This is a genomic window from Achromobacter sp. NPDC058515 (genome assembly GCF_042721735.1).
In the GTDB taxonomy this organism is placed as follows: Bacteria; Pseudomonadota; Gammaproteobacteria; order Burkholderiales; family Burkholderiaceae_B; genus Achromobacter.
The window spans coordinates 1-57,671 of the sequence record NZ_JBHXNI010000013.1 but is presented as its reverse complement, the minus strand read 5'-3'; the positions used below and the strand labels follow the sequence as shown (position 1 = coordinate 57,671).

Annotated in this window: 40 protein-coding genes (1 of these 40 running past the window's edge); 16 read left to right on the top strand and 24 right to left on the bottom strand. The window is 66.3% G+C overall.

The genetic code is table 11. From position 1 onward, the window contains the following. From ACFWP0_RS21085 to ACFWP0_RS21070, 4 genes are all read left to right on the top strand, one after another. A protein-coding gene (locus ACFWP0_RS21085) for an SDR family NAD(P)-dependent oxidoreductase (RefSeq protein ID WP_377845296.1) crosses the window boundary here: on the top strand, positions 1-3,487 show its 3' portion. 4,118 nt of this gene lie to the left of the window's left edge; 3,487 of the gene's 7,605 nt are visible here — the last part of the coding sequence; its start codon lies beyond the left edge, outside the window; the stop codon is at positions 3,485-3,487. A 19-nt stretch (positions 3,488-3,506) separates the two neighbouring features. Further along, positions 3,507-4,844, top strand: a complete 1,338-nt coding sequence (locus ACFWP0_RS21080) for an aminotransferase class I/II-fold pyridoxal phosphate-dependent enzyme (protein ID WP_377845294.1) — start codon at positions 3,507-3,509, stop codon at positions 4,842-4,844. Positions 4,845-4,848: 4 nt separating this feature from the next. After that, entirely contained in the window at positions 4,849-6,915 is a 2,067-nt protein-coding gene (locus ACFWP0_RS21075; protein WP_377845292.1) for a capsular polysaccharide biosynthesis protein, read from the top strand. Positions 6,916-7,025: 110 nt separating this feature from the next. Then, positions 7,026-8,150, top strand: a complete 1,125-nt coding sequence (locus tag ACFWP0_RS21070; protein ID WP_377845290.1) for a capsule biosynthesis protein — start codon at positions 7,026-7,028, stop codon at positions 8,148-8,150. Positions 8,151-8,163: 13 nt separating this feature from the next. On the opposite strand, the gene ACFWP0_RS21065 is transcribed toward ACFWP0_RS21070, so the two are convergent. From ACFWP0_RS21065 to ACFWP0_RS20965, 21 genes are all read right to left on the bottom strand, one after another. Beyond that, complete coding sequence (locus ACFWP0_RS21065; RefSeq protein ID WP_377845288.1) at positions 8,164-9,153, bottom strand: hypothetical protein; 990 nt, start codon at positions 9,151-9,153, stop codon at positions 8,164-8,166. A 23-nt stretch (positions 9,154-9,176) separates the two neighbouring features. After that, positions 9,177-10,553, bottom strand: a complete 1,377-nt coding sequence (locus ACFWP0_RS21060) for a glycosyltransferase family 2 protein (RefSeq protein WP_377845287.1) — start codon at positions 10,551-10,553, stop codon at positions 9,177-9,179. 62 nt (positions 10,554-10,615) lie between these two features. Then, the gene (locus tag ACFWP0_RS21055; protein ID WP_377845285.1) at positions 10,616-13,915 is read right to left on the bottom strand and encodes a glycosyltransferase; all 3,300 of its coding nucleotides are present in this window, start codon (positions 13,913-13,915) and stop codon (positions 10,616-10,618) included. Between the two features lie 18 nt (positions 13,916-13,933). Further along, positions 13,934-14,596 (bottom strand): ABC transporter ATP-binding protein, encoded by a 663-nt coding sequence (locus ACFWP0_RS21050; protein ID WP_377845283.1) that lies wholly within the window; start codon positions 14,594-14,596, stop codon positions 13,934-13,936. After that, positions 14,593-15,378, bottom strand: a complete 786-nt coding sequence (locus tag ACFWP0_RS21045) for an ABC transporter permease (RefSeq protein ID WP_377845281.1) — start codon at positions 15,376-15,378, stop codon at positions 14,593-14,595. The genes ACFWP0_RS21050 and ACFWP0_RS21045 overlap by 4 nt, the downstream gene beginning before the upstream one ends. An 18-nt stretch (positions 15,379-15,396) precedes the next feature. Further along, positions 15,397-16,389 carry a polysaccharide biosynthesis/export family protein gene (locus tag ACFWP0_RS21040; protein WP_377845280.1) on the bottom strand — a complete coding sequence of 331 codons (993 nt, stop codon included), beginning with the start codon at positions 16,387-16,389 and terminating at the stop codon, positions 15,397-15,399. Positions 16,390-16,519: 130 nt separating this feature from the next. Further along, positions 16,520-17,626 (bottom strand): ABC transporter permease, encoded by a 1,107-nt coding sequence (locus tag ACFWP0_RS21035; RefSeq protein WP_377845278.1) that lies wholly within the window; start codon positions 17,624-17,626, stop codon positions 16,520-16,522. Between the two features lie 300 nt (positions 17,627-17,926). Further along, complete coding sequence (locus tag ACFWP0_RS21030) at positions 17,927-19,450, bottom strand: LTA synthase family protein (RefSeq protein ID WP_377845276.1); 1,524 nt, start codon at positions 19,448-19,450, stop codon at positions 17,927-17,929. Then, the gene (locus tag ACFWP0_RS21025) at positions 19,443-20,237 is read right to left on the bottom strand and encodes an SDR family NAD(P)-dependent oxidoreductase (RefSeq protein ID WP_377845274.1); all 795 of its coding nucleotides are present in this window, start codon (positions 20,235-20,237) and stop codon (positions 19,443-19,445) included. Before ACFWP0_RS21025 ends, ACFWP0_RS21030 begins: the two co-directional genes overlap by 8 nt. Positions 20,238-20,250: 13 nt before the next feature. Beyond that, positions 20,251-20,913, bottom strand: a complete 663-nt coding sequence (locus ACFWP0_RS21020) for a response regulator (protein WP_377845272.1) — start codon at positions 20,911-20,913, stop codon at positions 20,251-20,253. Between the two features lie 14 nt (positions 20,914-20,927). Beyond that, positions 20,928-22,865: a type IV pili methyl-accepting chemotaxis transducer N-terminal domain-containing protein gene (locus tag ACFWP0_RS21015; protein WP_377845270.1), complete on the bottom strand. Its 1,938-nt coding sequence runs from the start codon at positions 22,863-22,865 to the stop codon at positions 20,928-20,930. A 94-nt stretch (positions 22,866-22,959) separates the two neighbouring features. Then, positions 22,960-23,457: a molybdopterin-guanine dinucleotide biosynthesis protein B gene (mobB, locus tag ACFWP0_RS21010; RefSeq protein ID WP_377845269.1), complete on the bottom strand. Its 498-nt coding sequence runs from the start codon at positions 23,455-23,457 to the stop codon at positions 22,960-22,962. Continuing rightward, positions 23,454-24,119, bottom strand: a complete 666-nt coding sequence (locus tag ACFWP0_RS21005; RefSeq protein ID WP_377845267.1) for a carbonic anhydrase — start codon at positions 24,117-24,119, stop codon at positions 23,454-23,456. The genes mobB and ACFWP0_RS21005 overlap by 4 nt, the downstream gene beginning before the upstream one ends. A 1-nt stretch (position 24,120) precedes the next feature. Beyond that, entirely contained in the window at positions 24,121-25,119 is a 999-nt protein-coding gene (gene moaA / locus ACFWP0_RS21000; protein WP_377845265.1) for a GTP 3',8-cyclase MoaA, read from the bottom strand. Then, complete coding sequence (locus tag ACFWP0_RS20995; protein ID WP_377845263.1) at positions 25,116-25,874, bottom strand: peptidylprolyl isomerase; 759 nt, start codon at positions 25,872-25,874, stop codon at positions 25,116-25,118. Before ACFWP0_RS20995 ends, moaA begins: the two co-directional genes overlap by 4 nt. A gap of 24 nt (positions 25,875-25,898) precedes the next feature. Next, on the bottom strand, positions 25,899-26,582 hold the full coding sequence (narI, locus tag ACFWP0_RS20990) for a respiratory nitrate reductase subunit gamma (protein ID WP_377845262.1): 684 nt from the start codon (positions 26,580-26,582) through the stop codon (positions 25,899-25,901). 18 nt (positions 26,583-26,600) lie between these two features. Further along, a complete protein-coding gene (gene narJ / locus ACFWP0_RS20985; protein ID WP_377845260.1) occupies positions 26,601-27,248 on the bottom strand; it encodes a nitrate reductase molybdenum cofactor assembly chaperone in 648 nt (215 codons plus the stop codon). Positions 27,249-27,263: 15 nt separating this feature from the next. Then, positions 27,264-28,829: a nitrate reductase subunit beta gene (gene narH / locus ACFWP0_RS20980; protein ID WP_377845259.1), complete on the bottom strand. Its 1,566-nt coding sequence runs from the start codon at positions 28,827-28,829 to the stop codon at positions 27,264-27,266. Then, positions 28,826-32,569, bottom strand: a complete 3,744-nt coding sequence (locus tag ACFWP0_RS20975) for a nitrate reductase subunit alpha (protein WP_377845257.1) — start codon at positions 32,567-32,569, stop codon at positions 28,826-28,828. The genes narH and ACFWP0_RS20975 overlap by 4 nt, the downstream gene beginning before the upstream one ends. 140 nt (positions 32,570-32,709) lie before the next feature. Beyond that, positions 32,710-34,095: a NarK family nitrate/nitrite MFS transporter gene (locus tag ACFWP0_RS20970; RefSeq protein ID WP_377845255.1), complete on the bottom strand. Its 1,386-nt coding sequence runs from the start codon at positions 34,093-34,095 to the stop codon at positions 32,710-32,712. A gap of 27 nt (positions 34,096-34,122) precedes the next feature. Then, positions 34,123-35,382 (bottom strand): nitrate/nitrite transporter, encoded by a 1,260-nt coding sequence (locus ACFWP0_RS20965; RefSeq protein ID WP_377845253.1) that lies wholly within the window; start codon positions 35,380-35,382, stop codon positions 34,123-34,125. Between the two features lie 245 nt (positions 35,383-35,627). Between ACFWP0_RS20965 and ACFWP0_RS20960 the strand changes: the two genes are divergently transcribed. Beyond that, positions 35,628-36,875 (top strand): NnrS family protein, encoded by a 1,248-nt coding sequence (locus ACFWP0_RS20960; RefSeq protein ID WP_377845251.1) that lies wholly within the window; start codon positions 35,628-35,630, stop codon positions 36,873-36,875. 13 nt (positions 36,876-36,888) lie between these two features. On the opposite strand, the gene ACFWP0_RS20955 is transcribed toward ACFWP0_RS20960, so the two are convergent. Further along, positions 36,889-37,836 carry a molecular chaperone DnaJ gene (locus tag ACFWP0_RS20955; protein WP_377845249.1) on the bottom strand — a complete coding sequence of 316 codons (948 nt, stop codon included), beginning with the start codon at positions 37,834-37,836 and terminating at the stop codon, positions 36,889-36,891. Between the two features lie 150 nt (positions 37,837-37,986). Between ACFWP0_RS20955 and ACFWP0_RS20950 the strand changes: the two genes are divergently transcribed. The 7 genes from ACFWP0_RS20950 to ACFWP0_RS20920 all read left to right on the top strand — a co-directional run bounded on the left by ACFWP0_RS20950 (position 37,987) and on the right by ACFWP0_RS20920 (position 49,848). Further along, entirely contained in the window at positions 37,987-39,156 is a 1,170-nt protein-coding gene (locus ACFWP0_RS20950; protein WP_377845248.1) for an efflux RND transporter periplasmic adaptor subunit, read from the top strand. A gap of 7 nt (positions 39,157-39,163) precedes the next feature. Next, on the top strand, positions 39,164-42,244 hold the full coding sequence (locus tag ACFWP0_RS20945) for a multidrug efflux RND transporter permease subunit (RefSeq protein ID WP_377845246.1): 3,081 nt from the start codon (positions 39,164-39,166) through the stop codon (positions 42,242-42,244). Next, positions 42,241-45,318, top strand: coding sequence for an efflux RND transporter permease subunit (locus ACFWP0_RS20940; protein WP_377845245.1), 3,078 nt, complete (start codon positions 42,241-42,243; stop codon positions 45,316-45,318). The genes ACFWP0_RS20945 and ACFWP0_RS20940 overlap by 4 nt, the downstream gene beginning before the upstream one ends. 280 nt (positions 45,319-45,598) lie before the next feature. Next, complete coding sequence (locus tag ACFWP0_RS20935) at positions 45,599-47,152, top strand: efflux transporter outer membrane subunit (RefSeq protein WP_377845243.1); 1,554 nt, start codon at positions 45,599-45,601, stop codon at positions 47,150-47,152. Next, positions 47,145-48,272, top strand: coding sequence for an HlyD family secretion protein (locus ACFWP0_RS20930; protein WP_377845241.1), 1,128 nt, complete (start codon positions 47,145-47,147; stop codon positions 48,270-48,272). The genes ACFWP0_RS20935 and ACFWP0_RS20930 overlap by 8 nt, the downstream gene beginning before the upstream one ends. A gap of 11 nt (positions 48,273-48,283) precedes the next feature. Continuing rightward, the gene (locus ACFWP0_RS20925; RefSeq protein ID WP_377845239.1) at positions 48,284-49,354 is read left to right on the top strand and encodes a DUF2955 domain-containing protein; all 1,071 of its coding nucleotides are present in this window, start codon (positions 48,284-48,286) and stop codon (positions 49,352-49,354) included. Continuing rightward, positions 49,351-49,848: a transporter suffix domain-containing protein gene (locus tag ACFWP0_RS20920; RefSeq protein WP_377845237.1), complete on the top strand. Its 498-nt coding sequence runs from the start codon at positions 49,351-49,353 to the stop codon at positions 49,846-49,848. Before ACFWP0_RS20925 ends, ACFWP0_RS20920 begins: the two co-directional genes overlap by 4 nt. A gap of 56 nt (positions 49,849-49,904) precedes the next feature. Here ACFWP0_RS20920 and ACFWP0_RS20915 read toward each other — a convergent pair whose 3' ends face one another. Then, on the bottom strand, positions 49,905-52,292 hold the full coding sequence (locus tag ACFWP0_RS20915) for a catalase (RefSeq protein WP_377845235.1): 2,388 nt from the start codon (positions 52,290-52,292) through the stop codon (positions 49,905-49,907). Between the two features lie 10 nt (positions 52,293-52,302). Beyond that, the gene (locus ACFWP0_RS20910; protein ID WP_377845234.1) at positions 52,303-52,917 is read right to left on the bottom strand and encodes a hypothetical protein; all 615 of its coding nucleotides are present in this window, start codon (positions 52,915-52,917) and stop codon (positions 52,303-52,305) included. 271 nt (positions 52,918-53,188) lie between these two features. Between ACFWP0_RS20910 and ACFWP0_RS20905 the strand changes: the two genes are divergently transcribed. The 4 genes from ACFWP0_RS20905 (at position 53,189) to nrdD (ending at position 57,539) form a co-directional block, all read left to right on the top strand. Next, on the top strand, positions 53,189-54,799 hold the full coding sequence (locus ACFWP0_RS20905) for a PepSY-associated TM helix domain-containing protein (protein ID WP_377845232.1): 1,611 nt from the start codon (positions 53,189-53,191) through the stop codon (positions 54,797-54,799). Further along, positions 54,796-55,146 (top strand): DUF3325 domain-containing protein, encoded by a 351-nt coding sequence (locus tag ACFWP0_RS20900; protein ID WP_377845230.1) that lies wholly within the window; start codon positions 54,796-54,798, stop codon positions 55,144-55,146. The genes ACFWP0_RS20905 and ACFWP0_RS20900 overlap by 4 nt, the downstream gene beginning before the upstream one ends. Before the next feature lie 158 nt (positions 55,147-55,304). Beyond that, positions 55,305-57,299, top strand: a complete 1,995-nt coding sequence (locus tag ACFWP0_RS20895; protein ID WP_377845228.1) for a ribonucleoside triphosphate reductase — start codon at positions 55,305-55,307, stop codon at positions 57,297-57,299. 57 nt (positions 57,300-57,356) lie between these two features. After that, the gene (gene nrdD / locus ACFWP0_RS20890) at positions 57,357-57,539 is read left to right on the top strand and encodes an anaerobic ribonucleoside-triphosphate reductase (protein ID WP_377845226.1); all 183 of its coding nucleotides are present in this window, start codon (positions 57,357-57,359) and stop codon (positions 57,537-57,539) included. Positions 57,540-57,671: the final 132 nt, after the last annotated feature.

Below are 57,671 nucleotides of genomic sequence, written 5' to 3'. Positions count from 1 at the left end.
CGTCCTGCAGGCCGCCCAGGCCAGGCGCCTGCCCGGCCAGCGCCTGGCCATCACGGAAATCGGCCAGGCCACGCCGCTCTTCGGCTTCAGCTGCTGCGACGGCCTGGACTTCAACGTCGCCGACTATTGCTACGCAACCGACCGCCCTGATGTGCTGGAACACGCAGGCCAGCAACTGGCGGAACGTTTTCCCCACGCTTGCACCGAACTGATCGCCGAAGGCGGCGCCGCCCCGCGATCCGACCTGGCGCTCTTCCATTGCGAGTTCGACACGCTGGAAGCCGCCCGCGCCGCGCTGCGCCACGCCCGCGCCAGCCTGCGCCCCGGGGGCCTGCTGCTGCTGAGCGGCACGCACCCCGCGGCCTGGGCTGACTTGGTTTTCGGCGGCAGGAAAAGCTGGTGGCAAACCGGAGAAAACGGAGAACAGCTGTCGACCCAACAGCCCGTCGACTTCTGGCGGGATGAACTGCAGGCGCTGGGCCTGCAATGTGATGCCACGCTGGAATTCCCGGGGTCGCCAGCCACGGGCGCGTACCTGTTGACGGCCCGCCTGGACGACACGCAGGCGGCGCCCGCAATTCCCGCCGGCTGCGTACCCGCCCACTGGCTGATCCTGGCCGACAGGAACCCCGAGGACGGCGCCGGCCTGGCTCCGTCGCTCGCCGCCAGGCTGACGGCCGCCGGCCATCGCGTCCGGGTGGCTAGCGGCGTCGCGCCCGATGCGCTGGACGACCTGCTGCGCGATGGCGCCGCGGGCCCGGTGCAGCATGTCGTGCACCTGGACGGACTGGCGTGGGCCGATGCCCGCGTCACGCCTGACGATCTGCTGGCCAGGCAGACCCGGCGCTGCGCGCTGGCGGCTGCGGTTGTCCAGGCATGCGAGCGCGCGCGGACGCCCGCCACCGTCTGGCTGATCACCGCCGACGCCGTGCAGTATCTGCGCAACCTGCCCATCGAACCGGCCGGCATGCACGCCCTGAACGATGCCGCGCTTTGGGGCTACGGGCGCACGCTGGCCAATGAGGCGTCCGGCTTGCGCATCCGCATGCTCGACCTGTCCTTGTCCCGCGCCGGCCGGCTGGCCGATGCGCTCGCGCGCGAACTGTCCCAGGCCGACGAAGAAGATGAAATCGTCCTCACGGAATCCGGCGAACGCTACGCGCTGCGCCTGCGCCTGGCGCCGCCTCCGTTCCAGGGTAGCGATGCGCCCGCCTCCCGCGCCGTGAGGCTGGGCTTTGAGTTCCCGGGCCAATTGCGCAACCTGCGCTGGGAAGCCTGTGCCGCGCCCGCGCCGGGCGACGATGAACTGGAAGTGAAGATCGAGGCCACCGGCCTGAACTTCCGCGATGTCATGTACGCCCTGGGCCTGTTGTCCGACGAAGCCATCGAGAACGGCTTCGCGGGCCCCACCCTCGGCCTGGAGTTCGCGGGGACGGTGACCCGCGCCGGCTCCCGCGTGGAGGGCTACGCCGCGGGCGACGCCGTCGTCGGCTTTGGCCCGGCCAGCTTCGGCAATCTCGTTCTGACCAGGCCCGGCGCCATCTCGCGCATCCCGAACGGCTTTTCATTCGAAGCCGCCGCCACCCTCCCCAGCGCCTTCTTCACCGTCTACTACGCGCTGCATCACCTGGCGCGCCTGGAAGCCGGCGAGAGCATCCTGATCCACGGCGCCGCCGGCGGCGTCGGCATCGCCGCCATCCAGTTGGCGCAATGGCTGGGCGCAGACATCCACGCCACCGCCGGTTCCGACGAAAAGCGCGACTTGCTGCGCCTGATGGGGGTGCGCCATATCCATGATTCGCGGTCCTTGTCCTATGCCGACGAGATCCTGGCGGACACCCGGGGCCGCGGCGTCGACGTGGTCCTGAACTCCCTTGCCGGCGAAGCGATCAACCGCAACCTGCGCGTGCTCAAGCCGTTTGGCCGCTACCTGGAACTGGGCAAGCGCGACTTCTACGAGAACACCCGCATCGGCCTGCGCCCGTTCCGCAACAACATCAGCTACTTCGGCATCGATGCCGACCAGCTGATGAACGAACGCCCTGAGCTGACGCAGCGGCTATTTGCGCAGATGATGGACCTGTTCCGCCAGGGCGCGCTGCATCCGCTGCCCTATTGCGCATTCGACGCGAACGACATCGTCGACGCCTTCCGCTATATGCAGCAGGCCCGGCAGATCGGCAAGATCGTCGTCACCTATCGCAACGGCATCGGCGGCGTCCACGCCCCCGCGCGGCAAGCGGCGCCCGGCCTGGCCCTGCCCGCGCAAGCCAGCTACCTGGTCACCGGCGGGCTGGGCGGGTTTGGCCTGCGCACCGCGCAATGGCTGGCCGACAAGGGCGCGCGCAACCTGATCCTGATCAGCCGCGGCGGCCCCGCCAGCGCCGCCGCGCAAGCCGCCGTCGCCGCCTTCGAGGCCCAGGGCGTCCGCGTCCTGGCGGCGGCCTGCGACGTCGCCGACCGGGATGCCCTGGCGCGGCTGCTGGACCACGCCGCGGCCACGATGCCCCCTCTCAAGGGCGTGGTGCACGCCGCGGCCGTCATCGACGACGGCCTGGCGCGCAACGCCACCGCCGCGCAGATCGAACGCGTCCTGGCCCCCAAGGTCCTGGGCGCCCGCCATCTGCATGAACTGACCCGGCGCCTGCCGCTGGACCTTTTCATCTGCTATTCGTCCGCCACCACGCTGTTCGGCAACCCCGGCCAGAGCAGCTATGTGGCCGCCAACAGCTGGCTGGAGCGCCTGGCCGCCCAACGCCGCGCGGAAGGCCTGCCCGCCACCTGCGTGCGCTGGGGCGCCATCGACGACGTCGGCTTCCTGGCCCGCAATGCAAAGATCAAGGAGGCCCTGCAAAGCCGGATGGGCGGCGGCGCCCTGGCATCCGAAACGGCGCTGGATGCGCTGGAACGCATGCTGGCCGCCGACGTATCCGGCCTGGGCGTGCTGGAACTGGATTGGCTTGCGCTCAGCCGCCACCTGCCTACCGCTGGCCTGCCGAAGTTCTCGGACATCGCGCGGCAGGCGGGAGACAGCGGCGAGCACGACAGCGGCGCCGACGACGTCGCGCACCTGGTCGCCACCCTGGACGACACCGCCCTGCGCGAACGATTCACCGAAATGCTGAAGGCCGAGATCGGTGAAATCCTGCGCGTCTCGCCCGACAAGATCGAGGCCGCCCAGTCCGTCTACGACCTGGGCCTGGACTCGCTGATGGGCGTGGAGCTGGTCGTGGCGCTGGAGAACCGCTTTGGCATCCGTCTGCCTGTCATGGCGCTCAGCGAAAGCCCCACCCCGGCCAAATTGGCCGAAAGGCTGGTGCTGCTGCTGCGCGACGGACACGGCGACGCGCCGGGCGACGCCGTGTCCGACAGCGTGCAGCAGGCTATTGCGCATCACGCGGCCGACGTCGACGCGGGCGCGGTATCGACGTTTGTCGACGAGCTCAAGACGAACGGCTGCCTTCCCAAGCAGCGCATGATCCAGTAGGCCTGACCCATTGAACACCGTGAACAGGCTGCCTGGCCTTGCCGCCGGCATCAAGGACAAGCTGATCCAGCAGGCGCTGGAGCGCAAGCTGCGCCAGGCTTGCGCGCCAGGAGCGCAGGCGCCGGCCCGCCCCGCGGAAAAGAAAGCGGAAGTTCCCGAAGAGCACTACCGCTTTCACCTGCACCCCGGCTATCAGCAACTGCGCATCATCAACGACGGCGCGAAACGGCTGGGCGTGAAGAATCCCTTCTTCACACTGCATGATGGCGCCGCCGGTTCCGGCACGACCATCGGCGGCCGCGCGTTCATCAACTACGCCAGCTACAACTACCTGGACATGTCGGGCGACCCGGTGGTGGCCGAAGCGGCCAAGGCCGCCATCGACCGCTATGGCACCTCGGTGTCCGCCAGCCGCCTGGTCTCGGGCGAACGCCCGGTGCACCGCGAACTGGAAATGGAAATCGCCTCGCTGTACGGCGCGGACGACGCCATCACGTTCGTCAGCGGCCATGCCACGAACGTGTCCACCATCGGCTATCTGTTCGGCCCGCGCGACCTGGTGCTGCACGACGAACTGATCCACAACAGCGTGCTGCAGGGCATCCAGCTGTCCGGCGCCAGCCGCCTGCCCTTCCCCCACAACGACTGGGAAGCGCTGCACGCCATCCTGAACGAACAGCGCCACAAATTCGAACGCGTGCTCATCGTGCTGGAAGGCATCTACAGCATGGACGGCGACTATCCCGACCTGCCCCGCTTTGTCGACATCAAGCAGCGGCACCGCGCCTTCCTGATGGTGGACGAGGCCCATTCGCTCGGCGTCATGGGTGCGCGCGGCTACGGCATACGCGAGCATTTCGGCCTGGATGGGAAGGACGTGGATATCTGGATGGGTACGCTGAGCAAGACGCTGGCGGGCTGCGGCGGGTATATCGCCGGCGAAACCGCGCTGGTGGAGCACCTGAAGTTCCTGGCGCCGGGCTTTCTGTACAGCGTGGGGATGCCGCCCAGCGTCGCTGCCGCGTCCCTGGCCGCGCTGCTGCGCATGAAGCAACTGCCGGATCGCGTGGCGACCCTGCAGGCGCGGGGCAAGTATTTCCTGGAACAGGCAAGGGCCGCGGGCATCGACACTGGAACGAGCACCGGCCTGGCCGTGGTGCCGGCGATTACGGGAAGCTCATTGAAAGCGACGCGGATGTCCGCGGCCTTGTTCCAGCAGGGAATCAACGTCCAGCCGATTCTTTATCCGGCGGTGCCGGAGAAATCGGCCAGGTTGAGATTCTTCATTTCCTGTACGCATACGGAAGAACAGATCCGGACGACGATCCAGAGCCTGTCGTCCGTCAAGCAGGCGTGACACCGTGCGGACAGGAACCTACTCGCGCCAGCTAGCGCGCCTGCCGGGGCTGCAGGCCCTGCTTGGACAGCCGGTCGTCCATCTGGGCGCCGGCCGGTCTCCCCGCAATGCCGGTGTCACGTCGCTGGCGGGCTGGGGTCTTCAACCCACAACCGCCATGCCCCGCAAGATCGCGCAGCGCGAGAACCTCCCGTTCATCTCACTGGAGGACGGCTTTCTGCGCTCGTTCGGCACGGGTCCCGCCTACCCCTCGCTCTCCCTCGTTGTAGACGATCGGGGAATCTACTACGCCGCAGACCGGGAATCCGCCCTGGAGAACCTGCTGGAGCACGGCGGCGACCTGCTGTCCGGGCCCGGCGCGGACTACTTCCAGGCGCGTCAGCAGATTCTCATGTTCGGGCTCGGCAAGTACAACCTCGCGCCGGACCTGGCCTCCCTGCCCAATGTCAACAACGGCCCGCGCGTCCTCGTCGTCGACCAGACCGTGGGCGATTCCAGCGTCCGGTATGGCCTGGCCAGCGCGGAAACCTTCCTGCACATGCTGGAGGCCGCCAGAGCGGAAAACCCGGGCGCGACGATCTACGTCAAGACCCATCCCGAGGTTGCGGGCGGGGCCAAGAAAGGATACTTGTCCGGGATTTGCGGCGATGCCCGGACCGTTCTGCTGCGCGAGCCCATGGCGCCCTCCAGCCTGTTCAAGTGGATGGACCGCGTCTATGTCGTCACGTCGCACATGGGATTTGAAGCGCTGCTGCATGGGCGCCGCGTCACCTGCTTCGGCATGCCCTGGTATGCCGGCTGGGGCGCGACCGACGACCGCGTCCATTGCAGGCGGCGCACGCGCGGCCGCAGCGTCGACGAACTCTTTTCCGCCGCCTACCTGCACTACACGCGATACCTGAACCCCGAGACCCTGGAGCGGGGCACGATCTTTGACGTCATCGGCTGGCTCACCCTGCAGCGCCGCATGCGGCAGGCGATGGACGGCCGGATGATCGCGATAGGCTATCGGCGCTGGAAGGCGGAGAACGTACGGCCGTTCCTGGGCCTGGACCGTCGCCGCGTGCATTTCGTCCCGACGGCGACAGCCGCCGCCTCGCTGCGTCCGGGGCCCAAAGACCGCCTCGTTGTCTGGGGCTCCTCGCCGACGCTGGAGGTCATCGCCTTGGCCGAAAGTTCCGGCGCCCCGCTCCTGCGCATGGAAGACGGGTTCGTGCGCTCCGTGGGGCTGGGGTCCGACTTCGTCGCTCCGCACGCCCTGGTCATGGACAGCCGCGGACTGTATTTCGACGCCCGGCAGCCGCATGATCTCGAAGTCCTGCTCAACACCCGCGCATTCACGGCCAGGGACACCGAAAGAGCGCGCGCGGTGCGCCAGCTGATGGTTGAAAATGCGCTGACCAAATACAACGTCGAACCGACACGCGCGCCGTCCTGGCGCCATGCCGGCCGCTACGTCATCCTGGTTCCCGGCCAGGTTGAAGACGACGCGTCGATCCGGCATGGCTGCGGCGCCGTTCGCGACAACCTCGCATTGCTGCGCGCCGCCCGCGAGGCGCATCCCGAAGCCTTCCTGGTCTACAAGCCTCATCCCGACGTAGGCGCGCGCAATCGAAAGGGCAAGGTGCACCGCCGGGACGCCCTGCGCTATGCCGATCATGTCGAGACCGAGGTATCGATCATCAACTGCATCGATGCCGCCGACGAAGTGCACACGATGACCTCGTTAAGCGGGTTCGACGCGCTCTTGCGGGGCAAATCCGTCGTGACCTACGGCATGCCCTTTTACGCAGGCTGGGGCCTGACCACCGACCACATGCCGCCCCGGCGGCGCGAGCGCCAACTTGATCTCGACCAGCTTGTCGCCGGGGCCATGCTGCACTATCCGACCTATTGGGACTGGACGCTCAACGGCTACGCCACCTGCGAAGCCGCATTGCGCAGGATCATCTCGCGGCGCGCGGAACTGCTCCGCGGCGAGCATCCCGAGCCGTTGAGAAAGACGTTTCTACAACGCCAGTTCCACAAGATCAAACTCGGCGCAAAGGCAAAATTCCTGGCGGCCCGATGACAGGCAGGCAACGCTTTCTTTTCCTGCAAGGCGTCTGCTCGCCATTTTTTCCTGAGCTTGCGAAAGCGCTGCGGCAACTCGGCCATTGCGTGCGCAAGGTCAACTTCAGCGTGGGCGACAGCATCTATTGGCGCCAGGGCGAGACCGTTCCGTTCAGAGGCCCGATGGACAGGCTGGGCGACTTCTACCGCAGCCTGTACGCGACCCGCGGGATTTCGGATGTCGTGCTGTTTGGCGATTGCCGGCCGGTTCACCGCCCGGCCGTCAGCATCGCCAAGGAGGCAGGCATACGCGTCCACGTTTTCGAAGAAGGGTACTTCCGCCCTCATTGGGTCACTTTGGAACGCGACGGCGTCAATGGCCATTCCGGCATGCCGCGGGATCCGGATTGGTATCGCGAGCAGGCCAAGCGCCTTCCGCACTTTGACAACGGGACCCCGTTCGCCTCGCCGTTCTGGCAGCGGGCCGCCTACGACGTCGGCTACAACTTCTGGGCCGGCGCCAATCCGATACTGCATCGCGGCGTCCGCAGCCATGTGCCCTACTCGCCGCTTACCGAGTACCTCGGCTATGTGAAGCGGGGAATCCGCCTGAAACGCCATGCCGCGCTCTCCAGACGCCTGGAGGCAACACTGATCGCGCAAGCGTACCGCGCGCCCTTCTTCCTGATGCCTCTGCAATTGTCGACGGATGCGCAAATCGTGCACCACTCCCCCTTTCCGAGCATGGAGGATGCCCTGCACCAGGCCTTGGCCTCTTTCGCCAGGCATGCTCCCTTGCACACGCGCTTTGCGGCAAAGATCCACCCGCTGGATCCCGGCCTGGTCGACTACCGGCGAAACCTGTTCCGGCTGGCGCATGAGCTGGGCGTCGCCGACCGCGTCTTCTATCTGGAAAGCGGCAATCTGCCTGCGCTGCTTACACATGCGGCCGGCGTGGTGACAGTCAACAGCACGGTGGGCGCATCTGCCCTGATCCACGCCCGGCCGACGATTGCGCTGGGCAGCGCGCTGTACGGCCTCCCGGGATTGACGTTCCAGCACGGACTGGACAGCTTCTGGGAACAAGGGCAAAAGCCCGACGCAGCCCTGTTCAGGAATTTCAGGGATGTGGTCATTGCCAAGACCCAGGTAAACGGCGGGTTCTATACCGGGGAAGGCATACGCCTTGCTGTGCGGAATTCGCTTCCCCGGTTGGCGCCCCGGGAGTTGGAGCAGGCGTCGCCTGACGCGTGAAGCGGCGGTGAAATCAGACCGCCGCGCCCTCCCTGGCGTTCCTTACCTGCGCCAGGGTTGTGGCGATCAGATCGCCCATGGAATGGCTTTCAAACAGGTCGCTCCACGGAACGCGCGCGTTCAGGAGATTGGTCAGCAAGGCGTTCCAGTAGTCCGGTTTTGGCCCGATATGCCCGGGCCCCCAGTTCTCAAACTGCAGGAGAAAATTGCTATTCAATTGGGCGGCAAGAATTTCCTCGGGCGCGTTCAAGCCAAGCGCCTCCAGGAATGGGTGGCAGTGCCTCTGGAGATGGAATGCATCATTGATGTTCTGCAGGTAAACAATGTAATTATTCGGCCTGCGCTTGTAGACATCAATCAAATTGCTGAAGAGATGGTTGGGCAAGCTCTCCATCGCCGCTTCGATGCTTGGTATTCCAAAAGCACTGCTGGCGTAGCGCAGCACATGTCCTTTGTAATAATTCACTAAACTCGTCTGCGGATTCGCAGCAATGGCAAGCGATCCGGGGAACAGACTTGAGTAATACAGGCTGGCGAACCCGCCGCCCGAGCTGCCGCCAAATACCAACTGGGGAGATTCTGCATAATCCGCGACCTTCCCGATGATCTTTGGCAAGATGGCTTGAAGCGGCAAGTCCGCCGACCCGCCATACCAGCCAAGGGTCAGGTCCTTGGCCAGGTAAAGCGTGGGGTCACTGACAAAAATACGGCTCATCCTAGCAGCTGGCACAGCACCCATTCCTGCAAATGCGGGCAGCGTAAGAACCTTTGAGCGGTCCTGGGCGCCGGTGAACATCACGGCAAGGGGAAGCCCAGGTTTCAGATCAAGGTAAAGATCTATCGGCTGCCCGCCTTCAATAATCGTATGCACGCCATTAAACAAGCCGTGCACGCGCTCAAAACTTTCCAGACCGGCATGCATGAAAGAGTCGGTCTTCCACCGATCCAGGGACCGCACCTCGGCGTATCTCGCCAACACGGCGTCAGCTGCTGCCGCGCTCACGATTCTCTTCCCGTTCATCTGATCTACCTCCCAAGTTCCACGTCTCGCAAAGCAGCGCTCAGGAGCCTTTCGGACCATTCTTCCTGATACGCTACCCGCGACATCGACATACCCTGAGCGTTCAATCCGGTCAGCCGCGAAGTCATCAATGACTCCTCGCGGTGCGACGCCAACAGCAAAGGCTTCTTGATTTTTCGGTGCGCAATCGATCCGAACATGTATTTCATGCGAGCGGCGTATTCGCTGTCGCCGCCGAATCGCGTATCGTCCATGAGCAGGCCATACCTGCTGACGCAGCGCCGGTCGAAAAATAGCGTATTTGGGGACCACTGCGTCAGCGGCCACACCTTGGGCGAATGGAACACCCCTTCCCGGTCCACCCTGAGATAATTGCAGCTCACCGCCACAAGCCGAATATCGGACTGCAGTTCTTGCGCGCATGTTTCCAGTCTGTTCGGATGAGAAAGATCGTCCGCGTCTTGAAAGGTCACGTAATCTCCGCCGGCGCGCAACAGGCCAACATTTTTGGCCTTATAGGTTCCGACATTCGCTGGCAGCGTTATCAGCGATATGCACCTGTTCGAGGAAGACAAAGCTCGGACTTTCTCTGCCGTCCTGTCGGTGCTTGCATCGTCGACCACGATGATCTCGCTGGGCGGCAGCGACTGGTTCAATAGCGAAAGCAGCGAAGCCTGTATGAGCGCTTCGCAATTGTAGGCAGTGACAATGACGGACACCGGCTTTGGCTTGATATCGGATTCAACCGGAGCAGCTCGCGCGTCGATCTCGCCCCACGAAAACAGGCTGCCTGCCGAAAGAGCCGGCGGCAGACCGTGAAAGCTGAAGTAATCTTGCAAGCAGCGGAGTTTCTCCGTCTGATCCGAAGAGAGATTTGCGGCAAGCAGCCTCCCATCGCCGCCCAGGCTCAGCAATTCATGCTTCCCGAACAAGCGCCGGGCCGCGTCCGGGTCAATCATCGAGACCACGGCCGCATAACTTGGGACTTGGTCCATCCCAAGCTCCTCCCCGATTTCGCGCACTACGCCGGGCAGTATTGGCGCCAGTCGCTGCGTTAAGGGAGCAACGAACTTGGAATTCCCACGCGACTTGATGCATCCCTCGTAAATACGCACGGCGACGGCCTGGATTTGCTCCATGTCGCCGAAAAGCGCCGCCAGTTCAAGACGCTGAAGAAGCGATAGCTCACCCCCCAATGCCGAACTTAATTCCAGGGCCCGGGAACGCAGGCCCAGCCCGAGGCAGCCGTCAAAAATCCTTGCCCTGTTCACATAGGAGTTCTGGTACAGCGCCGCAAGTTCGTGATATGGCGATTTCTCGCTTTTCTTTGGCCATTTGTGGCGCGCAAGCCGCTTTATATAAGGACTTAGAGAATTCCGCATGGATGCCGCCAGTCGCGTTCAATGGAAAACACGCCCCGGGCGCCAGGCCTGGGGCTGTGCCTTTACCGATAGGCCAGACTGTTCTGGATCGATTTCATATTTTCCAGGATGTCCGCCGTCAGCACCGCCGCAGCCTCCGGTACCGCAAATCTGCGATTCGCGACATAGGGAAAGGGAATAATCGCATCGGCGGGCGCCATCTGCGCGTGCCAATTGGCCCATTGGTCGCGATAGAACCTGCGCGTGGGAGAGATGCCGGTGGTCTTCGAGATGCCCAGGATGGGATCGTTCGTCAGGCTTCCTTCATTATCCAGGCAAATCATCGACATATGCCTGACCTTGACAAAGCGGTCCTGCATCACTTTTTCCGCCCGCGATATCAATTCGCTGTCGGCGCCAAATCTCACGCAATCCCAGTGGCCCAGATGCTTCTTGAAAAAATCCCGCTCGAACATGCAAGAAATCGCGGCATCGCGCAGGACGCCATCGTCGGATATCTTGCCCTCCTTCACGATGAAGCCAAACGTCCCATCGGACTTCATGCGTATCATCTTGGCCATGTTGCCCTTCATATGGCCCCCACTGCCGAGAAACTCTTTGATCTGTCTGGCAAGCCGATCGGGATGAGCCCAATCATCGGCATCATGACCGGTTATGTAGCTACCATTGCAAAACTGCAACGCCAGATTCTTCGATACGTACGGACCGACATTTCGTGGATTGCCAAGCGCCTTGACACGCGGGTCTCGGGCAGCAAGCTGTTTGATGATGGACAAAGTGCCATCCTCGCTGGCATCGTCGACGACAAAGAGTTCAATGTTCTTCCAGGTCTGGTTCAAGATGGAGTTTATTGAATGCTCAATCGTCGCCGCCGAATTGAACGCCGGCATGATTACGCTGATCAAAGGCCCGCTCTCATGGCGTTCGTCGGATTGGCTTTTCAATCGCAGGAATCGGCTTGCCTCATTGGACGACAACGCCAGCCGCGAGATTCCAAACTGCGCCAGATAGCTGTTCAATTTTTGGAGCCAGATATCCTCCTGTTCCCGCTGGCTATTGGCTATCAGAATATCAACAGCAGGCCGGATAAACTCCCGCGCATGTTTCTGCGCGAATGCGATTCCGTCCTTGTCCCGTCCCTCCGCCATCATTTGGTGAGCTTGCCAAATAATGGCGCTCTTCATGGGCTTCGGCTCCCTGGCGGCCGGCGCAACCGCGCAGGCTTGCGTAAGCGACGAACTACCCACAGCGACGGCCGCCAACGCCGGCTTCAGCCCTGATTCCGCCGCGTGCTCTGGCGGCATCACATCCAGCCGGACAACAGCCGACACACCGGCGGATCTGCGCAACGACAGAAACACCGGGCCATCGTGGGACGCCACATGGAGCGTGCGCGTACCCCCGTCGCTGATCATCGCAAGGGTGACGGGTTGCCGGCCCAGGGGTTCTTTGGCCCTTCCATCCGCCGACTGGATATAGGCGGATTCAGGAGACGAGGCGCAGAAAATTTCGATGGATACGGCGCGATCCACCGTGGGAGTCAACAGGCTCAGCGAAATCGTTGCTCCCTTTCCTTGGGTGTCGATCTTCAGGCTGCGCCACTGCTTGCGGGCGTATGCGTAGTTGACTCCGTCGCCCAGGCGCAGATGAGGGCCAGGCGGCTCCTGGCTACCCGGCCGAGTCCTCTGCTGCATCTCGGCGAACTCGCGCTTCTGCTGAAGCAACTTCCCCGGAATGGAAAAAACACCCTTGACGGAGCCGGAATTGCTAAGCAGCACGCTCCCAAGGCGATATGACAAATGCTGCTTCGTGCGATCCAGCCGGGCCTTGGTCTGATGCAATTCATGGGCGGTGGACAACAGCTCGCGCTGCAACGCGTCCACCCAAACAAATACCTCCAGCGACATATCCTTCGAACCGTCCCTGGACGCCAGCAGCGAACGTATGCGCGACTTGTCTCGGGAAAGGCTCTCTTTCAGCTCCGTGATATCACTGCTCAACTCATTGATTCTGGCATTGAGGCTCGCCGTCCTCTTCCCCCATGATTTCTCATTCGACAAGCCATCAGCCGTCAATCTCGCTTTCTGGGCGGCCAGATCCGCACATTCTTCCTTCAGGCGCTCGTTTTCGCTGCGCAGAGACTGGTGTGTCCTCTTCCAGCGATCATTCTCCGCGGCAAACTGCTGCGCTTGCGCGCTTGATACCCGCAGCCCGCTGGCTTCCTCAAGCAGTTGAGAATGCTGCTCGAGCAACTGGTTCCGTGCTTGCAAGGCACGGTCTTTTTCTTCCGCCAACGCTGCCAGTTCCTGCCCCATCGCCGCGAACCGGCCTTCCAGCTCCGTGCGGCGCGCGGTCTCTTCGGTCCGGACAGACTCAAGCAACTGCTGGGCGGCCGCGGCCGCGGCCTGGAGTTCCTGCTTCTGCCGGATCTGCTTGATCTCTTCGCTCTGCAACAGCAATTGGTGCTTCAGGGCAATGCTCTCCGCCACCTCAAGGTGCACGAGATTCCTGCCCACCAAATCCGTAACATAATCGGTCATCGGACCGATTACCCTATCGTGATTGATTACAGTCATGTTGCGTTCGGGTTGATTAAGCATTAGTAACCTCGGTGACTTGCCCGCGTAAAACAGCCTGGGCCCTCTTCTCATGTGCTGAAGCGGTTCATGCTTCAATTTCCCGCAGGCTTCGGCCACCCAGCGATTGGCGGCTTCGATTTCGTCGCTTCTGGCTCCATCGTCCAACACTACCGTTGCATGCGGGGCCAAGTATTTTCCAAGCAGCGGCATCGCCGGGTATCTTGCAAACTTCTGCGTGGCCTGCGGCGGGCCATCCACCAAGAGAAAATCAATGTTCTCGCCCTGGAGAAAGCGCGGCAGCAGGTCGTCGGGAATCGCGTACCACTCATGGCGCTCGTTGCCCACCTGCACAGTCGAAATCGGGCACAGCCGGAGTTCCACATAATCGGTCAGGCCATTGCTCTCAAGCAGCGATTTCGTTTTTGCGTAATATTCCTCGCTATGCTCGATGGACAGCAGGCGCCCGCTCCCGCCCCTTCTAAGCGCATCCCCGATGACCAGCGAGGAAACGCCCGACCCCAGCTCAACCAGTTTTCGGGGCAGGAAGTGATCGATATAGTCCAGTATCCACAGCGCAAGCTCAGGCGTAATCGCCCAACTGCTGAACGCGCTCAGCGTGTCGATCGGCACCCGCAGCCGCCTTTCCAGCATGGTCTGGAAGACCACGTCCTTCACGGTCTCCGCGTGCGTGCGGCTGAACCCGGCGTGGCTTTTCCGCTCCCAGGCCTCAAGCAGGCTCTTGATCTCTGCAGGATCAACGGTCGTGTCTTTAGTCGCGCTCATGAACGGGCTTCCCATGAATCAGCAAACCGATTTCATATAGGCAGAAATTCCCGCCTCGACATCATCGAAAGCGGTTATCTGACCGTTATCCACCAACATCACATAATCACAGAGCTTGCGAACCTGCCCCATGCTGTGCGTGACGAGGATGATCCTCGATTGGCCTATCCTGTCCTTGAAGGCCGTGGCCGCCTTGGCCTTGAAATGCGCATCGCCTACCGACATCGCCTCATCCACCAGGTAATAGTCAAAGTCGAACGCCAGGCTCAGGCCAAACGCCACCCGGGCGCGCATCCCCGTCGAGTAAGTCTTCACCGGCCGGTCAAAGTGCTTTCCGATCTCGGCAAAATCCTCCACGAACGCAACCTTTTCTCTTATCGCCGGCCCTTCGGCTCCGTACACCCGGCAGATGAATTTCACGTTCTGCCGCCCCGACAGAGACCCCTGGAACCCGCCCGCCAACCCCACCGGCCAGGAAATGCTCCGCGGCGTGATTATCTTTCCGCTGTCCGGCGTATCCAGCCCGCCCAGCAGCCGCATGAGCGTGGATTTTCCTGCCCCATTCCGGCCGATCAAGGCAATGCTTCTATCGGAAGGGATGGTGAAGGAGACATTGCGAAAGACGTATTGACGACCAAGATTCGTCCTATAGGATTTGGTGATATTCCTGAGTTCGATCACAGCGCCACCAATCTCATCCGCCGGACCCTGTAAAGGCCAGTGGCTATGAACACAAGAACGATCGTCACCTTCAAGGGATAGAACGGATTCACGCCTGCGGTGTCTGGATAATAGGGAAATACGGCCCAGCGCAGCATGTCGATCAAATGCAAGAACGGGTTCCACATAAGCCATGACAATACGCTGCCGGGCAGCGCCCAGATCGGATAAACAACGCCCGACATCATGTACATCGGAAGAAACATAAGCCTGAAGAACGTCTTCAGCTCGGGCGCCGCCTCGCCAACCACGCATAGGACCACGCCGATGGCGAACGACATGGCAATTCCGACTAGCAGTATTCCTATCCACTCCAGCGGATGCGAAATTGAAATATCCGCGCCCGCAAGAAAGCCGGCGCTCGCCATCAGCAGCGCATAAAGGCACACGAACAGCGCGCATTCCACGACCATGCGCGCAACCAGCGCGTCGGCCGGCCTGATCTGCTTGTACGAAAACAACGCCTTGTTGGAAGAGACTGCCTCCATCAGCTTCAGGCATATGTTCTTGAACAGCAGGAACGGGACAATCCCGGTAAGCAGAAAAATGACCACATCGAGACCCGGAATGTTCCTGCCGCGCACGCCCGCGATGATCAGGACCATGCCCAACACATGGGCGATCGGTTCAAAGAGAATCCAGAACGCGCCCAGCCGCTTTGCGTTCAGCCGGGCGCGGATTTCCCGCAGCGACAACGCAAAAATCACCGTTTTAGCGATTGCGAAAGATGATCGCTTCTTCATCGCCTGTGCTCTCTCTGACTAGAATCCGTTTACCGTGCGGCCCAGCACCAGCACCTGGACAATGGGGGTAATGATTTTCTGCCATTCATAAATCGCGGCATTGGTCACAAAGATTGCGTCTTCCGGCTCCACCAGGAACTGCCGCGCGAGAAACATCGCGACAGGCTCCCTGAGGTTCAAGCGGAATACCAAGGCCTTCGGCCGCATTTCGCCGGTCTCTTCGTTCCGCTCGGCGGACAGCCTGAAAACGAATACGCCCGCGGCGTCCGCCTTGGTCTCGTCCAGGCCCTTCACGCTGCCCAGGACCTCAAGCAAGCTTGAGGAATTCGACGGAAGATCGTGCAGGCCCGGCGCGCCCACCGCGCCCATGGCCACAAAACGCTTGCGCGCCCGTTCCACGACTATCTCGGCGCCGGGCGGCATAAGCTGGTTTTTGCCGGACAGCAGGTCCTGGTAATTGAATTCATAAGATCTGTCTCCAGTGCGCACGACGACCCTGGTCAAATGCGGCTCGAGCAGCGGGCCGCCGGCTCGATTGATCGCATCGAGCAACGTTAAAGGGCCTTGCAGCGCCGAGAATCGCCCCGGCGTCCTGACTGCGCCGGCCACGAGCACCGACCCGGACAAATCCCCAGTCAGGCCCACCTGGACTTGCACATCGCTGGTAATTCCCTTCAGCCTCGACCGGACCAGGGACTCCACATCGTTGAGCGTCAGGCCCTGCACCGGCTGGCGGCCGACATAGGGCAGCGATATGGTTCCCTGGCTGTCCACCCGCACATTCTCGAAAATGGTGCCGCCCGCCGCCAGCGGCGCGAACACGGCCCCTTCCGTGGCGCTGTCGGCAATCATGACCCGCAGCACGTCGCCGGGCACCAGTTCAATCTCGGGAACAGCGGGCATCGCAACACGGCTCGACTCCATGCTCGTATCGGCGGGACGCATGTAGGGAGCAATCGTCGCGGCGCTCAAATCTATAACGGTGTAATCCTGCGATTCCTCGCTGTTCATGATGGCCGTTCGGGAAGGGCCGGCCGACGACAATAAGCTTCCACAGCCGGCAAGCAGCAGCGGAGCGCAAAACGCAATGATCCGAAGACCACGAGCCTGATGAAAACCTGTCATGTTCGCCAAATTCAGATTAATCGCGGTGATCTTCGATGGTCGCGATCACAAACCGGGCGATGCCGTAAAAAAACAGCAGCACAATGAAAAGCGCAATCAAGTTGTAGATGCGCTCCGGATAAATGGCCCTGTCCGGCGTGTTGGGCGACACCACCGTCACCAGGCTCCGGAGTTTCTTGCTCGCCTCGATCCGGGCGCTTTCGACCGAACCCACCGCAAACTTGTAGGCCTCCTCCGCGATGGCGGCGTCGATACTCAAGTTTCTGTAGCGCGACGCGATCACGTTCAGCTTGTCCCCGCCGCTCTGGGACACGAGTTTTTGCGTTTCCGCCGCCAGTTGCTGCTCCAGCGCCCGGATGCGGTTTCGCTGCTGCCTTACCTGCGGCGTGTCCGCGTCCAGCGTGGCGGCCAAGCCCTTGAGCGTCGTGCGCTCCTTGGTCAAGTTCGCCTCCAGTTCGGCAATCACGCCGGCCCGCGCCTTCGCGGACGCTTCCGCATCCAGAAGGCTGTTGTCGCTTTGAAAAGCCAGCAGGTCGTCGCGGCGGTCTTCGTATGTCTTGCGCGCCTTGTTCAATTCGGCCTGCGCGAATTGCATTTGCTCCCGGGCCATTCGATGCGACAGTTCGTTTACAAAGCGCTCGCTCTCCGCCAGCATCGCCTTCAGGACTTTCTCCGCAACGGGCGAGTCGAACGCCTGCACACGGACCTCCAGCAAGCCGGTTTGCTCGTCGAAATGGGCGCTGACGAGCCGTTGGTAATATCGAAGCAGATCTTCCTGCGGCGCTCCCGTCCTCAACAGGTAAATAGGGTCTTTCCATCTGTTCGCGTAGTGCGCGGACCAGTCAAGTTCGGACTGCAGGACATTGAGCATGTCCTGGGAGGTCAGGAACTCGCGCAGGTAAAGCGTCTCTTCGCGCGAGGTCGGGTTCAGGCCGCTCAACATGATTGCCAGGCCAGGCATTTGCGGGGTTTCGCCGTTGCCCACCTGCCGCACCGCCACCTGCGCCACGCTTACATACCGGTCCAGGGCAAAGAAGCTGTAGTAAATCAGCGCCAGCGCCATCGGGATACCTACAAGCCGCGCGACCAGGCGTCTTGACTTAAATTTCTCAAGATCAATCATCTAAATTCTTGGAACCCACAAAATCACGCCACGTCGCACCAATTGCCTGGATACCTATATCTTTCCTCTCTATATTCAAGCGCTTGAGGAGGAGTGGCAGACGGCATTAAAACCTCGATCGCCCGCAGGAATCGTAGGAAAAATCAGCAAAATCACATGACTGTGAACCGCTGGCGTATGCGTCTTGAGTGGGGATTGCCGTGCTTCGGGCGGTGGCGGCCGGCGTGCAGCCCGCGCGCCTACTTCAACGGGCGGAGAGCGCCGTGCGTAGCGTGTCGTGGAATGATCGGAACGGGCGTTTCACGCAAGCCCGTTAAGCGCCAGATAGGTGCGCGCGAGCGACGCGACGTCGCAGTCCTGCGCGACGGCGGCGCCCTGTGTGGCGGACTGCCACAGCAGATAATCGGTTGCCCCGTCCGTGTCACCCATCTTCTCGTACACGGCGGGCATGATCGGCACGTGATCGCCGAACACGCAAAGACTGGCAGGCCAGGCCCGCCCTGCCAGGAAGGTCCGGAGCGAGCCCAGCATGGCGTCCGCGTTGCGCAGGTGCCGCGCATAGGCCACCAGGTCTTCGCATCCGGCGGGCATCGGACCAAGCAGGACTGCTTCCGCGTCCGCCGGCGTTACCGTCTCCCAGTGCAGGGGGCCATGGTTCTCCATCGTGATCGCATGGATGTATAACGGCCTGGAATCGCGCTCGGCAAGCAAGGACGCCACTTTGTCGCCAACGGCCCGGTCCCCGACGTAAGGGCCCGCAAGCGGGGCGTCTGAAAATGCTTCCATGCCGATGAATTCGTCATACCCAAGCAAGGGCAGCGCCTTGTCGCGGCGATAGAAGCTGCGGTGATACGGATGCACGCAGATCGTTCGGTAACCCAGGCTTTTCAGATATGACGCCAGGGTCGGAAAGCCCCCTTGCGCCAGGCGGCGGTACGGGTTGTATTGATGTATTCCCAAAGCTTGCCCGTGCATTCCCGACAAGAACGCGAATTCGGTGCGCACCGTATTCGCCCCCCAGGCGGCGACATGCAACCGTCCGTGCCGGGCCGATTCGGCTTTCAACAGGTCGAAGTTGCCGAGGATCTCGGGCCGCAGCGACGGGTAGGCCCTGCGGGCATCGAAGAAGGATTCGCTCTGTATCACCACCAGGTCGGGCATGGGATCGGGAGCTGGCGGCGCGGAGCCTGACAGCGTCCGCGCTGGAGAAAACGGCGCGTTTGCCCGCAGCTCGTCGGCCGCTTGCCGTTCTTGGCGGCCATAAGCCCACAGCGCGCTTGCCAGGCCCAGCCGCTTCAAGTCTGCCGCCGCGTCGAAAACCACGACCAGCCGCCGCCCTGCCCAGGCCGCAAGCGCCGTCCCCAGCGCCGCCAGGCCTGCCGCTGCGGCGGCTGCCCCGGCCGCGACCGGCGCTTCCAGCGCCAGTCCCGCCCACAGGGCCAGGCCGTATCCTGCCGCCGCCGCCAGCGCCCGCCCGACGCCAAAGAAGGGCAAGTACAACCGCGGGTGCCTGATCGCATCGGTGAAGTACTCGAAATCCGGATAGACGAACGGTTCCCGCAAGGCGCGATGCTTGGCGTTGCTGACCAGCACGATCAGCAACTCGATCGCCAGCACGTTCGCCACCGCGAAATACGGCCGTCTGAACAGCATCAGCTCCAGCGCAAACGCCAGCGTCCAAACCCCCGCGTGCACGCCGGCCGCCGCCATCGGCCGCCGCCACGGCGCAACCGGCCTGGGCGCAAGCCCAGCCTCGACACCGAAGGAGAGCGCCAGTCCGATCAGATACGGCGGCAGCAACGCCGCCCAGACCGCCTCAGTCACCGTAGCCCAGCTTGTTCAGGATCCACCCGGACAAGGCCGGATGGATCACCGACAGCAGGAAGCACCCCAGATTCAGCGGGAACGGGAAGCTGATCCGCGCGCGGTTCGCCTGCAGGCCGCGGCGTATCACGCGCGCCGCCTTGTCCGCCTTCCACAGGAACGGCTTCGGCCCGGGCATGTCGGAACACATCTGCGATTCCACATAGCCGGGCATGATGACGTTGAATCTGATGCCCTCGGCGGCCAGCGCGTCGCGCATCGCTTCGCCATAGACCTTGACGGCCGCCTTGCTGGCGCTGTAGCTGGGGGTTTCGGGCAGGCCGCGCCAGGCGGCCAGCGAGCTGACCAAGGCAATCTGGCCATGGCCGCGGCGGCGCATGGCCGGCAGCGCGCCGTGGACCGTGGCGAAAACCGCCTTGACATTGACGTCCAGCAGCCGGAGCACGTCTGGCCAATCCTCGCCCTGCCCCTGCGGCCCGGTGTTGATGTTGACGCCGGCATTGGCGACGACAAGCGCGGGCGCTTCGCTTTCGCAGACCTCGTCCAGCCAGGCCATCAGCGCGTCGTGGTCGCGGACATCGAGTTCGCGCGTGACGACGCGCGCGCCCAGCGCCCCGCAGCGGTCGGCCAGTTCTTGCAGACGCGCGGCATTGCGCCCTTGCAGGATCAGGGTCTTTACGCCTGCGGCGGCGTATTCCAGGGCAAGCGCGCCGCCGATGCCGCCCGTCGCGCCGGTGATGAGCACGCTGCGCGGCAGGCCTGGTTCGCGGCTATCGGGAGGGTTCATGTGCCGGAGCCGCTCATTCCTCGGTGTAGAGCCCGTGCTCCACCGCGTACACCGCGACCTGCACGCGGCTGGTCAGGTTGAGCTTTTTCAGCACGTTCTGCACGTGGATCTTGACCGTGCTTTCGCTGACGTCCAATTCGCGGGCGATGACCTTGTTGCTGGCGCCGCGCGCCAGCCATTGCACGATCTGGGTCTCGCGCGCGGTCAGGCGGTGACGTTCGGCGTTGCCGGGCGCCGCCGGCGCATGGCTGGCCTGGCCGCGGAACTGCTCCACCAGCTTGGCCGTCATGCTGTCGGCGATCACGGCTTCGCCGGCCGCGGCGCGGCGGATGGCGGAAACCAGGGCCTCGGCATCGATGTTCTTGACCAGGTAGCCGCGGGCGCCGTCGCGCAGCGCCTGGCCCAGCTCGTCCGCTTCTTCGGAGACGGTCAGGATGATGACCGCGCAGTCCGGCTGGTCCTGCGTCAGGAGCTGCAGCGTTTCCAGGCCGGACAGGCCGGGCAGGTTCAGGTCCAGGAGGACGACGTCGGGCTTGAGCTCCTTGGCGCGCTTCAGGCCTTCGACCCCGTCGCCGGCCTCGGCCACGACCTCGAAGTCGGGCTGGCGCTGCAGCAGCAGGCGGACCCCGGAGCGGAACAGGGTGTGGTCGTCGACGAGCAGGATACGGATGGGCATAAGTACAGGATGGATCAGGCGGCCTGGCGTTCGCCGCCAGGCAGGGTCAGCGCGACGCGCGTGCCGGCGCCGGGCTGCGATTCGAGTTTTATCACGGCGCGCATGCGGGCGGCGCGCTCGCGCATGATGTGCAGGCCCACATGGGACTCGCCGCGCTCGGCCACGTCGGCCGGGTCGTAGCCCTGGCCGTTATCGGAAATGAGGAGCGTGAAGTCGCGGTCGTTGGCCACAGCGATGCGCACGCGGCTGGCTTCGGAGTGCTTGCGCACATTGGACAGCGCTTCCTGCAGGATGAACAGCACTTGCAGCTGCTGCTCGGGGGGCAGCGGCGCGCCCGTGCCCTGGCTGAACCGCAACTCGGTGTCGATGCCGGTCTGGCGCCGGAACCGGGCCACGGTGTCCTCGATGGCGGCTTGCAGGTCGCCCTGGGACAGCTTGCTGCGGAAGTTGGTCAGCAGCTCGCGCACGTCCTGGTAGCTTTCGTCCACGCCGGTGCGCAAGAGCGGCAGGATCTCGCTGACCTCCTCTTCGTCGCCGCGCTTGATCGCGACGTCCAGCATCTGCAGCTGCAGGTTCAGGAAGTTCAGTCCCTGCGCCAGGCTGTCGTGCAGGCCCTGCGCCACCAGCCCGCGCTCCTGCACCACGGCCAGCTGGCGCGCCTGCGCGCTCAGGCGCCGGTTGTCCAGCGCCACGCCCAGATGCTGGCCCAGCGTTTCCAGCAGCTGCGAGTCCGACGGCAGCAGGCGGCGCTGCTGCCGGAAATGCAGGGAATAGGAGCCGAGCACCTCGTCGCGGGTGACGATGCGGAACACGGCCACGCTGGAAAAGCCTTCGCGCTGGCAGTTCAGGTCCATTTCCGGCGGCGACTGGCGGAAGTCCTGGATGACGATGACCCCGGCCTGGCGGGTGGCGACCCCGCAATAGCAGTCGTCCACCTTCATGCAGTGCTCGGATTCGACCAGGTCGTCGGACAGCCCGACCGACACCACCAGGTTGAGCTTTTCGTTGTTCGGGTCCAGGGCGCGGATGCTGCCGGCGTCGGCGTCGAACTGCAGCATGACGCGGCGCAGGAAGCCGTCGCACATGGCCTCGATCTCATTGGGCTGGTTCAGGAAGGCCGCCATGTCGTACAGCGCGCCGATGTCGCGGTTCTGCGCCGCCAGCTGGGCGGTCTTCTGCTCCACCCGCTGCTCCAGGCTGGTGTAGAGGTCCTGCAATTCGTCCGCCATGCGGTTGTAGCCGCGCGCCAGCACGCCGAATTCGTCCTTGCTTTCCACCGGCAGCCGGGTGCTGAACTCGCGGTCGCCCATGCGCTGCAGGCCGTCGCGCAGCCGCAGCACCGGGGAGATGATCCACAGGTACAGCAGGTAGATCATCGCCAGCGTTCCCGCGCTGGCGATGGCGGCCAGCACGCCCTGCGACAGGCGCAGCGACGTGGTCTTGCCGGCGTTGTCCTGTTCGATCATGCGCACCAGCGTGTCGGCCTTGGCCACGAAGTCCGGCAGCGTTTCCAGGTAGGTCGCGGCGTCCGGCTGCGCGAGGGCGCGGACGGCGGCGGGCTTCATGATGTCGCGCCAGTAAGCGGCCACGTCATGCCACTGGGCGCGGATGGCCTCGTCGTTGGGGATGAAGAGCGGACGCGCCGGGTTGCCGCGCGCCAGGCGCGAGATGGTGTCGTCCATCACCTGGATCTGCTCATTGGTGCGCACTTCGCGGCCGGCCTGCGGGCGCATCAGTTCGACGGCCACGCGGTTGGCCCGCATGCGCAGGCTGCCCGTGTCGTTGATGGCCGCGCCCGCGCCTTCGAGCTGCCAGGACAGCCACAGCGTCCAGCTCACCATGGCCAGCACCACCACCAGCGCCAGCAGCGAACTGGCCACGATGCGCGTGGACAGGCGGTGCCTGGGCGACGGCAGTCCGTCGGAATCGGCGATGGGGTCGGTGGACGTCATGACTATCGGTGCTGGGCGGGCGGATCGGGTATCAGTGTAGTCGCTTCCCGCCAGGGGCCCGCCGCCCTCCCCGTGCGCGCCCGCGCGCACGCGCTCAGCCCAGCCCAAGGGCGTTGCACACGAATTCCGCGACCCGGGCGGGGTCGTTCAGCGGCAGGCAGGGCAAGCCGGTTTCCAGCGCCGCGTCGGTCGCGACCGCCAGGAAGCTGCCGTCCTCGGCGTGCAGGGGCGGCTTGCCCAGCGCCGGCCGGTACACCTCGATGCGCGGGATCGCCGCCTGCTTGAAGCCCTCGACCAGCACCAGGTCGGCCGGCGAGAGGCGGGCCAGTTGCGCGTCCAGCGAGGGCTCGGGCGCGTCGCGCAGCTCATGCACGATGGCGTAGCGGTAAGGCGAGGCCACCATCACCTCCTGGGCGCCGGCCAGCCGGAAGCGCGCGCTGTCCTTGCCGGGCGGCTCCATCTGGAAGTCGTGGTGGCTGTGCTTGATGACGTTCACGCGCAGGCCGCGCGCGCCCAGCAGAGGCAACATCGCCTCGATCAGGGTGGTCTTGCCGCTGCCGGAACGGCCGGCGATGCCGAAAACTGGGGTCATAGTAGGGCGGGCTCCGTCAACAAAGGGCACACGATGGGCAGAAAGGTGTCCGCCCGCGGCGAGTATGCCAGCAAAGCGCCCGCCACCAGGTCGAAGTACCAGCCGTGCAGGGTCAGGCTGCCCGCCTCGACGGCCCGCCGCACGAACGGCAGGTCTTCCAGGTTGCGCAGCGAGATCAGGATGGAGGCCTGTTCGCAGGCGCGCCGGCGTTCGGCGTCCGACGCCCCGGGCATCTGCCTCAGCACGCGCTCGCGCGCCGGTTCGGCAATGTCCATCCAGCGCTCAAGGTAGTCGGTTTCGCCGTCGCGGCGGATGCGCCGTTCCATCAGCGCGCGGATGCCGCCGCACTGCGCGTGGCCCAGCACGATGATGCGGCTGACCTGCAGCTGCTCGACGGCGAACTGTATCGCCGCCAGCACGCCCTGCAGGCCGCGGTCCTTGCTGGCCGGCGGCACCAGGTTGGCCACGTTGCGCACGGTGAAGATGTCGCCCGGGTCGCAGCCCAGCAGCATGGCCGGATCCACCCGCGAATCGCAGCAGCCGATCAGCAGAGTGCTGGGGTGCTGGCCGTCGCGCAGGTTGCGGTAGAGCGACGGCGCGTCCTCGTAGTACTGCTGCTGGAAGCGCTGGAAGCCGTCGATCAGGCGTTCGATGTCCCCCATGTCAGCCTCCCGTCTGCGCCATGAAGCGCACGATGCGTTCCGGGCGGCTGACGAAGTCGTGGCGCTCCGGCTTGGCGGCAATGCCCGCCAGGATCGCCGCCGTCAGTTCGGCGTCGCTGGCCCCGGCGCGCAGCAGGCGGCCCAGCGGCACCTGGTCTTCCTGGCCCAGGCACAGGTACAGAGTGCCGTCCACGCCCAGCCTGACGCGGTTGCAGCTGGCGCAGAAGTGGCGCGACATCGGCGTGATCACGCCCAGCACCGGCGCGCCGTGGCCGGCGGTCCAGTAGCGCGCCGGGCCGTTGCCCAACGCCGCCAGCGCCGGCACCAGCCCGGCGTCGGCGGCCAGCCTTGCGCCCATGGCGTTCAGGTCGGTATGGGAAAAGCCCCGGCCGCATTCGCCCATGGGCATGGGCTCGATGAGGCGCAGCACGAAGCCCTGCTCCACCGCGTAGGCCAGCAGCCGCCGGACTTCGGCCTCGGGCGTGGCGGCGTGCACCACGCTGTTGAGCTTGATCGGCGCAAAGCCCGCCTGCCTGGCGGCGGCCAGCCCGGCCAGCACCGCGTCCAGGCAGTCGCGCCCGGTGATCTGGCTGAACGCCGCGGCGTCCAGCGTGTCCAGGCTGATGTTCAGGCGGTCCACGCCTGCCGCGCGCAGGTCTTGGGCATGGCGGGCAAGCTGGGTGGCGTTGGTGGACACGGACAGGTCGCGCAGGCCGGGCATGGCGGCGATGGCGCGCGCCAGTCCGCTCACGCCCCGGCGCAGCAGCGGCTCGCCGCCGGTCAGCCTGACCTTGCTGACGCCCAGGCCGACGAACAGGCCGACCAGCCGGGCCATTTCCTCGTGGCTCAGCCAGTTGGCGGGGGTCTCGAAGCCCTTGAAATCCTTGGGCAGGCAGTAGCTGCAACGCAGGTCGCAGCGGTCGGTGACGGACACGCGCAGATAGTCGATGCGGCGTCCGAAGCCGTCCTTCAGTGGTCCCGCAGCCGGCTCGTCCATCATGCGCTCCCGCCGAAGACGCGCTCCGGCTCGCCGTCGTCCAGGTCGATGCCCTGGATCTGCGCCCGCTCGACCAGCAGCTTGGTGTATTGCCGCCAGGCGGTGTCGCGGCTCATCGACGACAGCGCCAGCGCGATTTGCTGCGCCACGTGCTCGTAGGGCAGCAGGCGGCCTTCGATGCGCCGCGTCACCCGCACGATGTGCAGGCCGTGGCGGGTCTGCAGCAGTTGCGGCAGCAGGCCGCCGGACGGCAGCGCGAACACGGCGCGCTCGAACTCCGGGACGGTATCGCCCCGGCCCAACTGGCCCAGGCTGCCGCCCACGGCGGCGGACGGGCAATTGGATTGCTCGCGCGCCACCTCGGCAAAGCGCGAGGGGTCCGCCAGCAGTTCGGCCAGCACCACGTTGGCGTGCGCCCGCAGCATGTCCAGGTTCACGCCGGGCGTGACCTGGAACAGGATGTGGTCGGCTTCGATCAGCTCGCCCACCATGAAGCGCTGCGGGTGCATCTGGTAGAAGCGGCGGCAGGCCTGCTCGTCGGCCTCGGGCGCGGGCGCCTGGGCCGCCAGCAAGGCGCCGATGGCGCCCTCCTCGTCCGAGGCGTCCAGCCCTTGCCGGCCGGCTTCGTCCAGCAGCACCCGGCGCAGCACCAGCGCCGTGACGGCATGGCGCATGGGGTTGGGGGCCTCGGCGTGCAGGGGCAGTTCACGTTCCAGATCCGCGTCGCTCAGTTCGACGCCGTTGACGATGACAGGCATGGTTGGCTCCTGGAAGTCGTGGGATCAGCGCGGACGGACAAGCTGCCAGGCGCGGCCCAGATAGCCCAGGGAGGCAAAACCGCTCCAGACGTGGACAAGGCGCGTGAACGGGAAGATCACGAAGAGCGTCAGGCCCATGAACAGGTGCGCCTTGAACAGCAGCGGCACGTCGGCGATATGGCTGGCGGCGTCGCCCTGGAAGGTGACGATGTGCTGCGCCCAGGTCATCAGGCGCACCATCATCTCGCCGTCCATATGGCCGGCAGACAGCGCGATGGTGGACAGGCCCAGCAGCAAGGTGGCCAGGATCCACAGCAGCAGCAGCTTGTCGCCCGGCTTCGTCGTGCGCGCGATGCGCGGGTCGGTCAGGCGGCGGTGGATCAGGATCAGCAGGCCGATCAGGCACAGGCCGCCCATGACGCCGCCGGCCGCCATGGCGACCGTCTGCTTCAGGGTGTGCGAGACGCCCAGCGTGTCCCAGACCACCACCGGCGTCAGCAGCCCGGCCAGATGCCCGAAGAACAGGCCCAGGATGCCGATGTGGAACAGGATATTGCCCAGCCGGAGCTGGCCGCGGTGCAGCAGCTGCGAGCTGTCCGTCTTCCAGGTGTACTGCTCGCGCTCAAAGCGCGCCAGGCTGCCCAGCAGGAAGATCGTCAGCGCAATATAAGGATAGATGCCGAAAAGAAACTGATTCAGGGAATTCATGATGCGTCGTCCTGAGCATTAATGGGTCGCGGGCGCACGGGGATAGAAGCGCACGGTCTGCGCCCCGTCTCCCGAGAACGGCCGCAGCAGCGGTTCCACGCCGTCCGGGCCGATGCCGAAGGCTTCCATCGCTTCGTCCATGTCGCGCACGGGCGCCTCGGTCTGTTCGCGCGGGATCACGCGGGACTGGGCGCGCAGCACCGCGAAGATGCAGGCGTAGGGGCTTTCGCCCTTGGCCAGCCGCGCGCCGATGGCCGCCAGCACGTGGATGGCCTCGTCCAGCAGTTCCTGCGCCTGATCGGGGTCGATGACCCCCAGGAATTCCAGGAACAGCGGCACGTGGTCCGGCAGTTCGGACACGACGGGCTCGAAGCCGTGTTCGCGGTAGGTCTCCAGCAGGTCCACCATGGCCTGCCCCCGGTCGCGGCTTTCGCCGTGCACGTGTTCGAACAGGTGCAGCGAATGCGAGCGGTTGCGGTCGAAGGTGGCGACGTAGTTCTCCTGCAAGGGGATCAGGTCGCTGGAAGCCAGGTAGCCGATCAGGGGCTGCAGGGTTTCCTCGGCGTCCGGATAGGCGGCCAGGGCCTCCTCGACCTCGGCCAGGTAGTCCAGCAGCTCGGGCTCGGGATAGCAGAGCAAGGCGGAAAGCAGGCGGTACAGGCTCATGGTGTTCTCCTGGGCTCAGACCGAAGCGGCCTTTTTGCGGGACTTGGGCATCTCGATGAAGATCTCGCTGCCCTGGGGCTTGCGGCCGAACAAGGTGCCTTCCGACACCCCGCCCGAGCAGCCGTTGCCGAAGGTGAAGCCGCAGCTGCCCTTCTCGTTGAAGCTGTCCTCGACCACTTCCTTATGGCTGCTGGGCACCACGAAGCGGTCTTCGTAGTTCGCGATGGCCATGATCTTGTACATGTCCTGCACGGTGTCCTCGGTCAGTCCGACCTGCTCCAGCAGGGCCGTGTCGCGTTCGCCATGCACGGTCTCGGACCGCTTGAACGCGCGCATGGCCAGCATGCGCTCCAGGGCCTGCAGCACCGGCGCTTCCTTGCCCGCCGTCAGCAGGTTGGCCAGGTAGCGCACGGGGATGCGCAGGCTGGACACGTCGGGAATCATGCCGCTCTTGCCCACGGTGCGCTGCGGCATCTTGCCGGACTCGGCGGCCGACTGGATGGGCGACAGCGGCGGGATGTACCAGACCATCGGCAAGGTGCGGTATTCCGGATGCAGCGGGAAGGCGACGCGCCATTGCACGGCCATCTTGTAGACGGGCGACTGGCGGGCGGCTTCCAGCCACGATTCCGGAATGCCCTGCTCGCGCGCGGCGGCGATGACCTCGGGCGAATGCGGGTCCAGGAACAGGTCCAGCTGCGACTGGTACAGGTCCTGCTCGTTGGCGGTGGACGCGGCGTGCTCGATCTGGTCGGCGTCATACAGCATGACGCCCAGGTAGCGGATGCGGCCCACGCAGGTTTCCGAGCACACGGTGGGCTGGCCGGCCTCGATGCGCGGATAGCAGAACGTGCACTTCTCGGCCTTGCCGCTGCTCCAGTTGTAGTAGATCTTCTTGTACGGGCAACCCGAGATGCACATGCGCCAGCCGCGGCACTTGTCCTGGTCCACCAGGACGATGCCGTCGTCTTCGCGCTTGTAGATGGAACCGGACGGGCAGCTGGCGACACAGGCCGGGTTCAGGCAGTGCTCGCACAGGCGCGGCAGGTACATCATGAAGGTGTTCTCGAAGGTCGAGTACATCTCCTTCTGCACGCCCTCGAACAGCGCATCGCGGCTGCGCGAGCTGAATTCGCCGCCCAGGTCGTCTTCCCAGTTCGGGCCCCAATGGATCTTCTCCATTTTCTTGCCCGTCAGCACGGACACCGGACGCGCGGTCGGCGGCGTCTGCGACAGGGGCGCGTTCTGCAGGTGCTCGTAGTCGAACGTGAACGGCTCGTAGTAGTCGTCGATGGCCGGCAGGTTCGGGTTGGCGAACAGGTTGGCCAGGATGCGCAGCTTGCCGCCCTGGCGCGGTTCCAGCTTGCCGGCGGCGGTGCGCTTCCAGCCGCCCTTCCATTTGTCCTGGTTCTCCCATTCCTTGGGGTAGCCGATGCCGGGCTTGGTTTCCACGTTGTTGAACCAGGCATACTCGACACCGTCGCGGCTGGTCCAGACGTTCTTGCAGGTGACCGAGCAAGTGTGGCAGCCGATGCACTTGTCCAGGTTCAGCACCATGCCGATTTGGGCGCGTATCCTCATGATTGCTTCTCTTCTTGTTGCGGTTCCTCGACGAGCGGCCCTTCCAGCCAGTCGACCTTCTTCATCTTGCGCAGCACCACGAACTCGTCGCGGTTGGCGCCCACCGTGCCGTAGTAATTGAAGCCGTAGGCCTGCTGGGCGTAGCCCCCGATCATGTGCGTGGGCTTGAGCACCGTGCGCGTCACCGAGTTGTGGATCCCGCCGCGCTTGCCGCTGGTTTCCGCGCCCGGAACGTTCACGATCTTTTCCTGGGCGTGGTACATCAGGCACATGCCCACCGGCACGCGCTGGCTGACCACCACCCGGGCCGTGAGGGTGCCGTTCACGTTGAACACTTCCACCCAGTCGTTGTCGACCAGCCCGGCCTGCTTGGCCTCGGCTTCCGACACCCACACGTGGGGGCCGCCTCGGCTCAGCGTCAGCATGCGCAGGTTGTCCGAGTACGTGCTGTGGATGCCCCATTTCTGGTGCGGCGTCAGCCAGTTCAGGACCAGTTCCTTCTCGCCATTCGGGTATTGCCCCAGCATCGGCGCAATCGTCTTGGTGTCGATGGCCGGCTTGTACACGCAGGAGCCTTCGCCGAAGTCCAGCATCCAGCGGTGGTCCTGGTAGAACTGCTGGCGGCCGGTCAGCGTGCGCCATGGGATCAGCTCATGCACGTTGGTATAGCCGGCGTTGTAGCTGACCTCTTCGCTTTCCAGGCCCGACCAGGTGGGCGCCGAAATGATCTTGCGCGGCTGCGCCTGGATGTCGCGGAAACGGATCTTGTCGTGCTCGCGGCCCACGGCCAGGTGCGTGTGCTCGCGTCCGGTGATCTTGCCCAGCGCTTCCCAGGCCTTGACCGACACGTGGCCGTTGGTTTCGGGCGCGAAGGTCAGGATCATCTCGGCCGCGTCGATGGCGGTGTCCAGACGCGGACGGCCCTGGCTCACACCGGGTTCCAGCACGCTTTCGTTGATGCCGGCCAGCTCATGAACCTCGTGCTCGGTGTTCCAGTTGATGCCCTTGCCGCCGTTGCCCAGCTTGTCCAGCAGCGGACCCACCGAGGTGAACTTGCGGTAGATGTCGTTGTAGTCGCGCTCGACGACCGTCATGCTGGGCGCGGTCTTGCCCGGCACCAGGTCGCATTCGCCCAGCTTCCAGTCCTTGGGCTCGAAGGCCTGGCCCAGTTCTCCCGGGGTGTCGTGCATCAGCGGGGTCAGCACCAGGTCGCGGCGCTTGCCCAGGTAGGGGCCGCCGATGTCGCTGAACTTCTTGGCCAGCAGCTTGTAGATCTCCCAGTCGGTCTTGCTTTCCCACAGGGGCTGCACCGCCTCGCTCAGGGGGTGGATGAAGGGATGCATGTCGGACGTGTTGAGGTCGTCCTTTTCATACCAGGTCGCGGTGGGCAGCACGATGTCGCCATAGAGGCACGTGGTGCTCATGCGGAAGTCCAGCACGGTCAGCAGGTCCAGCTTGCCTTCGGCCGCGTCTTCCTGATAGGTCACCTCGGTGGGCTTGATGGCGGCGGCTTCGTCGCCGAACACCGCGTTCTGCGTGCCCAGCAGGTACTTCAGGAAGTACTCGTGGCCCTTGCCGCTGGAGCCCAGGATGTTGGAGCGCCACACGAACATGTTGCGCGGGAAGTTGGCGGGATCATCCGGGTCTTCGCAGGACATGCGCAGCGCGCCGGACTTCATCTGCTCGACGGCATGAGCCACGGGGTCCTTGCCCGCGCTTTCCGCCTGCGCCACCACATCCAGCGGATTGGTGCGCAGTTGCGGGGCCGACGGCAGCCAGCCCATGCGTTCGGCGCGGGCGTTCAGGTCGATCATGCTGAGGTCGCTGTAGCGCGCGCGGTCGGCGGTGGGGCCCAGGACTTCCTGGACATTCAGCTTTTCGTGGCGCCACTGGCTGGTGTGGGCGTAGAAGAAGGACGTGCCGTTCATCTGGCGCGGCGGGCGCACCCAGTCGGACGCGAACGCCAGGGGCGCCCAGCCGAACTGCGGACGCAGCTTTTCCTGGCCCACGTAGTGGGCCCAGCCGCCGCCGCTCTTGCCCACGCAGCCGCACATCATCAGCATGTTGATGATGCCGCGGTAGATCATGTCCATGTGGTACCAGTGGTTCAGGCCGGCGCCGACGATGACCATGGACTTGCCTTCGGTATCGTGGGCGTTCTGCGCGAACTCGCGCGCCACCTGGATCACCTGCGCGCGCGGCACGGTGGTGTGCTTTTCCTGCCATGCCGGGGTGTAGGGCACGTCGTCGTCGTAGGACGTGGCGACGTTGCCGCCGCCCAGCCCGCGGTCCAGGCCGTAGTTGGCCATCTGCAGGTCATATACGGTGGCGACCAGGGCGTCGCTGCCGTCGGCCAGGCGGATGCGGCGCGCCGGCACGTTGCGCACCAGCAGTTCGTCGTGCTCGCTGCCGAAGTACGGGAAGCCCACGCCGACCACGGCGTCGGACTGGCCCAGCAGGGTCAGCGTCGGCTGGATCTCGCGGCCATTGCCGCCGTCCTTGGATTCCAGGTTCCAGCGGCCGACCTTCTCGCCGCCGTTGACCGCGCCTTCGCCCCAGCGAAAGCCGATGCTGCCGTTGGGGGCCGCCAGGTCGCCGCTGGTTTCGTCCAGCACCAGCGTCTTCCAGTCGGGGTTGTTCTGTTCGCCCAGGGCGCCGTCCAGGTGCGAGGCGCGCAGGAAGTGGTCGGGCGCGTAGAAGCCGTCGCGCTCCTTGAGCAGCACCAGCATCGGCATGTCGGTGTAGCGGCGCACGTAGTCCTTGAAATAGGCCGAGGCGCCCGACAGGTGGAATTCCTTCAGGATCACATGGCCCATGGCCATGGCCAGCGCGGCGTCGGTGCCCTGCTTGGGCGCCAGCCAGATGTCGCCGAACTTGACCATTTCGCCGAAGTCGCTGGACACGGCCACCGTCTTGGTGCCCTTGTAGCGGACCTCGGTGTAGAAGTGCGCGTCCGGCGTGCGGGTCTGGGGCACGTTCGAGCCCCACACCATCAGGTAGGTCGAGTTGTACCAGTCGGCCGATTCGGGCACGTCGGTCTGCTCGCCCCAGACCTGCGGGCTGGCGGGCGGCAGGTCGCAATACCAGTCGTAGAAGCTCAGGCAGGCGCCGCCCAGGAGGCTCAGGTAGCGCGCGCCGGCGGCGTAGCTGACCATGGACATCGCCGGAATCGGCGAGAAGCCGATCACGCGGTCGGGGCCGAACTTCTTGATCGTGAAGGCGTTGGCGGCGGCGATGATCTCCATCGCGGTGTCCCAGTCGGCGCGCACAAAGCCGCCCAGGCCGCGCACGGCCTTGTAGCGCTTGGCGCGCGCGGGGTCCTGGCTGATCCATTCCCAGGCGGCGATGGGATCCATCGTCTTGCGGGCCTCGCGCCACATTTCGATGAGACGGCCGCGGATCATGGGGTACTTCACGCGCTGCGCCGAATACACGTACCAGCTGTACGACGCGCCCCGCGGACAGCCCCGCGGCTCATGGTTGGGCAGATCGGGCCGCGTGCGCGGGTAGTCGGTCTGCTGGGTTTCCCAGGTGATCAGGCCGTTCTTGACATACACCTTCCAGGAGCAGGAGCCCGTGCAGTTCACGCCGTGCGTCGAACGCACCACCTTGTCGTGCTGCCAGCGGGCGCGATAGGCGTTTTCCCACTTGCGGTCCTCGTTGACCGTTTCGCCGTGACCGTCCGCGAAGGTGGACTTCACCCGCGACATGAACTTCAACCGGTCCAGAAAATGACTCATTGTGTTTCTCCAAGAACGCCGGCCTGGCCGGCGCGTACTGCGATCAATGCTGTTGAAACCACTTTAGGGCTGGCCCGCCGTCCGGACCATTCGCCGGTGGCACAGGCCGGGCTCGGCAGAATGACTAGACACTGGGCAGATCAGCAGGGCACCGGCGCATTGCGGCGGGCGTAGTACCACCAGGTGATCAGCATGCAAGTGGCGTAAAAGCCGATGAAGCAATAGAGCGCGGCCTGCACGCTTCCCGTCATCTCCAGCGAGGTGCCGAAGCTGCGCGGGATGAAGAAGCCGCCGTACGCGCCGATGGCGCCGGAAAAGCCCAGCACGGCCGCCGATTCCTTGGCGGCTTCCGACATGGCCTGCTTCTGCCCGGCCGGGCCCTTGCCTTGCGCCGCCTGGGTGCGTTCGCGCAGGAAGATCACGGGGATCATGCGGAACGTGGAGCCGTTGCCCAGGCCGGTCAGCGCGAACAGCACGATGAACATGGCCAGGAAGCCGTTGAAGTCGCCGCCGCTGCCGCCTGCAGGCAGGAAGGTCACCACGCCCAGCACCGCGGCGATCATGGCCGCGAAGGTGAACAGCGTGACCCGCGCCCCGCCCAGCTTGTCCGACACCCAGCCGCCCACGGGGCGCGTCAGGGAACCCACCAGCGGCCCCAGGAAGGCATAGGCCATCGGATCCACCTGCGGGAACAGCGTCTTGGTCAGCATGGCGAAGCCCGCCGAGAAGCCGATGAAGGACCCGAACGTGCCCACGTACAGCCAGCACATCAGCCAGTTGTGCTTGCGCTTGAAGATCACGGCCTGGTCGGCGAAGGAGGCCCGGGCGTCGGCGATGTCGTTCATGCCGAACCACGCGGCGATCGAGGCCAGCGCTATCGGTATCACCCAGATGAAGCCCGCGTTCTGCAGCCACAGGTTCTGCTGCGCGCCGCCGACCGTCACCGCTTGCGGCGAGCCCCCGGCCACGCCGAAGACGCCCACCGAGATGACGACCGGCACCACGAACTGCACCAGCGACACGCCCAGGTTGCCGATGCCGGCGTTCAGCCCGGTGGCCAGGCCCTTCTTCTCTTTCGGGAAGAAGAAGCTGATGTTGGCCATGCTGGAGCTGAAGTTGCCGCCGCCCAGGCCGCACAGGAGCGCCAGGATCAGCAAGGTGGGAAACGTCGTGGTCGGGTCTCGCAGCGCGAAGCCCATGCCCAGCGCCGGGATCAGCAGCGAGGCCGTGGAGATGGCCGTCCACTTGCGCCCGCCGAAGACGGGCACCAGGAAGGAATAGAAGATGCGCAGGGTGGCGCCCGACAGCGCGGGCAGCGCCGTCAGCCAGAACAGCTGGTTCTTGGACAGCATGAAGCCGGCGCGGTCCAGGTTGACCACCACCACGCTCCACAGCATCCAGATGCTGAACGCCAGCATCAGCGCCGGAATGGAGATCCAGAGGTTGCGGTTGGCGACGCGCGCGCCGGTCTGTTTCCAGAAGCCGGGATTATCCGGCTCCCAGCGCGCAAGGACTTGAGTGGACATGGGATTCTCTCAGGGTGTGGAGGTGGGTCAGGCGGCTTGCTGCCGGGCAATGGCCGCGCTTTCCGGCCGGAAACTGAAGTGCATGAAGATGAGCGAGACGCAGACGGTGCCGTACAGCAGCATGAAGGCGCTGGAGCGGATGCCGGTCAGGTCCAGCAGCACCCCGAACATGATCGGCAGCACGAATCCGCCCAGCCCGCCGGCCAGGCCGACGATGCCGGACACGGCGCCGATGTTGTCGCTGAACTCATCCGAAATGAACTTGAAGACGGAGGCCTTGCCGATCGCCATGGCGATGCCGACGACGAAGAGCAGGATGGTGAAGGTGGTGGGTCCCAGCGCGATGCCGAAGGAACGCGGGCCGCTGGCGGTCATGACGGTGAATTCGGTTTGCGGATAGCTGAGCAGGAAGAACGCCACCCAGCACACCCACATCACCCACCAGGTGGTCTTGTAGGCGCCGTAGCGGTCGGAGATCCAGCCGCCCATCGCGCGCAGCACGCCGCCGGGCAGGGAGAAGCACGCCGCCAGCAGCGCGGCCAGCTTCATGTCGAAGCCGTACTCGCCGATGTAGTACTTGGTCATCCACAGCGCCAGCGCCACGTAGCCGCCGAACACCACCGAGTAGTACTGGCAATAGCGCCAGACGCGCGGGTCCTTCAGCATGGCGAACTGCTGGGCCAGCGTGGCGCCGCGCGCCACCCGGTGCGACGGGTCGGAGGCCGAGAACATCCAGAACAGGATGGCGGTGACCAGCAGCGCCACGGCGTACACCTGGGGCACGATGACCCAGGCGCCGCCGGCGGCCGCGATCAGGGCGGGCGCCACGAACTTGGTGATGGCCGACCCGGAGTTGCCCGCGCCGAACACGCCCATCGCCAGGCCCTGCTTGTTGCGCGGGAACCAGCGCGCCACATAGGGCGTGCCCACCGAGAACGAACCGCCGGTCAGGCCGACGAACAGCGCCAGCACCAGGAACTGCCAGTACTCCGTGGCGTAGGACAGCAGCCAGATCGGCACCACCGCCAACAGCATCAGGATGAAGAAAACGGGCCGGCCGCCGTAGCGGTCCGTCCAGATGCCCAGCGGCACCCGCACCAGGGAACCGGTCAGGACCGGCATGGCGGCCAACAGGCCGAACTGGGTTTCGGACAGGCCCAGCTGGGCCTTGATCGGGATGCCCAGCACCGCAAAAATCATCCAGACCGCGAAACAGATGGTGAAGGCAAACGTGCTGGATATCAGGACCCGCATCGGCGCGCCGGCCGAGGAATGATTTGCTGCCATGGTTACTCTCGCTTTGCTGACGAATTCCTATGTCGCTAGCCTAGGGACGGCAGCCCGCTTCCACCATTCGCCAGCCGACCAGAAGCCCCTTGCCAATGTGCCTAGTCACGCAAGGGATCCGGCCGGGCTTGCGCTGGATCAAATCCTCGCGCTGGCGGGCACCGGGCCGCGGGATTAATATGTATTTCAAATACACTTTCTGGAATGCGATGCGCCGCTCGCGTCGCGCAATGGCGCCCCACCTCATGACCACCCTGCTTTCCATCGAAGAACCCGCCCGGCCGCCGCGCCGCGCGCGGCCGCAATGGCGCGCCTTCACCGAGATGGGCTTTCGCCCGCTGTATCTGGCCGGCTGCTTCTGGGCGCTGGCGTCCGTGCTGCTGTGGGTGCATGCGCCCGCCCGCATCACGGGCGTGCTGAACGGCATGCCCTGGCATGCGCATGAAATGCTGTGGGGTTTCGTGGCCACCATCGCCGTGGGCTTCCTGCTGACGGCGGGCGCCAACTGGACCGGCAAGAATCCGCTGCGCGGCAATGCCCTGGCCGCCCTGTGCCTGCTATGGATCGCGGCGCGCGCGGGCTACCTCGTGCCGGGCCGCCCCGCGTTCGTGGCCGCCGCCGCGGCCGACCTGCTGTTTTTCCTGTGGGCGGCCGGCGCGCTGGGACGCGCCGTCGCCGTCACGCGCAACCAGCGCAATTACGGCGTGCCCCTCCTGCTGCTGGCGCTGGGCGCCACCAACGCGCTCTACCTCTGGGCCGCGGCCTCCGGCGACTACCTGACGCTGATGCGCTACTTCAATGCCGGCCTCTTGTGCATGGCGGTGCTGACCCTGCTGATCGCGCGCCGCGTCATGCCGTTCTTCGCCAAGCGCGCCGTGGCGGGCCTGGACATTCCCCCCCACACCAAGAGCGGCCACTGGCAGCTGGGCGCCGGCATCGTCGCCATCGCCTGCCTGCTGGCGGGCGCGCAGCAGGTTGCCGCGCTGGCGCTGGCCGCCACCGGGCTGATCGCGCTGGTGCAATGGATATCCTGGAAGCCCTGGGCCGTGCGCCGCGTGCCGCTGCTGTGGATTCTCTATGCGGGCTACCTCGGGCTGGGCATCGGCCTGCTGGTGGGCGCGGCGCAGTTGGCCGGCTACATCGTCCGGCCCGCGTGGCCCGCGCATGTGATCGGCGTGGCCGGCTTCTCGGTGCTGATCCTGGGCATGGTGACGCGCACCGCGCTAGGCCACCTGGGACGCCCGCTGCAAACGGACCGCAGCATGGTCGTCAGCTACGCGCTGATGATCCTGGCGGCCCTGCTGCGGCTGGCCGCCCTGCTGCCGACGGCCGCCACGCTGGGCTTCTTGCACGCCTCGGCCACCGCCTGGGCGCTGGCCCTGGGGTTGTACCTGTGGCGGTTCTTCCCGATGATGATCCGCCCGCGCGCGGACGCCGCCAAGCAGGCGGCGCCGGTCATGCGCGCCGTGCCGGTGGCGCGCACGCGCAGCTAGGGCGCAGTTGCCGCTAGCTGCGGCCTTCGCGGCGCTCGATCGCGGCGACTTCGCGGCGCATCGCCTTCAGCCAGGCCTTGAGCAGGGACTCGTCCGAGAACTGCATCACCTCGTGCTCGAGCTCCCTGATGTATTCCTGGATGTCGACGATGTCGGCGTCCAGCTCTTCGATGACCGTTTCCGGATCGAACGAGGCGAACGGATCCAGGTCGTAGCGCAGCTTGAAGCCTTCTTCCGCGTAGCTGGACTGGCTCAGGACCTCGTCCAGCTGGGCTTGCAGCATGGCGTTCGCCTCCGGGAGCCGGTCGTCGGCGACGGCCGTGTCCACGCCGGCTTGCAGCGCCGGGGCCCGAGCCGCCAGGCGCGCGCGCTCCGCGTCCTGCAGCGCTTGCCACGCGACCGGGTTCGGCTCGGACTTGCGGGTGGCCAGGCGCGCCTGCTCCAGCAGTTCCTCGGCGTCCTCGTCCTCGTACTGGTCCACGATGAGCTGCAGCAGTTGCGTGGGCGTAAACGTGCCCAGATCGGCATCCGCGTCCAGCCCCAGCGCCTCGATCAGCGCCGCCCTCGCGTTTTCAATGTCTTCGGCGACGTCCGCGTCGTAGTCGGATCCGCTGTGCTTCTTATACAGGGCCTTGAGCCGCGCGGCATCGCAGCCGGCGGGCAGTTCCCCCTTGGCCGCCAGCAGCAGCAGCTCTTCGGAAAACTCCGTGACCAGTTCGGATACGAATTCGCGTTCGGCCTTGGACAGGCCCATCTGCTTGTGCGCGTGGTCAAAGCACAGCACCAGCTTGTGGCGCAGCAGATGCAGCTTTTCCTCAAGCGGACGCAGTTCTTGCGTGTACTTGCGCTGGTAGTCCGCTTCGACCGCCTGCCACTGTCCCAGGCGGGCGCGTTCCGTCTCCAGCCTGGCCTGTAGACGCTCAAATAACTGCCGCGGATTTTCGAGGGATTTTTCGTCCATGGACCTGCTCCTTGCAAACCGGGTAATGAATACAGCCGCCACTCTAAACGATACGCGCAAACCCCTCTTGAAAAACATCATCAATAACGCTAATCATTATTATTAATATAGAATCACGGCTGTCCGCAACACCCTCGCCTGGCAGCCCTGATGTCCCTGCGCTCCCTTGCGGGCCCCACCCCCTCACGCAAACGCCTGATCCTGATCGCCGCCGCCCTGTTGCTGGCCCTGCTGATCGGTGCGGCTGTCTGGCTGGCGGGCAATAAAGGCCCCGCCGCTCCGCCCCCGCCCAACTATGGGCAGATTCCCGTCGCCGTCAGCGTCGCCGCGGCGCGCGTCGGCCCCCTGCAGCGCGACCTGCATGCGCTGGGCACCATCACGCCGCTGGCGCAGGTGACCTTGCGCAGCCAGGTCGACGGCGAGCTGATGAAGCTGCATTTCACCGAGGGCCAGGCCGTCGCCCGGGGCCAGCTGCTGGCCGAGATCGATCCCCGCCCCTATCTTGCCGCGCTGGCCTTTGCCGAAGGCGAACTGGCGCAGACCCAGGCGCTGCTGGACAACGCCGCGGCTGACCTGCAGCGCTACCGCAAGCTGGCGCGCCAGGAAGCCGTGGCCGGACAGCAGCTCGATACCGCCGAAGCCCAGGTCCGCGTCTATTCCGCCCAGCGCAGGAAGAACCTGGCCCAGGTGGCCGAGGCGCAGCGCCAGCTGGACCACACCCGCATCGTCGCCCCGCAGTCCGGCCGCATCGGGCTGCGCCGCGTCGACGCGGGCAACCATGTGCGCGCCGGCGACGCCAACGGGCTGACGACGCTGGTGCAGACCATGCCCATCTCCGCCCTGTTCAGCATTTCCGAGACCCGGCTGGACATCTTGCGCGAGGCCCAGGCCAAGACCGCCGCGCTGCGCGTGCAGGCCTGGGACGCCGACGACCGCCGCATCCTGGCCGAGGGCACGCTGGAGGCGCTGGACAACCGCGTCCAGGCCGCCAGCGGCACCGTCCGGCTGCGCGCCCGCTTCGACAACGCCGACGAATCGCTCTTTCCCAACCAGTTCGTGAACATCCGGCTGGCCGTGGCGCAGCAGGACAACGTCGTGACCATACCGACCGCCGCCGTGCAGTACGGGTCCGAGGGCGCGTTCGTCTTCGTCATCGGAGAAGACACGCGGGCCATGCGCCGCGTGCTGGAACTGGGTCCGGCCAACGCCGGCCGCGTCGTCGTGCAGGCGGGCCTGGCCCAGGACGAGCGCGTCGTCGTCGAGGGCGTGGACCGCCTGCACGACGGACGCGACGTGCAGATCGTCGAACATCAAAGCTGAGTCGCGCATGAGCCTGTCACGCCCCTTCATCCTGCGCCCCGTCGCCACGTCCTTTCTCATGATCGCCCTGCTGCTGTCGGGCATCCTGGCCTGGCGCATGCTGCCCGTGGCGGCGCTGCCGCAGGTCGACTACCCCATCATCCAGGTGACCACGCAGTATCCAGGGGCCAGCCCCAATGTGACGGCGCGCGCCGTCACCGCGCCGCTGGAACGGCGCTTCGGCCAGATACCCGGGCTCAAGCAGATGTCTTCCACCAGCGGCAGCGGCATCTCGGTCATCACGCTGCAATTCTCGCTGGACGTGTCGCTGGGCGTGGCCGAGCAAGAGGTGCAGGCCGCCATCAGCGCCAGCGATTCGCTGCTGCCCGACGACCTGCCCACCCCGCCCGTCTACCGCAAGGTCAACCCGGCGGACGTGCCCATCCTGACGCTGGCCATTACCTCGGATTCGCTGCCGCTGCCCAAGGTGTACGACCTGGTCGACACCCGCATGACCCAGCGGCTGTCGCAGCTGTCGGGCGTAGGAATGGTCAGCCTGGCGGGCGGCCAGCGCCCCGCCGTGCGCGTGCAGGTCAACCCCATGGCGCTGGCCGCCCGCGGCCTGCAGCTGTCGGACGTGCAGGAAGCCATCGCCAAGGCGAACTCCAACCAGCCCAAGGGCAGCTTCGACGGGCCGGTGCGGTCCGTCATCATGGACGCCAACGACCAGCTCCAGAGCGCCGAGGAATACCGCCAGCTGATCGTCGCGTGGAAGAACGGCGCGCCGGTGCGGCTGGGCCAGGTCGCCACCGTGGAAGACGGCGCCGAGGACCGCTACCTGGCCGCATGGGTGGACAAGCAGCCCGCGGTGCTGGTCAACATCCAGCGCCAGCCCGGCGCCAACGTCATCGCCGTGGCCGACCAGGTCAAGGCGCTGTTGCCGCAGCTGACCGCCAGCCTGCCCGCCGCCGCGCAGGTGCGCATCCTGACCGACCGCACCGAGAGCATCCGCGCGTCCGTGCGCGGGGTGCAGTGGGAACTGGTGTTCGCGGTGGGGCTGGTGGTGCTGGTGACCTTCCTGTTCCTGCGCAACCTGCCCGCCACGCTGATCCCCAGCCTGGCCGTGCCGCTGTCTTTGATCGGCACCTTCGGCTTCATGCACCTGGCCGGCTTTTCCACCAACAACCTCACGCTGATGGCGCTGACGATAGGCGCGGGCTTCGTCGTGGACGACGCCATCGTCATGCTGGAGAACATTGCGCGCTACCGCGAGCAGGGCCACAGCCCCATGTCGGCCGCGCTCAAGGGCGCCGGGCAGATCGGCTTCACGCTGGTGTCCCTGACCCTGTCGCTGATCGCCGTGCTGATCCCGCTGCTTTTCATGGAAGACGTGGTGGGCCGCCTGTTCCGTGAATTCGCGATCACGCTGGCCGTCGCCATCCTGATATCGCTGGCCGTGTCGCTCACGCTTACCCCGATGATGTGCGCGCGCCTGCTGCCCGCGCACGTGGAATCGCGCCCCGGCCTGCTGGACCGCGTGCAGGCGCGCTACGCCGGCTGGCTGGACGTGACGCTGCGCCACCAGCGCCTGACCCTGCTGGCGATGCTGGCCACCGTGGCGCTGACCGGCCTGCTCTATCTGGCGGTGCCCAAGGGATTCTTTCCGGTGCAGGACGGCGGCGTGCTGCAGGGGGTGACCCAGTCGTCGCAGAGCACCTCGTTCGACGCCATGTCGCGCCGCCAGCAGGCGGTGGCGCAGAGCCTGCTGGCCGATCCGGACGTAGCCAGCCTGTCGTCCTTCATCGGCATCGACGGCATGAACGCCACGCTGAACACGGGGCGCCTGCTGATCAACCTGAAGCCCTGGGGCGAGCGCAGCGCGCCGCTGGCGGACATCATGGCGCGGCTGGACGCGCGCGCCCGCGAGGTCCAGGGCATCTCGCTGTACCTGCAGCCGGTGCAGGAGCTCAATATCGAAGACCGCGTGAGCCGCGGGCAGTATCAGTTCACGCTGACCTCGCCCGACAGCGCGCTGCTGGCCCGCTGGACCGGCGAACTGATGCAGCGCCTGGCGCAGGCGCCCGAGCTGGCCGAGGTCTCGTCCGACCTGCAGGGAGACGGCCGCCAGGCCTACCTGCAAGTCTCGCGCGACGCGGCCGCGCGCCTGGGCGTGACCATGGACGACGTGGTGCAGACGCTGTACAACGCCTTTGGCCAGCGCCAGGTCGCCACCCTGTTCACGCAGTCCAACCAGTACCGCGTGGTGCTGGAGGTGGACCGGAGCATGGCCATGAGCCCCGACGCGCTGGAGCGCATCCACCTGCAGACCGAGGACGGCCAGGCCATCCCGCTGTCGGCGCTGGCCACGGTCAGCGAGCGCGCGGCGCCGCTGGCGGTCAATCACCTGTCCCAGTTCCCGGCGGTGAACCTGTCGTTCAACCTGCCGCCCGGCGGCTCGCTGGGCGAGGCCATCGCCGCCATCGAATCGGCGAAGCAGGCGATCGGCATGCCCGAGAGCGTGGAGCTGCGCCTGCAGGGCGCGGCGTCCGCCTTCCAGGCCTCGCTGTCCAACACGCTGTGGCTGATGCTGGCCGCCGTGGTCACCATGTACCTGGTGCTGGGCATGCTGTATGAAAGCGCCATCCACCCCATCACCATCCTGTCCACCCTGCCCTCGGCCACCGTCGGCGCGCTGCTCGCGCTGCTGATCACCGGGCGCCCGCTGGACCTGATCGCCGTCATCGGCATCATCCTGCTCATCGGGCTGGTCAAGAAGAACGGCATCATGATGGTGGACTTTGCGCTGGAGGCCGAGCGCACGCGCGGCCTCGCGCCGCGCGAGGCCATCCGCGAAGCCGCGCTGCTGCGCCTGCGCCCCATCCTGATGACCACGCTGGCCGCGCTGTTCGGCGCGCTGCCGCTGATGCTGGCGACGGGCTCCGGCGCGGAACTGCGCCAGCCGCTGGGCTGGGTCATGGTGGGCGGGCTGCTGGTCAGCCAGGTGCTGACGCTGTTCACCACCCCCGCCGTCTACCTGTTCTTCCACCGCCTGGGCCAGCGGCGCGCCGTGGCCGCCGGCAAGCCCGGCGCTGAAGGCCCCGCGCCATGATCCGGGCCTTGCTGCACCGGCCCATCGCCTGCATCTTCCTGGCCGTGGCGCTGACCCTGCTGGGCGCGGTGGCGTGGCGGCTGCTGCCCGTGGCGCCGCTGCCCCAGGTGGATTTCCCCACCATCGAGGTGCGCGCCGACCTGCCCGGCGCCAGCCCGGAAAGCATGGCCAGCACGGTGGCCGCGCCGCTGGAGCGCGCGCTGGGCAGCATCGCGGGCGTCAGTTCCATGACCTCGTCCAGCAACCAGGGCGCCACCCGGGTGCAGTTGCAGTTCGATCTGGACCGCGACATCAACGAGGCCGCCCGCGACGTGCAGGCCGCCATCAACGCCGCCCGCGCCGAACTGCCGGCCGGCATGCCGGGCAATCCCAGCTACCGCAAGGTCAATCCCTCGCAGGCGCCCATCATGGCGCTGGCGCTCAGTTCGGCCAACCGGCCCGCAGGCCAGCTCTATGACCTGGGCTCGACGGTGCTGGCGCAGAAGATCTCGCAGATAAGCGGCGTGGGCGAAGTGACGATGGGCGGCAGCTCCCTGCCCGCCGTGCGGGTGCAGGTCAATTCCAACGCGCTGGCGCATTACGGCGTGGCGCTGGACGACGTGCGCCAGGCCATCGCCGACGCGGCGCCCATGGGCCCGCAAGGCCAGCTGGATTCGGCGGGCCGGCGCTGGGAGGTCGGCACGCCCGACCAGCCCAAGAGCGCGCATGACTACAACAGCCTGATCGTGCGCCACAAGGACGGCGCGGTGATCCGGCTGTCGCAGGTGGCGCGCGTGAGCGACTCGGTTGAAAACCGCTACAGCAGCGGCTTTCACAACCGCAATCCGGCGGTGGTGCTGACCATCAGCCGCCAGCCGGGCTCCAACATCATCGAGACCATCGGCGCCATCAACCAGGCCCTGCCCGGCCTGCGCGCCCTGATGCCCGCCGACGTGGACCTGACCGTGGCGCTGGACCGCTCGCCCGGCATCAACGCCACCCTGCGCGAAGCCCACATCACCCTGGCGCTGGCCGCCGGGCTGGTGATCCTGGTGGTGTGGCTGTTCCTGGGCAACGCCCGCGCCGCCGCCATACCCAGCGTGGCGATCCCGGTGTGCCTGATCGCGACCTTCGCCGTCATGTACGTGTGGGGCTTTTCGCTCAACAACCTGTCTCTGATGGCGCTGATCGTGGCGGCCGGCCTGGTGGTGGACGACGCCATCGTGGTGCTGGAGAACATCTCGCGCCATATCGAGCGCGGCCTGACGCCGGCCAAGGCCGCCCTGCGCGGCGTGCGCGAAGTGGGCTTCACCCTGGTGGCCATGACCCTGGCGCTGAGCGTGGTCTTTGTCTCCATCCTGTTCATGGGCGGGCTGGTCGAGCGGCTGTTCCGCGAGTTCTCGATCACGCTGGTGGCCGCCACGGTGATCTCCCTGGTGGTGTCGGTGGCCATCATCCCGGCCCTGTGCGCCCGCTGGCTCAAGCCCGGCGCCCATGCCGCCCAGGCGCGCCGCCCCTCGCGCATGCAGGCCGCCTTTGCCCGCGCGCACGACTGGTACGGCAGGTCGCTGGCGCGCGTGCTGGGCCATGCCCGCCTGACGCTCTTGCTGCTGGCCGGCGTGGTCGGGCTGAACATCTACCTGTATGTGCAGGCGCCCAAGGGCTTCCTGCCCGTGCAGGACACCGGGCAGCTCATGGGCTTCGTGCGCGGCGACGACGGCTTTTCGTTCCAGGTCATGCAGCCCAAGATCGACCAGTACCGGCAGCTGGTCCTCAAGCACCCCGCCGTGCAGGACGTCATCGGCTACAACGGCGGCGGCCTGGGCATCAGCAACTCGCTCTTCCTGATCCGCCTGAAGCCCGCCTCGGAACGCAAGGAATCCTCCACCGAAGTCATCAACTGGCTGCGCACGAATTCCCCGCCCGTGCCGGGCGGCATGTTCTTCCTGAACGTGGACCAGGACCTGCGCATGCCCGGCGGCTTCGGCAATTCCGGCGACCATGAACTGGCCATCATGGCCAGCGACGTCCCCGCGCTGCGGCAATGGTCGCGCAAGATCTCCAAGGCCATGCAGGAGATCCCCGAGCTGCGCGACGTGGACGCCGAGGGCGACGGCGCGACGCAGCAGGTCGTGATCAACATCGACCGCAGCGCAGCGCAGCGCCTGGGCGTGGACATGAGCACCATCAGCAGCGTGCTCAGCAATTCCTTCAGCCAGCGCCAGGTCGCCACCCTGTACGACGCCATGAACCAGTACCGCGTCGTGCTGGAGCTGGACCCGCGCTACACCGAAGACCCGGAGGTGCTGGAGCAGGTGCAGGTGGTGGCCGCCGACGGCACGCGGGTGCCGCTGACGGCGTTCGCCACCTACGAGCACGGGCTGGTCAATGACCGCGTGTTCCACGACGGCCTGTTCGCGGCGGTGGGCGTCGGCTTTTCGCTGGCCCCCGGCGTCTCGCTGGAACAGGGCCTGGCCGCCATCGACGCCGCCATGGCCAAGCTGATGGTGCCGTCCTACATCCAGACGCGGCTGGGCGGCGACGCGCGCAACTTCCAGCAAAGCCTGCAGGACCAGCCCTGGCTGATCCTGGCGGTGCTGGTCGCCATCTACCTGGTGCTGGGCATCCTCTATGAAAGCCCGCTGCATCCGCTGACGATCCTGTCGACCCTGCCGTCCGCGGGCGTGGGCGCGCTGCTGGCCCTGCGGCTGGCGGGCATCGAATTCACCCTGATCGCGCTGCTGGGCCTGTTCCTGCTGGTCGGCATCGTCATGAAGAACGCCATCCTGATGATCGACTTTGCGATCAGCCTGGAGCGGCGCGAGAACCTGACGCCGGAACAGGCCATCCACCGCGCCGCCATGCTGCGCCTGCGCCCCATCGTCATGACCAACCTGGCCGGCCTGCTGGGCGCGCTGCCCCTGGTGCTGGGCATGGGAGAGGGATCGGAGCTGCGGCGTCCGCTGGGCATCGCCATCGTCGGCGGCCTGATGATCAGCCAGTTCCTGACGCTGTACACGACGCCCATCGTATATCTGGCGCTGGAGCGGCTGCGGGGAAAGGCGCGGGGCGCCCGGCCCCGCCAGGCCACTTAGGGCCTGTTCACACTAAAAGGAGCCTCGCTAGTGAAAACAGGCCCTAGCCGGAAGATAAAAAGCTCAATAGAATCAATTGGCACGCTGAAGAAAGCCCGTTCAACCGCGGCATCTCGCGCCCATCGCCTGCGCGCGCTCCGCGGCTGATCCCGCCTCTTCCGCCACCGGCAGAGACGCAAGATTGCCTCGACCCCGGGCACCCCAGGCGTTCACGCGGCGCTCCGCCACAGGACCGCGGCGTGGACTGTTGCGGTCAGGCTCCAGCCAGAACTGACACCCGATGCCGACGCTGACTTGTTCGAATCGGCTGCTGCTGATCGGCGCCCTCTGCCTCAGCGGCTGCGTGCAACTCGGGCCCGACTTCGAGCCTCAGCGCGAAGCATGGGCCGGACAATGGAACACGCCGGCGCTGCGGCAGGCCACCCAGACGCGGCTGCAGCCGGATGCCCGGGAGTGGTGGCGGATCTTTGACGACCCCGTCCTTGAGTACCTGATTGCCCAGGCCGACGCGCACAACGCGGGCCTGCGGATTGCCGGCCTGCAGATCCTGGAAGCCCGGGCGCAGCTCGGCATCGCCGCCAGCGGCCGCTACCCGCAAACCCAGATCGTGGGCGCCGACGCCCTGTACCAGAACCGGCCGTCGCGCTCGGCCGAGGGCAATCCTCGCGCAAGCAGTTTCTGGCAGTACAGCGCCGGATTCGACATCGGCTGGGAACTGGATTTCTGGGGACGTTTCAGCCGGGCCATCGAATCGGCGGATGCGTCGTACTTCGCGGCCCAGGCCCATCGCGAAGACGTGCTGGTGCTGCTGCGCGCCCAGGTCGCCGAAAGCTACTTTGCGCTGCGCACCACCGAGGCGCGGCTGCGCATCGCCCGCGACAATGCCGGCATCCAGAAGCGCAGCTACGAGATCACCGAGCGGCTGTTCCGCAGCGGCGAGACCGACGAACTGGACCTGCAGCAGGCCAAGACGCAGTACCTGAGCACTCTGGGCGCCATTCCCGAGTTCGAAAGCCAGATCATGCGGACCCGCAACGCGCTGGCCGTCCTGATCGGCCGCCCGCCCGGCCCCATGCCGGAACTGCCGGAGCTGGCGGAAAAGGTGGCCGTCGTTCCCTTGATCGACCGAGCGGTCCTGCAGGACGTCCCCGCCGACCTGCTGCTGCGCCGCCCCGACATCCGCGCCGCGGAACTGCGGATCGCGGCGCAGTCGGCGCTGGTCGGCGTGGCCGAGACGGACCTCTACCCCTCCTTGGCCCTGCTGGGCAGTATCGTCTGGTCCGCCACGTCGCTGGCCGGCACGTCGGGCGGCATGGCGCTGATCGGCGGGCCCAGCCTGAGCTGGAACGTGTTCGATCACGGCCGCCTGAAGAACAACGTGCGCCTGCAGGACGCGCGGCTCCAGCAACTGATCGTCGCCTACCAGGACGAGGTGCGCCAGGCGGCGCGCGAGGCCGACGATGCCGCGAGCGGCCTGATCAAGGCCCTGGAGCGCGACGGCATCCTGCATGACTCGGCGCTGGCCGCCCGGCGGTCGTTGACGCTGGCCAACGCGCTGCACCGCGAGGGCTACACGGACTTCCAGCGCGTGCTCGACGCCCAGCGCGCCCTGGCCGCCCAGCAGGACGCCTATGTCGTGAACCGCGGCGCCGCCGTGAGCGACCTGATTGCCTTGTACAAGGCGCTGGGCGGCGGCTGGCAAAGCGAACAGCCCATCGTCGACCCCGCCACCCGCGACCAGATGCGGCAGCGCACCGACTGGGGCGATCTGCTGTCCGAGCCGAACCGTCCTTCCGCCGCCCTCCCCGTGCAAAAGGTGCGATCCGATGAGTGAGACCCCGCGTCCCCCCGCCGCGCCGCCGCCCCCGCCCCCGCCGCCGCCCGCCGACCCCGCCAGGAAGGGCGTCAGGTGGGTCGCGCTGCTGATCGTGCTGAGCCTCGCCTGGTATCTGATGGCCGACCGGTACACGCCCTACACCCAGCAGGCGCGGGTGGAGGCCTTTGTGGTGCCCGTGGCCTCTGAGGTGTCGGGCCGCGTGACCAAGGTGCATGTGCGCAACAACCAGGACGTCCAGGCCGGCGCCATCCTGTTCGAGGTGGACCCGGAGCATTACCGGATCGCCCTGGACCGCGCCCGCGCGGACCTGGAGGCGACGCGCCGGCAGATCGGCGCCAGCACGGCCGGCATCGACTCGGCGCAGGCGTCCTTGCGCGCCGCGCAGGCCAACGAAGTCAGGGCGCGCCAGGACAGCAGCCGGCTCGAACGCCTGTACCGCGAAGACCAGGGCACGGTTTCGCTGCGCCGGCTGGAGATCGCGCGGGCCAACCTGGCGCAGGCCGTCAGCCAGGTCGCGGCGGCGCGGGCGGAAGTGCAGCGGGCGCGCGAACAGGAAGGCGGCAGCGAGGAAGACAACGCCAAGCTGCGCAGCGCCGCCTCGGCGGTGGAGAAGGCGGCGCTGGACCTGGCCAACACGCAGGTGCGCGCGCGCTCGGCGGGCCTGGTGACCGACCTGCGCACCGACGCCGGCCAGTTCGCCGCCGCCGGCAATCCGGTGATGACGCTGATCGCCATCCACGACGTCTGGATCAACGCGGAGATGACGGAGAACAATCTGGGCCATGTCGCGCCCGGCACGCCGGTGGCGGTCGTCCTGGATGCGCTGCCGGGCAGGATCTTCGAGGGCCGCGTGCGCAGCGTGGGCTATGGCGTCAATGTCGGGCCCGGCACGCCTCCCGGCAGCCTGCCGACGGTGCAGAACAGCCGCGACTGGCTGCGCCCGGCCCAGCGCTTTCCGGTCGCGGTCGAGATCGATCCGGGGGAACTGCCCAGCCTGCGCGGCGTGCGCGTGGGCGGCCAGGCGGAGGTCATGGCGTTTCCCTTCCCCGGCAATCCGCTCAATCCGCTGGGCCGCCTGTACTTGCGCCTGATGAGCTGGCTTTCCTATGCCTACTGACGCCGACGCCTATGCCTGCTGATTCCGACCCCCGCGGCAAGCGCGCGCTGCGCCTGGCCTCAGGCACGGCCCTGTGCCTTGCCATCAGCTTCGGCCTGGACCTGCCGATTCCCATGATCGCGCCGGTGCTCGGCCTGTTCCTGCTGGCCTCGATGAACCGCCCCCTGTCCTTGAAGTCCGGGCTGGGCCTGATTCTGGTCGTCCTGTTCACCACGGCCAGCGGCCTTCTGCTCAGCCCCTTGCTGCGGCACTACCCGGCAAGCGGCGTGCTGCTGATCGGCCTGGGCCTCTTTCTCGCCTTCCGCTACGGCCTGCGCGGCGGCAACAGCCTCGTGTCCCTGTTCCTGGTCATCGGCCTGACCATGATTTCCGCGGCCGGGACCATCGATTTCAGGCTGGCCGCCACCGTGGTCGAAGCCCTGGCCAAGGGCCTGCTGGTCGCCGTCCTGGTCATGGGCCTGTGCCACTGGCTGCTTCCGGAGGCGCCGGATGCGCCGGCGCCGCCCGCGCCCCCGGTTTTGCCCGAGCGCGAGGCCAGCCGGATGGCGCTGCGCGCCTCGCTGGTCGTGCTGCCGGCCTTTCTGCTGGCCCTGACCGACCCGCTGGGCTACATGCCCATCATCCTGAAGTCGGTCAGCCTGGGCCGGCAAAGCTGCGTCACCGCCGCGCAAGGCGCCGCGCGCGAGCTGCTGGGCTCCACGTTGCTGGGCGGCGCGCTGGCGATCGTCTTCTGGTGCGCCCTGAGCCTGTTCGTGAGCCTGTGGATGTTCTTCCTGTGGATGCTGCTGTTCGGCCTCGTGGCCGCGCGCAAGCTCTATCGGCTGAGCCCGACGCGGCACCCGCCCAGCTTCTGGCTGAACACCCTGGCCACGCTGATCATCCTGCTCGGCCAATCGGTGCAGGACAGCGTCGCCGGCAAGGATGTCTACACCGCCTTCGCCGTGCGCATGGGACTGTTCATCGCCGTCACGCTCTATGCCTGCCTGATGCTGCGCCTGCTGGAGCCGCAGCCCCGGGCGCCGCGCAAACCCGGTTTTTTCCGCCGCCTTCCGTTTGGACGACTCAACAGGAGCCCGCCATGACACCGCAAGACACGCAACCCGACGCCGCCCCCGCCACCGGCTGGCGCTTCAAGTGCGGGATCGGGATCTTCATCCTGGCCTTCGCGCTCTGGTTCCTCATTCCCATCGCGGCCACCATGGACGCGCCGGGCTCGCGCATCGCGGCGCTGACCGGCGCGATTTTCATCGCCAACAAGGTGTTGCTGATCACCTGCATCGCCGTCATGGGCAAGGAGGGATTCCAGCAGCTCAAGGGGATCGTGTCCGGCCACGCGAAGCGGCTGGCGCCCGCGAAAAAGGTCGGGCCGATCCGCCACGCCGTCGGCCTGGTGATGTTCGTCCTGCCGCTGCTCACGTCGATGCTCGAACCCTATGTCGACCAGATCTGGCCGGGGCTCAGGCCCAACCTGTGGCAGGTTCAGCTGCTGGGCGACATCATGCTGGTCGCCAGCTTCTTCGTGCTGGGCGGCGACTTCTGGAACAAGCTGCGCGCGCTGTTCGTCCGCTCGGTCTAGGCGCGGCGGACGGCCGGCGGATGCCGCCGCCGGCCCAGGTCCGCCGGCGCGCCGCCTCAAACCTTGGGCGGCGCGGTCTCCCGTTCGGGGTGCCGGTGCTTGCCCAGCGCCTCGATGAAAGCGGCCGCGCCCTTGTCCGCGGCGGCATCGCCCAGCAGCAGGCCGCCGTCGTCCGGGTCCGGCTCGATGCCCGCGGCCGCGAATACCTTCGCGCCCTCGCCCATGCCCATCAGCGTCTTGCCATGGCGGAAGGCGTCGCGCAGGAACTCCAGCGCCCGCCCGTCCGCCTGCAGGCGCGCCACGGCCGCCGCGCCGCCGGGCACCAATGCCCCGTCGAACACGCCCGAGGGATGGTTGTCCAGCGATGCGTCGGCGTCCAGCGCGCCCCCGCCATCGGCCTTGAGCGGCCCGATGCGCTGCCCCACCAGCCGCACCACGGCGCCCGCCTTGATCAGCGCGTCGGCCACGGCGGATACCGCCTTGCCGTCCACGCCCTCGGCGACCAGGATGGCCACCTTGCGCGTGGCCACGCCGCCGTCGCCGGGCCGCGCGGTCAGGGACAGCGCCGGGGACACCTCCACTTCGGGCTTGGGCGGCTTCTCGATCGCGCGCGGCAAGGGTTCCGGCAAGGCCATGCCCAGCTGATCGGCCACCGCCTGGGCAAGTTCGTCCGACACATTGCGCAGGGACGCCACCATCCGCTGCCGGATGGGGGGCACCGTCAGCTTGCTCAATTCAAACGAGAAGGCATTGATGATGTGCTGCCGTTCCCAGCGCGTCTGGCTGTTGTAGAACAGCGTGGCCTGGTTGTAGTGCTCGGCGAACTTTTCCGGATGCCCGCGCAGTTCGTCTCCGGCGACCGGCTCGGGAAACGGCACGAAGCCGTCCATCCCCGCCTGGAACGGACAGCCGCCCGCCAGCGAGTTGGGCTCGTAGGCGACCCGCCCGCGATGGATGGCCTGCCGGTGCATGCCGTCGCGCTGGTTGTTGTGCACGGGCGCGAGCGGCGCATTGATCGGGATCTCGTGGAAATTGGGGCCGCCCAGCCGCGAGATCTGCGTATCCACATAGGAATGGATGCGGCCGGCCAGCAGCGGGTCGTTGGTGAAGTCCAGGCCGGGAACGATATGCGCGGCGCAGAAGGCGACCTGCTCGGTTTCCGCGAAGAAATTGTCGGGATTGCGGTCCAGCACCATCCGGCCCACCGGCACCACGGGCACCAGTTCCTCGGGCACGATCTTGGTCGGGTCCAGCACGTCGAAGCTGAATCCGTCGGCCTGATCGTCCGTGAACACCTGCACTCCCAGCTCCCATTCGGGGCCGTTGCCGGCGTCGATGGCTTCCCACAGGTCGCGCCGGTGGAAGTCGGGGTCTGCCCCCGACACCTTGACCGCCTCGTCCCACACCTGCGAATGGGTGCCCAGAACAGGGCTCCAGTGGAACTTGACCAGCCGCGATTCGCCCTTGGCGTTGACGAACCGGAAGGTATGCACGCCAAAGCCCTGCATCATCCGGAAGCTGCGCGGAATGCCCCGGTCCGACATGACCCACATCAGCATGTGGGTGGATTCCGGCATCAGCGACACGAAGTCCCAGAAAGTGTCGTGGGCGGACGCGGCTTGCGGCATGCCGTGGTGCGCCTCGGCCTTGACCGCGTGGACCAGGTCCGGGAACTTCATCGCGTCCTGGATGAAGAAGACCGGAATGTTGTTGCCCACCAGGTCCCAGTTGCCCTCGTCGGTGTAGAACTTCACGGCGAAGCCGCGCACGTCGCGCGCCGTATCCTTGGAGCCGCGTTCGCCGGCCACGGTGGAAAACCGCACGAAGACCGGCGTGCGCTTGCCCTTTTCGGCAAACAGCGACGCGGCGGTCAGGTCCGTCAGCGGCTTGTAGCACTCGAAGTAGCCATGCGCCGCCGAGCCGCGCGCGTGCACGATGCGTTCCGGAATGCGCTCGTGGTCGAAGTGCGTGATCTTCTCGCGCAGGATGAAGTCCTTCAGCAAGGCGGGCCCGCGCACCCCGGCCTTGAGCGAATGCTGGTTGTCGCCAACGGGCACGCCCTGGTTGGTGGTCAGCGCCTGGGCGCCGCCGTCCGCGCGCACGCGGGCCAGCCGGCCGTCGACGGCGTTGACGCCCGGCTCGGCCGGGTCGCCAGTCTTGTCCGACGCTTCCTTCTCGGACAGGGAACTGGCCCCGACGGACGGGTCCACCGCGTCCACGTGGGCGCCCGCGTAGGGGCAGCGCGCGGCTTCTTCGCCGTACTCCGCGGCCTTGTTGGCGTTATGGGGGATGGCGCCGGCCGTGGCGCCGACGGCCGCGGCCCGCTTGAGGGCCGGATGCGCGGCATTGGCGGCGGGGCCGGAGGCCGGGCCGCTATCGGTGTTCATATAGGCGGTGTCGAGCGCGGCGTTCGGACCAGCCTTGCCTGGTTTCTTGCTTGCCATGGAATGTCTCCTAGTTCGTCAGCAGCTTGTCGCGCGCCTGCTCGGCCCGCGACGCGCCTATGGCGGATTCCACCTGCTTGACCTCTTCCGGCGGCGGCAGCACGGCCGGGAAGCCCAGCGACTCGATCCACAGTTCCCGCGACCAGCCGTGCGTGTGATACAGGTGGTGGTCCTCGTCGGTCGCCACGGCGTCGTACGCCTGCTTGAGGATCCTGGCTTCCTCGCCGGAGTGCTTTTCGGTGATGACGCCGATCAGCGCCCAGTTCGCATGGTCCTTGGTTTCGGCCAGCACCACGCATTCGGTGGCCACGAGCTGCGCGGCATCCGGGTCCCCGGCGCTTGCCGCCATCTTCATGGCCTTGACCAGCGATTCGCCCAGATGGCGGACCACGTCGCGGCCGGGCGACTTCGCCTCGGGGTCCAGCTTCAATTGCTCGAAGACGGTCAGCAGCACGCGGCGATGCGTGCGGGTTTCCTCCAGGTAGCCCAGCCATTCCTTCTTCAGGTCGTCGTTGACGGCACAGGACACGGCGGTCTCGTACACGGCAAGGCCGCCGATCTCGGTCTCCAGGGCCTGATACAGCAGTTCCTTGATCTGTCGGGCGTTTCCGGCTTTGCGTTTCATAGGGTGCTCCTTGGCATCTGTCTTGGGGCATCGGCGACGGGCCCCCAGCGGTCATTCGGGATGGAAGCGGCCAGCCAGCAATCGCCGTGCCCGGCCCTGCGCGGCGGGCGCGCCGCGCGCCCAGCGCGCAGAAAATACAAACTCCTTGCCATCGCAACCATGACCCCAATTAGCTTAGAATTGGAACCATTCTCAATAAAAACGTAACCGCCCGGCGCGCGGCGGCGTCCACAACAAGAGGCTCGTCCTGAAATCCGGTTTCCGCCTGTCCATGGCCTGGCTCCACACGTGGGTCGGCCTCTGGTTTTCGTGGCTGCTGTTTGCAGTGTTCCTGACGGGTTCGCTCGCCGTCTTCTCCGAGCCCATCACGCACTGGATGACGCCCGAGCACCAGGCGGCCGAAGCCCGGGCGGCGCGGCAGGCATCCGAGCCGGTCGACCGGGCGCGGCGGCTCGAACTGGCCGTGGACTACATGTCGCGCAAGCACGCGGGCGCGGGCATGTGGGAGATCTGGCCCGTCAACCGCGGGCACGACAACGGCCTGACCGCGTACTGGTTCGACAAGAACGGCCAGTACGCCGAAGCGGAGCTGGATCCCCTTACCGGCGCCGAGCTGGACGACCACCATGACGACGAAGGCCGCGCCACCCTGGGCGGCACGCACTTCGTGAACTTCCATTACACGCTGCACGACGCCGGGCTCGGGCTGTGGATCGTCGCCTTCGCCACCATGGCGATGCTGGTGGCGCTGATCTCGGGCGTGGTCACGCACAAGCGCATCCTCAAGGACTTCTTCACCTTCCGCGCCAGGAAGGGCCAAAGGTCCTGGCTGGACGCGCACAATGCGGTGGCGGTGCTGACCCTGCCCTTCCAGTTCATGATCGCCTACACCGGCATCGTGATCTCCAGCGCGGTGCTGATGCCCGCCCCTGTCGCCGCCCACTATGGCGCCGGCGCGCAAGCCGCCCGCCTGTACCTGGCCGAGATGACGGGCGAAGAGAAGACCGCGCGCACGGGCGCGGCGCTGGCCATGCCGGCGCTGGAGCCCATCGTGGGGCGGGCCGAGCAGTTGATCGGCCAGACCGCGCGCGCCATCGTCATCGCCAACCCCGAAGACAGCTCCATGCGCATCGCCGTCTACGGCTGGAACGAGGACGCCGACACCTTCCGCAGCATCAGCGCCACCACCGGCATGGCGGAGTTTTCCGGGGACGGCGGGGAGTTGCTGCGCATGCGGCCCGCGGGCGGCGTGAACGGCGGCGCCGCCTCGCTGACGCGCCAGGTGATGTCGGACCTGCACATGGGGCAATTCGGCGGACTGGCCATCAAGTGGCTGTACTTCATTTGCGGCATGGCGGGCGCGGCCATGATGGGCACGGGCGCGGTGCTGTTCATGGTCAAGCGGCGCGCCAAGCACGGCAACGAATTCGGCGCGGCGACGGCGCGGGCCTACCGCCTGATCGAAGGGCTGAACGTGGCGGCGCTGGCCGGGCTGGCCATCGCCTGCGTCGGCTACTTCTGGGCCAACCGCCTGCTGCCGGTCGCGCTGGAGAACCGCGCCCTGTGGGAATTGCGCGGCTTCTTTCTGACCTGGGCGCTGACGCTGGCCCACGCCTGGCTGTGCAGCCCGCGCCGCGCCTGGATCGCGCAACTGACGCTGCTGGCCGCGCTGTGCCTGCTGCTGCCGGTGCTGTCGCTCGTCATGCTGGGCGATCATCCGATCGCGCAGATCGCGCGCGGCGACTGGGAAAGCGCCGGCGTGGAACTCACCGCAATCGCATTCGGCGTACTATCCGGCTGGGCTGCCCTCCGCTTGCACAGGCAGCCCCTGACCGCGCCTCCCCAGCGCAAACCCCGCGCAAACCAGGAGGCTGCCGCATGAACATGAACGATCTCTTCGCCATCGCGATGGCGCTGCTGCTGACCTACGCCGGCATGGCCTGCCTGAGCCTGGCGATGCCGCGCCACTACGACCAGGTCTGGGGACGCGATCCCGGCGCCGGCCACACGCGCGTGCTGCGCGGCGCCGGCGTGCTGCTGCTGGGCCTGGCCATCCTGCCCTGCGTGGGCTTGTGGGGCAATACGGTGGGCGTGGTGGCCTGGCTGGGCTGGCTGTCGGCCGGCGCCCTGCTTTGGGTCGGCATGCTGTCCTGGGCGCCGCGCCCCGCCGCGGGCACGGCCGCGCTGGCGGTGGCGATATCGCTGGTGGGCGTCGGCATCGGTTTCTAGAGTTCCCCCGGGGCGGACGGGGCCGGATTGCGCATTTCGCACCCGGCGCCGCGCATTTGATGCGCATCAACCAAGACTGACATCCTGCGCTCGCGCCCCGTCGCGAGCACCATATGTGGTGGTAGAGTTTTCACACCCCACTACATATGGTGTCAGTCATGCATATCCAACACATCCTCAAGCGCGACGGCCGCGTCGTTCCATTCGATCGCGACAAGATCGCGCAGGCCATGGCGGCGGCGGGCCAGGGCACCGGGGAGTTGGACCTGGCGGGCGCGCAGGCATTGACCGGCGCGGTCATCGCGGCGCTGGCGGACAACGTATGTCCCGGCGTCGAAACCATCCAGAACCGCGTGGAAGAAGCGCTGGTCCAGGCGGGCCACTGGCGCACCGCGCGCGCCTACATCGTCCACCGCGAGCAGCACGCCCGCCTGCGCGCGCTGCGCCACACGCTGGTGGACGTGGAAAGCGCCATGGAAGAGTACCTGGACCAGCGCGATTGGCGCGTCAACGCCAACGCGAACCAGGGCTACAGCCTGGGCGGCCTGATCCTGAACGTGGCGGGCAAGGTCACGGCCAACTACTGGCTGTCCAACGTCTTCGCGCCGCAGGCCGGACGCGCCCATCGCGAAGGCGACATCCACATCCATGACCTGGACATGCTCAGCGGCTATTGCGCCGGCTGGTCCCTGCGCCAGCTGCTGACCGAAGGCTTCAACGGCATCCCCGGCAAGGTGGAATCCACGCCTCCCAAGCACATGTCGGCCGCCATCGGCCAGATCGTGAACTTCCTGGGCACGCTGCAGAACGAATGGGCGGGCGCGCAGGCCTTCAGCTCCTTCGACACCTACATGGCCCCCTTCATCCGCCGCGACGCGATGACGTACGCCGACGTGAAGCAGTCGATCCAGGAACTGATCTTCAACCTGAACGTGCCCAGCCGCTGGGGCACGCAGACGCCGTTCACCAACCTGACCTTCGACTGGACCTGCCCGCCCGACCTGAAGGAGCAGATCCCCTACGTGGGCGGCGAGGAAATGCCCTTCTCCTACGGCGAGCTGCAGGCCGAGATGGACATGATCAACCGCGCCTACATCGAGGTCATGATGGCGGGCGACGCGAAGGGACGCGTCTTCACGTTTCCCATCCCCACCTACAACATCACCCCCGACTTCGACTGGGACCATCCCAACACCGAGCGCCTGTTTGAAATGACGGCGCGCTACGGGCTGCCCTACTTCCAGAACTTCCTGAATTCCGACCTGGAGCCGCACATGGTGCGCTCCATGTGCTGCCGCCTGCAGCTGGACCTGCGCGAACTGCTCAAGCGCGGCAACGGCCTGTTCGGCTCCGCCGAGCAGACCGGCTCGGTGGGCGTGGTGACGGTGAACTGCGCCCGCCTGGGCTACACCTGCCGAGGCGACGAGGCGCAGCTCATGGACCGCCTGGACCACCTGCTGGGCCTGGGCCGCGACGTGCTGGAGACCAAGCGCAAGGTGGTGCAGCGCTACATCGACCAGGGGCTCTATCCCTATACCCGCCGCTACCTGGGCACGCTGCGCAATCACTTCAGCACGCTGGGCGTGAACGGCATCAACGAGATGATCCGCAACTTCACGGACGACGCCGAAGACGTCACCACCGCGGCGGGCCACGCGCTGGCCGTGCGGCTGCTGGACCGCGTGCGCGAGCGCATGACCGAATTCCAGGAAGAAACCGGCCACCTCTACAACCTGGAGGCCACGCCGGCCGAGGGCACCACCTACCGCTTCGCGCGGGAAGACAGGAAGCGCTATCCCGGCATCCTGCAGGCGGGCACCGACGCGCAGCCCTACTACACCAACTCCAGCCAGCTCCCGGTGGGCCATACCGACGATCCGTTCCATGCGCTGGAGCTGCAGGAGACGCTGCAGGGCAAGTACACCGGCGGCACCGTGCTGCACCTGTACATGAACGAAGCGGTGTCTTCCGCCGACGCGTGCAAGCAGCTGGTGCGCCGCGCGCTGTCGAACTTCCGGCTGCCCTACATCACCGTGACGCCCACGTTCTCGATCTGCCCGAATCACGGCTATCTGGCCGGCCACCACGAGTTCTGCCCCAAATGCGACGCCGAACTTGTCGCCAGGCAATCCGCGTGCTGCGCCCCGGCCTAGCGCCGGGGCCTGTTCCCCGCCGGGCATCCGCCCGGCATCCCCTTCCAAGGAAACCCTATGCAAACCTTGACCGCCCCCGTCGCCATCTCCGCTCCCGTCGCCCGGCTGGACGACAGCCAGCGCGTGCGCTGCGAAGTCTGGACCCGCGTGATGGGCTATCACCGCCCCGTTTCTTCCTTCAACACCGGCAAACAAGGCGAATTCAATGAACGCCGCTTCTTCGTCGAACGCCGCGCCTGAGGGCACGCCGAAAGCCGCCGCAACCGGCCGGGGGGGGGGGCCGCCCCCCCCCCCCCCAACCCGCCCCCCCCCGCGCCCCACGGCGGCGTGGTCCACCGGCGCGAAGTTCACCGCCGTCGTGTGGGAGCCGTA

Coding starts and splice junctions, on each gene's coding strand:
- ACFWP0_RS21060 (WP_377845287.1), bottom strand. CDS start 10,553: ATGCGGAATTCTCTAAGTCCTTATATAAAGCGGCTTGCGCGCCACAAA.
- ACFWP0_RS21055 (WP_377845285.1), bottom strand. CDS start 13,915: ATGAGCGCGACTAAAGACACGACCGTTGATCCTGCAGAGATCAAGAGC.
- ACFWP0_RS21045 (WP_377845281.1), bottom strand. CDS start 15,378: ATGAAGAAGCGATCATCTTTCGCAATCGCTAAAACGGTGATTTTTGCG.
- ACFWP0_RS21040 (WP_377845280.1), bottom strand. CDS start 16,389: ATGAACAGCGAGGAATCGCAGGATTACACCGTTATAGATTTGAGCGCC.
- ACFWP0_RS21035 (WP_377845278.1), bottom strand. CDS start 17,626: ATGATTGATCTTGAGAAATTTAAGTCAAGACGCCTGGTCGCGCGGCTT.
- ACFWP0_RS21025 (WP_377845274.1), bottom strand. CDS start 20,237: ATGAACCCTCCCGATAGCCGCGAACCAGGCCTGCCGCGCAGCGTGCTC.
- ACFWP0_RS21020 (WP_377845272.1), bottom strand. CDS start 20,913: ATGCCCATCCGTATCCTGCTCGTCGACGACCACACCCTGTTCCGCTCC.
- ACFWP0_RS21015 (WP_377845270.1), bottom strand. CDS start 22,865: ATGACGTCCACCGACCCCATCGCCGATTCCGACGGACTGCCGTCGCCC.
- mobB (WP_377845269.1), bottom strand. CDS start 23,457: ATGACCCCAGTTTTCGGCATCGCCGGCCGTTCCGGCAGCGGCAAGACC.
- ACFWP0_RS21005 (WP_377845267.1), bottom strand. CDS start 24,119: ATGGGGGACATCGAACGCCTGATCGACGGCTTCCAGCGCTTCCAGCAG.
- moaA (WP_377845265.1), bottom strand. CDS start 25,119: ATGATGGACGAGCCGGCTGCGGGACCACTGAAGGACGGCTTCGGACGC.
- ACFWP0_RS20995 (WP_377845263.1), bottom strand. CDS start 25,874: ATGCCTGTCATCGTCAACGGCGTCGAACTGAGCGACGCGGATCTGGAA.
- narI (WP_377845262.1), bottom strand. CDS start 26,582: ATGAATTCCCTGAATCAGTTTCTTTTCGGCATCTATCCTTATATTGCG.
- narJ (WP_377845260.1), bottom strand. CDS start 27,248: ATGAGCCTGTACCGCCTGCTTTCCGCCTTGCTCTGCTATCCCGAGCCC.
- narH (WP_377845259.1), bottom strand. CDS start 28,829: ATGAGGATACGCGCCCAAATCGGCATGGTGCTGAACCTGGACAAGTGC.
- ACFWP0_RS20975 (WP_377845257.1), bottom strand. CDS start 32,569: ATGAGTCATTTTCTGGACCGGTTGAAGTTCATGTCGCGGGTGAAGTCC.
- ACFWP0_RS20970 (WP_377845255.1), bottom strand. CDS start 34,095: ATGTCCACTCAAGTCCTTGCGCGCTGGGAGCCGGATAATCCCGGCTTC.
- ACFWP0_RS20965 (WP_377845253.1), bottom strand. CDS start 35,382: ATGGCAGCAAATCATTCCTCGGCCGGCGCGCCGATGCGGGTCCTGATA.
- ACFWP0_RS20960 (WP_377845251.1), top strand. CDS start 35,628: ATGACCACCCTGCTTTCCATCGAAGAACCCGCCCGGCCGCCGCGCCGC.
- ACFWP0_RS20955 (WP_377845249.1), bottom strand. CDS start 37,836: ATGGACGAAAAATCCCTCGAAAATCCGCGGCAGTTATTTGAGCGTCTA.
- ACFWP0_RS20950 (WP_377845248.1), top strand. CDS start 37,987: ATGTCCCTGCGCTCCCTTGCGGGCCCCACCCCCTCACGCAAACGCCTG.
- ACFWP0_RS20945 (WP_377845246.1), top strand. CDS start 39,164: ATGAGCCTGTCACGCCCCTTCATCCTGCGCCCCGTCGCCACGTCCTTT.
- ACFWP0_RS20940 (WP_377845245.1), top strand. CDS start 42,241: ATGATCCGGGCCTTGCTGCACCGGCCCATCGCCTGCATCTTCCTGGCC.
- ACFWP0_RS20935 (WP_377845243.1), top strand. CDS start 45,599: ATGCCGACGCTGACTTGTTCGAATCGGCTGCTGCTGATCGGCGCCCTC.
- ACFWP0_RS20930 (WP_377845241.1), top strand. CDS start 47,145: ATGAGTGAGACCCCGCGTCCCCCCGCCGCGCCGCCGCCCCCGCCCCCG.
- ACFWP0_RS20925 (WP_377845239.1), top strand. CDS start 48,284: ATGCCTGCTGATTCCGACCCCCGCGGCAAGCGCGCGCTGCGCCTGGCC.
- ACFWP0_RS20920 (WP_377845237.1), top strand. CDS start 49,351: ATGACACCGCAAGACACGCAACCCGACGCCGCCCCCGCCACCGGCTGG.
- ACFWP0_RS20915 (WP_377845235.1), bottom strand. CDS start 52,292: ATGGCAAGCAAGAAACCAGGCAAGGCTGGTCCGAACGCCGCGCTCGAC.
- ACFWP0_RS20910 (WP_377845234.1), bottom strand. CDS start 52,917: ATGAAACGCAAAGCCGGAAACGCCCGACAGATCAAGGAACTGCTGTAT.
- ACFWP0_RS20905 (WP_377845232.1), top strand. CDS start 53,189: ATGGCCTGGCTCCACACGTGGGTCGGCCTCTGGTTTTCGTGGCTGCTG.
- ACFWP0_RS20900 (WP_377845230.1), top strand. CDS start 54,796: ATGAACATGAACGATCTCTTCGCCATCGCGATGGCGCTGCTGCTGACC.
- ACFWP0_RS20895 (WP_377845228.1), top strand. CDS start 55,305: ATGCATATCCAACACATCCTCAAGCGCGACGGCCGCGTCGTTCCATTC.
- nrdD (WP_377845226.1), top strand. CDS start 57,357: ATGCAAACCTTGACCGCCCCCGTCGCCATCTCCGCTCCCGTCGCCCGG.